58 protein-coding genes (1 of these 58 only partly in view) are annotated in these 57671 nt (G+C 39.4%); 13 read left to right on the forward strand and 45 right to left on the reverse strand.

The window, feature by feature from the left end; all coding sequences use genetic code 11:
• The 4 genes from R6U77_RS04170 to R6U77_RS04185 all read right to left on the reverse strand — a co-directional run.
• Nucleotides 1-2877: the 5' portion of a GAF domain-containing sensor histidine kinase gene (locus R6U77_RS04170; RefSeq protein ID WP_319837553.1), read on the reverse strand. Its footprint begins 348 nt before the window's first position; 2877 of the gene's 3225 nt are visible here — the first part of the coding sequence; its start codon is at nucleotides 2875-2877; its stop codon lies off the left edge, out of view.
• A 99-nt stretch (nucleotides 2878-2976) separates the two neighbouring features.
• The gene (locus R6U77_RS04175) at nucleotides 2977-3939 is read right to left on the reverse strand and encodes a putative zinc-binding metallopeptidase (RefSeq protein ID WP_319837554.1); all 963 of its coding nucleotides are present in this window, start codon (nucleotides 3937-3939) and stop codon (nucleotides 2977-2979) included.
• 226 nt (nucleotides 3940-4165) lie between these two features.
• On the reverse strand, nucleotides 4166-4933 hold the full coding sequence (locus R6U77_RS04180) for a TPM domain-containing protein (protein WP_319837555.1): 768 nt from the start codon (nucleotides 4931-4933) through the stop codon (nucleotides 4166-4168).
• A gap of 1 nt (nucleotide 4934) precedes the next feature.
• Nucleotides 4935-5504 (reverse strand): LemA family protein, encoded by a 570-nt coding sequence (locus tag R6U77_RS04185; protein WP_319837556.1) that lies wholly within the window; start codon nucleotides 5502-5504, stop codon nucleotides 4935-4937.
• Nucleotides 5505-5715: 211 nt separating this feature from the next.
• Between R6U77_RS04185 and R6U77_RS04190 the strand changes: the two genes are divergently transcribed.
• Complete coding sequence (locus tag R6U77_RS04190) at nucleotides 5716-7041, forward strand: IS3 family transposase (protein ID WP_319836349.1); 1326 nt, start codon at nucleotides 5716-5718, stop codon at nucleotides 7039-7041.
• A gap of 67 nt (nucleotides 7042-7108) precedes the next feature.
• On the opposite strand, the gene lysS is transcribed toward R6U77_RS04190, so the two are convergent.
• The 23 genes from lysS to R6U77_RS04305 all read right to left on the reverse strand — a co-directional run bounded on the left by lysS (nucleotide 7109) and on the right by R6U77_RS04305 (nucleotide 31819).
• The gene (lysS, locus tag R6U77_RS04195; RefSeq protein ID WP_319837557.1) at nucleotides 7109-8641 is read right to left on the reverse strand and encodes a lysine--tRNA ligase; all 1533 of its coding nucleotides are present in this window, start codon (nucleotides 8639-8641) and stop codon (nucleotides 7109-7111) included.
• Between the two features lie 269 nt (nucleotides 8642-8910).
• Nucleotides 8911-9924 (reverse strand): tRNA dihydrouridine synthase DusB, encoded by a 1014-nt coding sequence (dusB, locus tag R6U77_RS04200; RefSeq protein WP_319837558.1) that lies wholly within the window; start codon nucleotides 9922-9924, stop codon nucleotides 8911-8913.
• A 69-nt stretch (nucleotides 9925-9993) separates the two neighbouring features.
• The gene (gene folK, locus R6U77_RS04205; protein WP_319837559.1) at nucleotides 9994-10494 is read right to left on the reverse strand and encodes a 2-amino-4-hydroxy-6-hydroxymethyldihydropteridine diphosphokinase; all 501 of its coding nucleotides are present in this window, start codon (nucleotides 10492-10494) and stop codon (nucleotides 9994-9996) included.
• Complete coding sequence (gene folB / locus R6U77_RS04210) at nucleotides 10487-10858, reverse strand: dihydroneopterin aldolase (protein ID WP_293929574.1); 372 nt, start codon at nucleotides 10856-10858, stop codon at nucleotides 10487-10489. The genes folK and folB overlap by 8 nt, the downstream gene beginning before the upstream one ends.
• Complete coding sequence (folP, locus tag R6U77_RS04215) at nucleotides 10858-11709, reverse strand: dihydropteroate synthase (protein ID WP_319837560.1); 852 nt, start codon at nucleotides 11707-11709, stop codon at nucleotides 10858-10860. Before folP ends, folB begins: the two co-directional genes overlap by 1 nt.
• Nucleotides 11703-12560 (reverse strand): aminodeoxychorismate lyase, encoded by an 858-nt coding sequence (pabC, locus tag R6U77_RS04220; RefSeq protein WP_319837561.1) that lies wholly within the window; start codon nucleotides 12558-12560, stop codon nucleotides 11703-11705. Before pabC ends, folP begins: the two co-directional genes overlap by 7 nt.
• Nucleotides 12561-12564: 4 nt before the next feature.
• The gene (pabA, locus tag R6U77_RS04225; protein WP_319837562.1) at nucleotides 12565-13140 is read right to left on the reverse strand and encodes an aminodeoxychorismate/anthranilate synthase component II; all 576 of its coding nucleotides are present in this window, start codon (nucleotides 13138-13140) and stop codon (nucleotides 12565-12567) included.
• Nucleotides 13137-14543 carry an anthranilate synthase component I family protein gene (locus R6U77_RS04230; RefSeq protein ID WP_319837563.1) on the reverse strand — a complete coding sequence of 469 codons (1407 nt, stop codon included), beginning with the start codon at nucleotides 14541-14543 and terminating at the stop codon, nucleotides 13137-13139. Before R6U77_RS04230 ends, pabA begins: the two co-directional genes overlap by 4 nt.
• A gap of 90 nt (nucleotides 14544-14633) precedes the next feature.
• Nucleotides 14634-15104 (reverse strand): hypothetical protein, encoded by a 471-nt coding sequence (locus R6U77_RS04235; RefSeq protein WP_319837564.1) that lies wholly within the window; start codon nucleotides 15102-15104, stop codon nucleotides 14634-14636.
• Complete coding sequence (locus R6U77_RS04240) at nucleotides 15101-15298, reverse strand: hypothetical protein (RefSeq protein ID WP_319837565.1); 198 nt, start codon at nucleotides 15296-15298, stop codon at nucleotides 15101-15103. The genes R6U77_RS04235 and R6U77_RS04240 overlap by 4 nt, the downstream gene beginning before the upstream one ends.
• Nucleotides 15299-15457: 159 nt before the next feature.
• Nucleotides 15458-16387, reverse strand: coding sequence for a cysteine synthase A (cysK, locus tag R6U77_RS04245; RefSeq protein WP_319837566.1), 930 nt, complete (start codon nucleotides 16385-16387; stop codon nucleotides 15458-15460).
• Nucleotides 16388-16477: 90 nt separating this feature from the next.
• Complete coding sequence (locus tag R6U77_RS04250; protein WP_319837567.1) at nucleotides 16478-17449, reverse strand: ABC transporter ATP-binding protein; 972 nt, start codon at nucleotides 17447-17449, stop codon at nucleotides 16478-16480.
• Entirely contained in the window at nucleotides 17446-18429 is a 984-nt protein-coding gene (locus R6U77_RS04255; protein WP_319837568.1) for an ABC transporter ATP-binding protein, read from the reverse strand. The genes R6U77_RS04250 and R6U77_RS04255 overlap by 4 nt, the downstream gene beginning before the upstream one ends.
• A gap of 7 nt (nucleotides 18430-18436) precedes the next feature.
• Nucleotides 18437-19327, reverse strand: a complete 891-nt coding sequence (gene opp4C / locus R6U77_RS04260; protein WP_319837569.1) for an oligopeptide ABC transporter permease — start codon at nucleotides 19325-19327, stop codon at nucleotides 18437-18439.
• Nucleotides 19328-19382: 55 nt separating this feature from the next.
• Entirely contained in the window at nucleotides 19383-20342 is a 960-nt protein-coding gene (locus tag R6U77_RS04265) for an ABC transporter permease (RefSeq protein WP_319837570.1), read from the reverse strand.
• A 157-nt stretch (nucleotides 20343-20499) separates the two neighbouring features.
• A complete protein-coding gene (locus R6U77_RS04270; protein ID WP_319837571.1) occupies nucleotides 20500-22227 on the reverse strand; it encodes an ABC transporter substrate-binding protein in 1728 nt (575 codons plus the stop codon).
• Nucleotides 22228-22469: 242 nt separating this feature from the next.
• On the reverse strand, nucleotides 22470-23426 hold the full coding sequence (locus tag R6U77_RS04275; protein WP_293929586.1) for a peptidyl-prolyl cis-trans isomerase: 957 nt from the start codon (nucleotides 23424-23426) through the stop codon (nucleotides 22470-22472).
• Complete coding sequence (gene hslO, locus R6U77_RS04280) at nucleotides 23410-24294, reverse strand: Hsp33 family molecular chaperone HslO (RefSeq protein WP_293929587.1); 885 nt, start codon at nucleotides 24292-24294, stop codon at nucleotides 23410-23412. The genes R6U77_RS04275 and hslO overlap by 17 nt, the downstream gene beginning before the upstream one ends.
• A gap of 15 nt (nucleotides 24295-24309) precedes the next feature.
• Complete coding sequence (locus R6U77_RS04285; RefSeq protein ID WP_319837572.1) at nucleotides 24310-25080, reverse strand: type III pantothenate kinase; 771 nt, start codon at nucleotides 25078-25080, stop codon at nucleotides 24310-24312.
• A 189-nt stretch (nucleotides 25081-25269) separates the two neighbouring features.
• Complete coding sequence (gene ftsH / locus R6U77_RS04290) at nucleotides 25270-27333, reverse strand: ATP-dependent zinc metalloprotease FtsH (RefSeq protein WP_293929487.1); 2064 nt, start codon at nucleotides 27331-27333, stop codon at nucleotides 25270-25272.
• 137 nt (nucleotides 27334-27470) lie between these two features.
• On the reverse strand, nucleotides 27471-28013 hold the full coding sequence (gene hpt, locus R6U77_RS04295) for a hypoxanthine phosphoribosyltransferase (protein WP_293929489.1): 543 nt from the start codon (nucleotides 28011-28013) through the stop codon (nucleotides 27471-27473).
• A 30-nt stretch (nucleotides 28014-28043) separates the two neighbouring features.
• The gene (gene tilS, locus R6U77_RS04300) at nucleotides 28044-29426 is read right to left on the reverse strand and encodes a tRNA lysidine(34) synthetase TilS (protein ID WP_319837573.1); all 1383 of its coding nucleotides are present in this window, start codon (nucleotides 29424-29426) and stop codon (nucleotides 28044-28046) included.
• Nucleotides 29427-29449: 23 nt separating this feature from the next.
• A complete protein-coding gene (locus tag R6U77_RS04305) occupies nucleotides 29450-31819 on the reverse strand; it encodes a SpoIIE family protein phosphatase (RefSeq protein WP_293929491.1) in 2370 nt (789 codons plus the stop codon).
• Nucleotides 31820-32072: 253 nt separating this feature from the next.
• Between R6U77_RS04305 and R6U77_RS04310 the strand changes: the two genes are divergently transcribed.
• On the forward strand, nucleotides 32073-32255 hold the full coding sequence (locus R6U77_RS04310) for a sodium:potassium antiporter (RefSeq protein WP_293929492.1): 183 nt from the start codon (nucleotides 32073-32075) through the stop codon (nucleotides 32253-32255).
• Nucleotides 32256-32468: 213 nt separating this feature from the next.
• Here the strand turns inward: R6U77_RS04310 and R6U77_RS04315 are convergent, their stop codons facing one another.
• The 4 genes from R6U77_RS04315 to yabP form a co-directional block, all read right to left on the reverse strand.
• Entirely contained in the window at nucleotides 32469-32894 is a 426-nt protein-coding gene (locus R6U77_RS04315) for a S1 domain-containing RNA-binding protein (RefSeq protein WP_107839005.1), read from the reverse strand.
• 225 nt (nucleotides 32895-33119) lie between these two features.
• Nucleotides 33120-33536, reverse strand: a complete 417-nt coding sequence (locus R6U77_RS04320) for an FtsB family cell division protein (RefSeq protein ID WP_319837574.1) — start codon at nucleotides 33534-33536, stop codon at nucleotides 33120-33122.
• Nucleotides 33537-33586: 50 nt separating this feature from the next.
• Nucleotides 33587-34045: a spore cortex biosynthesis protein YabQ gene (gene yabQ / locus R6U77_RS04325; RefSeq protein WP_293929494.1), complete on the reverse strand. Its 459-nt coding sequence runs from the start codon at nucleotides 34043-34045 to the stop codon at nucleotides 33587-33589.
• On the reverse strand, nucleotides 34042-34338 hold the full coding sequence (yabP, locus tag R6U77_RS04330) for a sporulation protein YabP (protein WP_293929495.1): 297 nt from the start codon (nucleotides 34336-34338) through the stop codon (nucleotides 34042-34044). The genes yabQ and yabP overlap by 4 nt, the downstream gene beginning before the upstream one ends.
• Before the next feature lie 253 nt (nucleotides 34339-34591).
• Here yabP and R6U77_RS04335 point away from each other — a divergent pair, with 253 nt between their 5' ends.
• Together R6U77_RS04335 and R6U77_RS04340 are read left to right on the forward strand one after the other, a co-directional pair.
• Nucleotides 34592-36478, forward strand: a complete 1887-nt coding sequence (locus R6U77_RS04335) for a sensor domain-containing phosphodiesterase (RefSeq protein ID WP_319837575.1) — start codon at nucleotides 34592-34594, stop codon at nucleotides 36476-36478.
• Nucleotides 36459-37094, forward strand: a complete 636-nt coding sequence (locus tag R6U77_RS04340) for a pentapeptide repeat-containing protein (protein WP_319837576.1) — start codon at nucleotides 36459-36461, stop codon at nucleotides 37092-37094. The genes R6U77_RS04335 and R6U77_RS04340 overlap by 20 nt, the downstream gene beginning before the upstream one ends.
• A gap of 68 nt (nucleotides 37095-37162) precedes the next feature.
• On the opposite strand, the gene R6U77_RS04345 is transcribed toward R6U77_RS04340, so the two are convergent.
• Nucleotides 37163-37681: a polymorphic toxin type 50 domain-containing protein gene (locus tag R6U77_RS04345; protein ID WP_319837577.1), complete on the reverse strand. Its 519-nt coding sequence runs from the start codon at nucleotides 37679-37681 to the stop codon at nucleotides 37163-37165.
• Between the two features lie 107 nt (nucleotides 37682-37788).
• Between R6U77_RS04345 and R6U77_RS04350 the strand changes: the two genes are divergently transcribed.
• Nucleotides 37789-38118 (forward strand): MafI2 family immunity protein, encoded by a 330-nt coding sequence (locus R6U77_RS04350; RefSeq protein ID WP_319837578.1) that lies wholly within the window; start codon nucleotides 37789-37791, stop codon nucleotides 38116-38118.
• Between the two features lie 470 nt (nucleotides 38119-38588).
• On the opposite strand, the gene R6U77_RS04355 is transcribed toward R6U77_RS04350, so the two are convergent.
• A complete protein-coding gene (locus R6U77_RS04355) occupies nucleotides 38589-39185 on the reverse strand; it encodes a TetR/AcrR family transcriptional regulator (protein WP_319837579.1) in 597 nt (198 codons plus the stop codon).
• Nucleotides 39186-39300: 115 nt separating this feature from the next.
• On the opposite strand from R6U77_RS04355, the gene R6U77_RS04360 reads away from it, so the two are divergent.
• Genes R6U77_RS04360 through R6U77_RS04370 form a run of 3 tightly spaced genes read left to right on the forward strand, consistent with a single transcriptional unit; the run spans nucleotide 39301 to nucleotide 41512 of the window.
• Complete coding sequence (locus R6U77_RS04360; RefSeq protein WP_319837580.1) at nucleotides 39301-40029, forward strand: ABC transporter ATP-binding protein; 729 nt, start codon at nucleotides 39301-39303, stop codon at nucleotides 40027-40029.
• Entirely contained in the window at nucleotides 40026-41036 is a 1011-nt protein-coding gene (locus R6U77_RS04365) for an ABC transporter permease (RefSeq protein WP_319837581.1), read from the forward strand. The genes R6U77_RS04360 and R6U77_RS04365 overlap by 4 nt, the downstream gene beginning before the upstream one ends.
• An 8-nt stretch (nucleotides 41037-41044) precedes the next feature.
• A complete protein-coding gene (locus R6U77_RS04370; RefSeq protein WP_319837582.1) occupies nucleotides 41045-41512 on the forward strand; it encodes an HXXEE domain-containing protein in 468 nt (155 codons plus the stop codon).
• A 65-nt stretch (nucleotides 41513-41577) separates the two neighbouring features.
• Here R6U77_RS04370 and R6U77_RS04375 read toward each other — a convergent pair whose 3' ends face one another.
• The 11 genes from R6U77_RS04375 to pth form a co-directional block, all read right to left on the reverse strand.
• Nucleotides 41578-42300 (reverse strand): DUF4184 family protein, encoded by a 723-nt coding sequence (locus tag R6U77_RS04375; protein WP_319837583.1) that lies wholly within the window; start codon nucleotides 42298-42300, stop codon nucleotides 41578-41580.
• 12 nt (nucleotides 42301-42312) lie between these two features.
• Nucleotides 42313-42708 carry a hypothetical protein gene (locus tag R6U77_RS04380; RefSeq protein ID WP_293929504.1) on the reverse strand — a complete coding sequence of 132 codons (396 nt, stop codon included), beginning with the start codon at nucleotides 42706-42708 and terminating at the stop codon, nucleotides 42313-42315.
• A 15-nt stretch (nucleotides 42709-42723) separates the two neighbouring features.
• Entirely contained in the window at nucleotides 42724-43344 is a 621-nt protein-coding gene (locus tag R6U77_RS04385; RefSeq protein ID WP_319837584.1) for an NUDIX hydrolase, read from the reverse strand.
• A 232-nt stretch (nucleotides 43345-43576) separates the two neighbouring features.
• Entirely contained in the window at nucleotides 43577-43753 is a 177-nt protein-coding gene (locus R6U77_RS04390) for a cysteine-rich CWC family protein (protein WP_293929506.1), read from the reverse strand.
• A 4-nt stretch (nucleotides 43754-43757) separates the two neighbouring features.
• Nucleotides 43758-44048: an RNA-binding S4 domain-containing protein gene (locus R6U77_RS04395; protein WP_066165569.1), complete on the reverse strand. Its 291-nt coding sequence runs from the start codon at nucleotides 44046-44048 to the stop codon at nucleotides 43758-43760.
• A 2-nt stretch (nucleotides 44049-44050) separates the two neighbouring features.
• Nucleotides 44051-45514, reverse strand: a complete 1464-nt coding sequence (yabN, locus tag R6U77_RS04400; RefSeq protein WP_319837585.1) for a bifunctional methyltransferase/pyrophosphohydrolase YabN — start codon at nucleotides 45512-45514, stop codon at nucleotides 44051-44053.
• Nucleotides 45515-45522: 8 nt separating this feature from the next.
• Entirely contained in the window at nucleotides 45523-47106 is a 1584-nt protein-coding gene (locus tag R6U77_RS04405) for a putative polysaccharide biosynthesis protein (RefSeq protein WP_319837586.1), read from the reverse strand.
• 187 nt (nucleotides 47107-47293) lie between these two features.
• On the reverse strand, nucleotides 47294-47830 hold the full coding sequence (gene spoVT, locus R6U77_RS04410; RefSeq protein WP_293929511.1) for a stage V sporulation protein T: 537 nt from the start codon (nucleotides 47828-47830) through the stop codon (nucleotides 47294-47296).
• Nucleotides 47831-47989: 159 nt separating this feature from the next.
• The gene (gene mfd, locus R6U77_RS04415) at nucleotides 47990-51511 is read right to left on the reverse strand and encodes a transcription-repair coupling factor (protein ID WP_319837587.1); all 3522 of its coding nucleotides are present in this window, start codon (nucleotides 51509-51511) and stop codon (nucleotides 47990-47992) included.
• Nucleotides 51512-51634: 123 nt separating this feature from the next.
• Nucleotides 51635-51862, reverse strand: a complete 228-nt coding sequence (locus tag R6U77_RS04420) for an anti-sigma-F factor Fin (RefSeq protein WP_319837588.1) — start codon at nucleotides 51860-51862, stop codon at nucleotides 51635-51637.
• A gap of 58 nt (nucleotides 51863-51920) precedes the next feature.
• Nucleotides 51921-52484, reverse strand: coding sequence for an aminoacyl-tRNA hydrolase (gene pth, locus R6U77_RS04425; RefSeq protein ID WP_293929513.1), 564 nt, complete (start codon nucleotides 52482-52484; stop codon nucleotides 51921-51923).
• A gap of 502 nt (nucleotides 52485-52986) precedes the next feature.
• Between pth and R6U77_RS04430 the strand changes: the two genes are divergently transcribed.
• The 5 genes from R6U77_RS04430 (at nucleotide 52987) to R6U77_RS04450 (ending at nucleotide 55500) form a co-directional block, all read left to right on the forward strand.
• On the forward strand, nucleotides 52987-53181 hold the full coding sequence (locus R6U77_RS04430; protein WP_319837589.1) for a hypothetical protein: 195 nt from the start codon (nucleotides 52987-52989) through the stop codon (nucleotides 53179-53181).
• Nucleotides 53174-53356 carry a hypothetical protein gene (locus R6U77_RS04435; protein ID WP_319837590.1) on the forward strand — a complete coding sequence of 61 codons (183 nt, stop codon included), beginning with the start codon at nucleotides 53174-53176 and terminating at the stop codon, nucleotides 53354-53356. The genes R6U77_RS04430 and R6U77_RS04435 overlap by 8 nt, the downstream gene beginning before the upstream one ends.
• Before the next feature lie 59 nt (nucleotides 53357-53415).
• Nucleotides 53416-53757 (forward strand): hypothetical protein, encoded by a 342-nt coding sequence (locus tag R6U77_RS04440; RefSeq protein WP_319837591.1) that lies wholly within the window; start codon nucleotides 53416-53418, stop codon nucleotides 53755-53757.
• 37 nt (nucleotides 53758-53794) lie between these two features.
• Nucleotides 53795-53974: a hypothetical protein gene (locus tag R6U77_RS04445; RefSeq protein ID WP_319837592.1), complete on the forward strand. Its 180-nt coding sequence runs from the start codon at nucleotides 53795-53797 to the stop codon at nucleotides 53972-53974.
• Between the two features lie 200 nt (nucleotides 53975-54174).
• Nucleotides 54175-55500, forward strand: coding sequence for an IS3 family transposase (locus tag R6U77_RS04450; protein WP_319836349.1), 1326 nt, complete (start codon nucleotides 54175-54177; stop codon nucleotides 55498-55500).
• A gap of 70 nt (nucleotides 55501-55570) precedes the next feature.
• Here the strand turns inward: R6U77_RS04450 and R6U77_RS04455 are convergent, their stop codons facing one another.
• The gene (locus R6U77_RS04455; protein ID WP_319837593.1) at nucleotides 55571-57244 is read right to left on the reverse strand and encodes an alkaline phosphatase; all 1674 of its coding nucleotides are present in this window, start codon (nucleotides 57242-57244) and stop codon (nucleotides 55571-55573) included.
• Between the last annotated feature and the right edge of the window lie 427 nt (nucleotides 57245-57671).

Genomic DNA, 57671 nt, shown 5'->3' on the forward strand with positions numbered 1-57671 from the left:
TACACCCATATTGTGTGCTGTCTCTTCAATTAATGTATATAATGCTTTTTCGACATCATAATATTTATCCTCTTTCAACATATGCACAGAATTACGAATCTCGCTTAAACTATGGCGCACAAGGTCTTGCGCATCAATCAAGCGCTTCACTGCCGCCTCTATATCCTTCGCTAGCAACCTGCGCCCCGCTTCAATTTGTAAAATGGTGGATGTTAATGTATGCCCAACAATATCATGGATTTCCTGGGCAATTCGGTTACGCTCTGCATAAACAGACATTTCAGCTAAAGCCTCCGATGTCATCTTCATCGACTTTTGTAAGCTTTCTGTCCGTTCTTCCACTTGCTGCTCTAAATTTCTCGTTAAATATTGAATATCTGAATAAAGTCGTGCATTGGTAATCGAAATCGCACACTGTGAACAAAGCAATTTTAACATGTCCAGCCTCTCCTCTGTAAACACGCTCTCCAGCATATTGTTTTCCATATATAAAATAGAAATCAGCTTATTCTGGTGCGTGATCGGAAGGCACAAAACAGACTTTAAATGTCGATGTCGGATATAAGCATTTTGAGTAAAGCCGCTATTCATCACATTATGAAAAACGACTTCCTGCCTCATACGAATGGTGTAATCAATAACTGTAATTGGCAATAGTTCACTAGCTTCTTGTAGCGACACAGACTGTACGATTAATTTTTCTGCCGTACCATGTGCTTCCACAAACCAGCTGCCCCCATGCTCCAGCAATAAAGCACCGTATTCTGCTCCCGCATTTTGCAGCATAATATGCAATAACTTATGAAGTAGTTGCTCAATTTCAATTTCCTCAGATAAAGCTTGAGCAGAGGAAACAATTGATAAGTAATCCTCATGCTCTAAATCCGTTGTTTTTTTTAACAATAAGTGACCATACTGCAACTCAAGCGCATCTGCCTTCGCATCTGCCCCCCATTGCTTATAAGCCATATATGCTTCATTCATATACACCTTCGCCTGCATTTGCTTACCCGATTGAATGCTGTACTTCGCAAAGCATTCAGAAATAATGCCGACATCGTGGACATAGCCATAACGAGCTGCTGTATTCACTGCTTCCTCATATATCTCTCCCACTTTGTCAGGTGTTTGACCTAACATCTTTTTATATTCCGCCTGTGCCAACAAATATTTATGCAAATAATTCTCAGGGCTATGCCTCGCCAAATATTGTAACTTCTTGACATAACGCTTCGTTTCTTGCCTCAAGCTCACTTGCCTGGTTAGCTCTGCATCAGCAAACAGTTCCTTCACAATCAGCACATAGTAATAATAATTGTGCATATTCGAAAATCCGCGCTTATCATGTGCATTGTCAATCCTAATGCTTTCTACAATTTTTTCATATGCACTTTCATAATCACCGAATAAATAAGCAATAATATACTCATACCATAAAGACACCTCATATAAATAGGAGCCTTCATAATGTCCGCTAACCTCTGGATGTTCAGAAATAAATGGGTCATTTGCTGCGCTATAGCCTGTTAATCTTGTTAGCAATGAGGACATCGCCTTTGCATATTGCCACGGCAATGTATCACTTGATTTACCGAATACAGTGCTTCGTGACAACAAATGTGCGTATAAATCTTTTAATGGATAACTAAAATTAAACATCAGCCCTAAATTCACTAAAAAACTATAGTTGGTTTGCCATTTATTGTTAGACAAAACCCCATGTTGATTGGCGTAATCTGTTATAGATAAAAGGAAATTAGGCTCATATTTTCTCCAGCTATCTTGACTTAGCATAATAATTGTATTAATTTGCATCGTCATTTCTAAATTGTCCTTCACTAGCTCACTAGCAAACTTGCTATAAGCATATGCCGATTCATTGTCAAAAGCGAGTGTACTTTGAATTAAGGCATAACTAGCAAATCCATAGGCGGATTCATCTGTTATACCTTCGTCCCATGTTATTTCAAGCAACATGACAACCGTTGCAAACCATCCTTCTCTATTTGATACAAAACAAGCATTTGCCACATAGACTAAGATACGTGCAGCCAGCTTCATTCGCTTATTCTGCATTAATGGGAATTTTCTTGATGGCTTCTTACCTAATCTCCTACTTATACGAAACCAATAATAATACTCCTTGACTCTGCTATTCTCCAGCTTAATAGGCAATCGCAATAAAGCGAGTGCCTCTTTCCCTAATTCCAACACCTGATCATAACGATCTTGATAAAGCTCTAGCTGTATGAGCAAAAGATATACTTGTGCTTTGTCAATAGCTGCTTGCGCTTGTAAAAGCAGGACTTGGCACAGACTCCTTGCTATATCATAATCCTCATTTGTTAAAGCTAACTCCACACGAAATTGATAAATGGCATAAACGAGCTCATAGTACTGTTGCCAATGCTCTTCTAACAGTAAGTCCATTGCATGTTGCAAATAATAGATAGCATCAGCCGTCTCCTCTTTTGCAGCCTGAAAATTCAATTCAATTAACTCTAGCTGTCTTCCCTCTTCAATAAAATGCTGTTGCACCTGATTAAAATGCCATACAACTCTAACTATCGGCTCACCTTCATATAGCAAAATCCGACCAACCTTCAAATGAAGCTGTTCTCGCTCTTGTTCGCTTACACGCTGCTCAAACACTTGCCGAATATCTTCATGTTGGAAAGCATATTGCTCATTCGATAGACGATAAATTAATTGATGGTTAATTGCCACCTGTAAAGATTCTTGTAACTGCTGCAATGTATAACCAGTCATCTCAGCAAGTAGCTGTAATTTGAATTGACGCCCTAAAAAAGCTGCCTGTGTAAGCAATTGCGCTGTCGGATTATTCACATACTTAATGAAATACTCATCTTTTAACATCAGGCTCACCCACTTTATTCAAAAATTTTTGCTACGCGAAATTACATATGAAGGAGATACTTCGAACTCAATCGTCCCCCCCTCTTATCATCTACTGATTTACTCAACCGCACGCACTAACCATGTCGCCGCCCGTGTTAAAATTTGTGCACGCAACTCAACAAAATATTCGTACTCATAGAAGAAAGCAATTTTTTCAGCTGCTAACGTATCGAGTTCTGTTGGCTGTGGTGTTAACACAAAATGGGCAAAAGATTCCGCAAAGTCTTCCACAACGGAGCTTGAGGCATAGCCAGACACATAATCATCCTCATACTCACTTGCTGGGTTCCAAAATTGTTGATAAAAGTCAGTTAAGTATGCATCCTCATAAAAACAGCCTTCCTCCTCAATTAATACATCCTCACAAGCGTTTAGCTCCACCCAAATATTTTGCTCGCCATCCTTCAAAGATAAATAATGGGCGTATTCATGGATATATGTAATCATCGTTTCGGAGGCTAACTCGATATTTTCCTTATTCATACCGAGCGTCCAATACTGTCCACTATCATCGTGTTGATTGACATAAGCTAATGTATCACCACTCTCAAAGACGATAAATTGATTAATACCCTCACGCTCTGGCTCTGGGATAAGCCATGCAAAATCAAACCAAAGCTCCGCATGATAATCCATTTCTTCATCTGTCACATCATCCTCTGTGAAAATCATTTCTTTCTCGTTGTCTATTTCATAAATAAAAAGGTCATGCGTACCTTCTAAATCCGTTGCAATGGCTTCCTCCACCGTTAACGACCCATACTCCTCCTCTAACAAATAAACAAGCTCATCTCCACGAGCTACACAGGAATTATAGTCATTACATTCCATCGGCAACGCACATGTATCTTCCTCCGCAATATAAATCTCACCAGCTAGACAACTACTATTTGTCACTTCTTCAACCATTGCATTTGTTTCAATAATCATTTCGGTCTCTGTTTCTTCCGATAACTCACTACAGCCAGCAATGATGAAAAATAAGCTACATACCCAAAATGTAAGTTTTAACACCCTCACCCTATTCCGCTCCTTTTATTCATTATTATACTATTAATTATGACAAGGCTTAGCTTGAATCAACAACTCTTTTCTATGACAAGCAATCGCAGAAGCAATGTTCTCGTAGATTGAAATACTTTTTCCGCATCCATCCCACTATTTATCGAGGGTAGACTTCTGTTGAATCAAATTAAAAAATCAACGTTATCGAAAAAAGTTTTTCAATAACGCTGACTTCGTGTCTCTAAAAGTTTCGGTCAGAGCCGCCACCCGATGAACTACCACCACCACCCGAAAAGCTGTCACTTGAATCATCGCTAACAAAGAAATGCCATATACTCCTTTTTGGCTTATATCCAAACAATCGTAAAATGCCCTCCAAAATCAATAAGAAAAAACTAAGTATGCTCCCTATGATGACAAGAAGCACAAATGAAGAACCGATAGGATCTTCTGAAAAATCATTTGCCAAATCTCTTTTCATAAATTCCATAAACGATAACGACAATCCATCATAATCAATGCCTTCTTCTATTCGAATAGCATCCACTACTTCTGAAAAAGCAGTCGTATAGTCACCATTGGTCAAATAAGGCATCATATAATCATCAAGCAATCGCCCCGTCTTCCCATCAGGATAGTCTCCCTCTAAGCCTTGTCCAATTGCAATTCTTACTACATTATTTCCTTCACCCTGATCGGTTGTCGCAAAAATTAACATGCCATTATTGATATCCCTTTGACCAATTCCCCATTGGCGAATAACTTGTACCCCATAGTCAACATTTGTCATATCACCGATTGTAGGAACCGTTAAAATAAACAACTGCATTTTGTTTTGCTCATTCAGCATTTCCGCCACTTTATTTAACTCTTGTTCAACCTCATCATCGATGACATTTTGATAATCAAAAACAAACCCTGAGGTCGTTGGACGCTCTGGAATTAAGGCGAATGCATTGAATGGTAGCGTTACAAATAGTATAAATACAAACAGCAACCACCTTTTCATTCTACTCACCTCCAAAATCTACAGTTGGCACTTGGCTCGTATCCCCATCTACTTCAAAATATGATTTTCGTTCAAAGCCAAACATCCCTGCAATCATACTGCTTGGGAATGTGCGAATCTCACTATTAAAGCTTTGCACAGCATTGTTATAATCTTGGCGCGCAACAGCTAAGCGATTTTCGGTGCCTGCTAGCTCATCCATTAACTGCGTAAACTGCTGGTTGGCTTTTAAATCTGGATAACTTTCTACAATAACAAGCAATCGCCCTAAAGCACTTGTCAATTCATCACTTGCCGCAGCTTGTTCCTCCACCGTTGCGGCATCCCCGTACTTTGCTCGTGCATCTGCAAGATGTGTGAAAATCTGTTCTTCATGCGCCATATACCCTTTTGTTGCTTCAATTAAATTTGGAATTAAATCAAAGCGGCGTTGCAGTTGATTATCAATTTGTGCCCAAGAAGATTCCATTGCCTCTTCTTTTTGGACAAAACCATTATATTTGATTACAAACCATCCTATTGCGAGCAGCACAATACCTACTACAATCAAAATTACCTTGTTTCCCTTCATATATGCCCACCATCATTTCTTTTATTTTCAATGTAACAAAGAGGGAAATAGGTCAATAGTGACTGGTGTCATTTTTTTGTCATATGACAAAAAATAAGGTTGACTGAAAATAATATGGTACCTGTGGAGTGGACACTTGAAAAAGAGTGTGCACTTCACAGGTATTTTTTATATACTTGATTCTCAAGCAACTAAAGGACGGACAACAACGATGAGTAAACAATTATTTTCACCAAAACAGATGGAACAACTACAACAGAATCCACATGTAGTCAAAGTAACCGAACGAACAATTACGTACGCAGATACATTTAAAAGCCAATTTATCGATGAGTATTTGGCTGGTAAAACACCAAGACAGATCTTTAGCGAATATGGCTTTGATATCGAAGTGCTCGGGATGAAGCGTGTTGAACAAGCTTCTTCACGTTGGCGAAAAGCGTATGATCAAAATGGATTAATTGGTCTGACAGATACGCGAAAAACGAGCTCAGGCAGACCGTTACAGCGTGAATTAACCATGACAGAAATGGTAGAAAGACAAGCGGCTCGTATTGAATTATTAGAAGGACAAATCGAGCTACTAAAAAAGCTCGAAGTGACCGAAAGGAGGCTGCTCAGCGACAGTCAAAAACAAAGCGCACGTAAAGTATTTCAACTCATTGCAGATACGCTTAAGCAGTTTCCATTTAAACGCATGGTGACGTATTTTTGTACGCTTTTAAACGTCTCTCGTTCAGGCTATTATCGCTTTTTAGAGACAGAAGAAGCACGAGCTGTAAAGGAAAAACGAGATGAAGAAGCACGCGACCAGATCTTAAAAGCCTTTAAGCGTCGTGGTTATAAGAAAGGTTCACGCTCGATTAAAATGACGCTTGAACAAGATTTTGATCTCGTCATGAACCGAAAGAAAATCCAGCGTATTATGCGTAAATATGGCGTCGTTTGCCCACATCGTAAACCGAATCCCTATAAACAAATGGCGAAAGCAACGAAAGAACATCGCGTGGTGCCGAATTTATTAAACCGTGAATTCAAACAAGGTGTGGCAGGTAAAGTATTACTAACAGACATCAGCTATATTCCATACAACGGAACGATGGCTTATTTATCGACCATAAAAGACGGCTCAACGAATGAAATTTTAGCGTATCATGTATCAGACCGTATTACGCTAGGTATCGCCACAACAACGGTGAAAAAACTCTTCCGTAATAAACGTGTAAAGCTCCAGCCAGATGCTTTCATCCACTCCGATCAAGGTGTTCATTATACAAGCCCTAAATTCCAAAAGCTTTTAAAGCACTACAAACTTGGTCAATCGATGTCACGTCGAGGTAACTGTTGGGATAATGCCCCACAAGAATCCTTCTTCGGACACTTAAAAGACGAGGTTGATTTCAGCATGGCCAAAACGTTAGACGAGGTACGTGCTAAAATCGATCACTACATGGTCTACTACAATAATTATCGCTATCAATGGAACCTAAAAAAGATGGCTCCTGTACAATACAGAAACCATCTCTTGGCAGCCTAAACCCTTTTTTACATTTGTCCTTGACTAAGGGACCATATTAAAAGTTATTTCTCAGTCAACCTTATTTTTATTTTGTAATATGACGCATCGTAGGGAATAATAAAATATCGCGAATCGATGGTGAATTTGTTAATAGCATTACTAGACGGTCAATACCGATGCCTAGACCACCTGTTGGCGGCATGCCGTATTCTAGTGCTTCAATGAAGTCATTGTCCATTTCGTGTGCTTCATCGTTACCTGCTGCTTTTTCAGCCATTTGTGCTTCAAAACGCTCGCGTTGGTCGATTGGGTCGTTTAACTCCGTGAAGGCATTGGCATGCTCACGACGCACGATGAATAATTCAAAACGGTCTGTGAAACGCTCATCCTCTGGATTTTTCTTCGCCAATGGTGAGATTTCCACTGGATGACCTGTGATGAATGTTGGTTGTACTAATGTTTCTTCTACTTTTTGCTCAAAGAATTCGTTAATAATATGACCAACTTCATGTGTATCTTTAATTTCCACGCCATGCTCCGCTGCATATGTGCGTGCTTGTTCAACTGTCATTGGCTGCCAGAAGTCTACACCTGTGGCCTCTTTGACTGCATCTACCATGTGCATACGTTTCCAGCCTACAGCTAAATCAATTGTATCTTCGCCATATTGAATTGTTGTTGTGCCTAAAACTTCTTGCGCTACATGGGCGATTAAGTTTTCTGTTAAATCCATAATATCTTTATAATCTGCATATGCTTCATATAATTCAATCATTGTGAACTCTGGGTTGTGACGTGTTGAAATTCCTTCATTACGGAATACGCGCCCGATTTCGTATACTTTCTCTAAGCCACCTACGATTAAACGTTTTAAATGTAGCTCGATTGCGATACGCATGTATAGCTCCATATCAAGTGCATTATGGTGTGTAATAAACGGACGAGCCGCTGCACCACCAGCAATTGTATGTAGCATTGGTGTTTCTACTTCTAAATAGCCGTTGTTATCTAAATAGTTGCGGATAGCACGGATAATTTTAGAGCGTGCTATAAATGTTTCCTTGCTCTCTGCATTCGTCATTAAGTCTAAATAGCGCTGACGGTAGCGTTGCTCAACATCCTGTAAGCCGTGGAATTTCTCTGGCATTGGGCGTAGTGCCTTCGTTAAAAATGTGAATTCTGTCGCTTTAACAGAAAGCTCACCTACCTGTGTGCGGAACACGTTACCTGTCACACCTACGATATCGCCAAGGTCTGCTTTGTTGAATAATTCGTATGCTTCATCGCCAACCGCATCTTTACGTACGTATATTTGAATTTGGCCGCCTAAGTCTTGAATATGTGCGAAGCCCGCTTTTCCTTTGCCACGCTTTGTCATAATGCGTCCTGCAATCGTTACGCTTTTTGGCTCTGCCTCTAATTGCTCTTTATCAAAAGCATCAAATTCTGTTACTACTTCACTTGATAAATGCGTGCGCTCAAAACGGCTACCGAATGGGTCAAGACCGCCTTCACGAATATCCGTCATTTTTTGGCGTCTCACCAAAAGTTGGTCGTTTAATTCTTCTATATTTGACACGTTATTCACTCCTATAGTTGATTGGTCTGCTTTGTCCATATTTTATTATTGTACACAATTTCGTGGGTGGAATCATCTTTTTTAGACTTTTCCAAGCAGAAATATCGACTGTGCCATTTTATTGTCAAAATTGAGAATTTGGCATATTTAAGCTATTTGAGCGTTTCCGATGGTTATTTGATCACTTTTCATGCTTAATTGAGCACTTCGACATATTATTTGCGCATTTTCGAACATTATCAGCATGTTTACCCAATTTTAAATGCTTAAAAGCTGCTAAGGATATACTCTCAGCAGCTTACTGTCATTTACACGATTTCTTCTAATAGCTCATCATATTCAGCCACGAAACCATTCAACAGCATATATAGCTCCGTCTTCGTTTCGGCTTGGTTGATGGCGTTGCGGATTTTGCCGTTGCCACGAATGCCTTTTAAATACCATGAGGCATGGTTGCGCATTTCACGCACAGCGATTTTTTCACCTTTTAGTTGCATTAAACGCTCGAAATGTAATAAGCATACATCGATTTTCTCACGTATAGATGGCTCGTCTTTGAGCTCACCTGTTTCTAAATATTGCACTGTTCTGTAAATCATCCATGGGTTACCTAGTGCCGCACGTCCAATCATTACAGCATCAACACCTGTCGTTTCAAGCATGCGTTTGGCATCTTGAGGTGTTTCGACATCACCATTACCTAATACAGGAATATTAACATTTTGCTTTACATCGCGAATAATATCCCAGTTTGCCTTGCCCTCATACATTTGTACACGTGTGCGACCATGTACAGCAACCGCTGCTGCACCTGCACGCTCTATTGCTTGCGCATTTTCAACCGCAAAAATATGCTCGTCATCCCAGCCAATACGCATCTTTACGGATACAGGCTTTTTCACAGCATCAACGACAGCTGCCACCATTTCGTACACTTTATTTGGATCTAAAAGCAGGCGCGCACCTGCCTCACATTTAATAATTTTATTGACAGGGCAGCCCATATTAATATCGATAATATCAGCCGTTGTATTTTCCTCTACATATTTTGCAGCTGCGACTAAATTTTCCTTATCGCCGCCGAAAATTTGTAGAGATAACGGATTTTCGCGTTCATCAATATAAAGCATGTCTAATGTTTTAGTGTTACGTTGGACGATTCCTTTATCGCTAATCATTTCTGCATAAACTAAGCCTGCACCAAATTCTTTCACCGTTAAACGGAAAGCCGAGTTGCAAATTCCAGCCATCGGGGCTAATACGACGCGATTGTCCATGACGATGTCTGCAATTTGAAACGGCTTTTGCTGTGCGTTATTCACTGTTGATATGCCTCCTTTTGTTTGTAATGAAAGCTAACAACCGGTAGTAACTGGTTGTTAGCTTTTACTTTATCTATAGAAATCCTCTGCTCTCTGCCACAAAGTAATACCTTCTTGCTGTAAATTCAACTTAGCTAGTGTATCATGAGCTTGCGTCATTTGACCACTTTCAAAACCTTCGCTAATTTCGACTAAAGGTACTAACACAAAGGCACGCTCATACATGCGTGGATGCGGCACAACCAGTCGCTCTGTTTCAATTTGCTCTTTATTGAATAGTAAAATATCAAGATCGATAATACGTGGGCCCCATCGAATATCCCGCACTCGCCCAAGCTCATTTTCAATCGCTTGACAAATGTTAAGCGTTTCCTCCGCCGTTTTGTCGGTTTTGATATGTACAGCAATATTAAAAAATGAAGGCTGATCAATATAGCCAACTGGCGCTGTTTCATAAACAGCTGATACATTCACTACTTCCACCTGCTGTCGTAATAATTGTACAGCCTGCTTTAAATTTTCTTCACGCTCGCCGATATTTGTACCAATCGATAAAAATATATCATTCATAAAATTTACCTCGCACAATTTCTACTGCTACCTCTTTATAATGCCCTGGAATTGGTGGGTCTGGCTTGATAATTTCTACGCGGCAACCAAAAATTTGCCCTTCGTAGCGCTTTAAAACCGTTGTCGCAACCGCTTCAGCAACCGCTTCGATTAATTTAAATGGCTTGCCTTCAATAATTTCCCGGCAAATATCATAAACACCAACATAGCTCACCGTATCGTCTAAATCATCTGTCTGTCCTGCTTTTTGAATATCGACTGCTAAGGATACAGAGGCGCGGAAACGTTGTCCTAGCACATTTTCTTCCTTTAAAACGCCATGGTAGCCAAAAAATTGCATATCACGTAAATGTATATAATCCATTATAAATCTCCCTTCACTTCGAATTTGCCAACTAGTGCGTCCATCACCTTCACTGTACGTGCCACTTCTTTGACATCATGTACACGCATCATATGACAGCCTTTTTGTACGCCAAATGCACAAGTAGCAGCAGTGCCTTCCACACGCTCCTCTACAGGTAAATCAAGGATAGCTCCAATCATACGCTTACGTGATGTCGCTAGTAACACAGGGTAACCAAATGCAACAAGTTCATCTAAGCGTTGCATTGTTTCAATGCTTTGCTGTAGATTTTTTACGAAGCCAATACCCGGATCTAATACGATATGCTGCTGTGGTACACCTGCTTCTGTGGCAATTTGAATGCTTTCTTGCAAATCTTGCTGAAACTCTGCCCAATAATCAGCATAGTTTTCATTATCACGATTGTGCATTAAAATGATTGGCACATTGTATTCAGCTGCAACTTGCGCAATTTCAGGCTCCCTTTTTGCACCCCAAATATCATTAATCATCTGTGCACCTGCTTCAATTGCTGCACGTGCTACATTTGCTTTATACGTATCGACAGAAAGTATTGCAGGTACTTCCTTCGCTAATGCACGAATAATCGGTACAACTCGTTCAATCTCTTCCTGCTCGGAAATGGGCGTATGCCCCGGTCTTGTGGATTCTCCACCAATATCGATAATTTTTGCTCCGTCTGCTACCAAGCGTTTTGCTTGCACAACAGCTGCATCAATCGAATTATATTTACCGCCATCTGAAAACGAGTCGGGCGTAACATTTAAAATACCCATAATGATTGTTTCTTTATGAAAATCTAGTTCGATGCCATTTAAAATAAGCGGCACCTGATAATGTTCTAGCATGTTTTGCCTCCTACAATTTCGCGAATTTCAGCTATATATGCTTGATGCAGGCGCTGGTAGATAGCCCCGTCTGCACCTGCAAAGGATTTTTGTCCAAGTGATGAAATTGGCACAAGCTCCTGAACAGAGTTCGTAATAAAGCATTCTTGTGCTTCCGCAAGATCATATTGATCATATAGACCTTCTCGAACCTCACAGCCTAATTCTTGTGCAATGACCATAACAATTTTGCGTGTAATGCCCGGCAATATACCTGTATTTAAAGATGGTGTATAAAGCACATCTCGCTTCACCCAAAAGATATTTGATGTAATTCCTTCTGCAAGATACCCATCTTCAGTTAAGAAAAACCCTTCATAGCTCGCTAAATTAGGTAATTCCATACGCGCTAACACATTGTTACCATAATGATGGCTTTTTGAACGGATATCTGTTTCTGGCTTGTTGCGCACCGTTTTTAATAGCACTGCTTGCTTTTCTGTACCACGCGCAGGCAATGAAAGCGGCTTGCGGAAAACAATGACATTTGGCTTCTGGTATTCGTTTGGTGCAAGACCCAAATCATGCACACCTGCCGATACGTTAATGCGAAAATAGCCATCATCGCCACCATTTAAATCATTTAGCTGTTGCATCACTTCCGCTAGGTCACTCAATGTATATGGCATATCAATGTGATAAATATTAAGCGATTCCATTAAACGTTGAAAGTGGTCCTGCAAGAATGCTGGCTCACCTTTATATGTACGCATCGTTTCGAAAAAGCCTAAGCCGTATAAAAAGCCATGGTCAAACGGCGATACCATCAGTTCACTAGCTTCTATATATTGCCCATTCATCCAACAAATCATCATGTCACTCCTTGCAATATAGTTCTAAAAACTCTTTTAGTAGCTGCTTACCATCCTCCGTCATAATTGACTCTGGATGATATTGCACACCTTCAATGGCGAATTCCTTATGGCGCAAGCCCATAATTTCGCCTTCCTCTGTCCATGATGTCACCTCTAGGCAATCTGGCAATGAATGCTTCTCTACAATTAGTGAGTGATAGCGTGTTGCTGCAAATGGGTTAGCATTTTTGCGATGTAAGCCGATTTCGCTATGAAAAACAGGTGATGTTTTTCCATGCATTAAGCGCTCTGCTCGAATAACATTACCGCCAAAGGCTTGCGCAATCGCTTGATGCCCTAAGCAAACACCTAAAATCGGAACCTTTCCAGCAAAGTGCTGAATAATGTTCAAGCTTTCTCCCGCTTCATTTGGTGTGCATGGTCCTGGAGAGATGACAATCATTTTTGGTGCTAGCTCTTCAATTTCTGCAAGCGTAATGTCATCGTTGCGCACAACCTTTAGCTCCTCACCAAGCTCACCTAAATATTGCACTAAGTTATAAATAAATGAATCGTAGTTATCAATCATTAAAATCATGTTAACACCCCTTCAGCCATCCCTTTTGCTTGCCACATTGCCTTCGCCTTATTCAGTGATTCGATATATTCGTTCGCTGGAATTGAATCAATAACGATACCTGCGCCCGCTTGAATATACGCTGTTTCATTTTTAATATAAGCTGTACGAATAACAATATTTAGCTCCATATCGCCATTAAAGCCTAACCAGCCGATGGAGCCTGTATATAAGCCACGTCTCACAGGCTCAAGCTCTTCGATAATTTCCATCGTACGAATTTTTGGTGCACCTGTAATCGTACCTCCTGGGAACATCGCACGAATGACATCTGCATTCGTCTTGCCATTCGCTATTTCGCCACGTACATTCGACACAATATGCATGACATGTGAATAGCGCTCTATGACCATAAATTCATCTACCTCTACAGTACCGTAGCGGCTCACTTTCCCTAAATCATTGCGCTCTAAATCAACGAGCATGACATGCTCCGCTCGCTCTTTTTCGTTATCAATTAATTCATTCGCTAGACGAATATCCTCTTCCTCTGATTGCCCACGTGGACGTGTTCCCGCAATCGGACGTGTCGATAGGGCTGTCCCTTTACGCTTCACTAACAATTCAGGTGAACCGCTTACAACAGCAAACTCTGGTGCTGCAATAAATGCCATATACGGGGAAGGATTAAATGAACGAACTGCCTCATACATCACGATTGGTGCTGCATGCAATGGCTTCGCCTGACGCACAGATAAATTCACTTGGAACACATCGCCTTGTGCGATATATTCTTGAATTTTGCGCACAGCTTGCTCAAATTCCTCACCTAAAAATGATACAGATAGCTCGCTTTCATCATTCGTTACTTCTACCGCTCTTTCTGCATGGAATAAACGCTTGCCTAATCCTTGTTCCGCTGCCTCCTGCCATGCCAACGACCATTCATCTAAGTCGATTGTGCTTTCAGGGCGCTTCATCAATGTTACACGGTTTGTTTCCGCATCAAATACTGCCCAATATTCAAACACATAAAAATAAATATCTGGTACTTGTAAATCATCTGCTGCAATCGTTGGTAAGTTTTCGATTTTACGTGCGTAGTCATACGACACAAAGCCGATTGCTCCACCTTGAAAATCAGGTAGCTCGTCCTCTTTTTCTAGCTTATAGGCTTGTAAATAGCTTTCTAATAAGGCAAGTGGCTCACCTTGCTGAAAACGCTCACCCTCGCGCTCCTCTATTTGCAGCCCATCGTTTTTCGCATAAACAGTTGCAAACGGATTCCATGCAGCAACCGAATAGCGTCCGCCTCGTCCACTCTCTAAAAACACATGCTTTTTCTCTAAAATTGTTTGCTCTTTATAGCTATAAAAAAACGCGTCTTTTGTCATAAATAATGTTACGCATTGTAAATTTTCCATCGTGTACACCCCTTTACATATACTCTTATTAAACTCGAAAAACATAGCAACTGTCCAGAAAGGAATTGCTTTCTGGACAGTTCAACATAATTATTTATTTTTCGAAAAAAACTTGATACAGCTATTTTGACATTGATGTAAAAAACCAACATCCTCTATCCTCACAATTTGCGGAATTAATCGCTTCATTTGATTAGAGCTTACACGCTCTCCATGCCAAATCGACCAAAGCTCCACTTTGTCTTCTTCCTTTACATATTGCTTCACATACTGAATAAGCTCTGTTAAATATCTTTCATTTACAATCCCACGTAGCTCATAAATAAAAGGTCTTTGAATTTGCTGTCCTGTGTCTTCAGGCAACTCATTACATTGAACCACTTGAAACTGGTCAAGGCGCGCTACATCTTCTACATAAACCACTTTATTTAGCGTTTCACGCAAAGTAAAGTAAAATTCTATCCCTTGCGGATGGAATTTTTCTTTTTCTATTTCTTTAAAGCCACTCTCGCCCCATTCAGGCAAGCTTGATTTTGAAGCAAAAAACCTATATAAAGTCATTTCCATCCCCTTTCTTTACATAATCTTTTGCAAAGATGCCCAGAACCTATTTGAATATTAGTCATTAAAGAATCGTATATTTCTTCATTTTGCTCTCCACAAAATCCAATATGGCTTTTATTTGTTGCGTTCATTTTTTCAAGATAAATAGAGATTTCCTTGGCATCTTTTGGTGAAATAATTTTTATTTCCATAATAAACTCCCCGTTTAATAATCAAATAGCCCCTTTTATTGCGAACTCGCCTATTAAATACACAAATGGCTGCCGGAATTTTTCCGGCAGCCTCATTCAAATCAATTATGCCTTGGCGTAATTGTGTTCGGATTTTTTCGAGCTAGCTCGCAGTAGAAGTTAATCTTCAAACTGATAAAGTGGTGTTGATAAGTAGCGCTCACCATTTGATGGCACAACCGCCAGTACATTCGAGCCTGCACCTAAGCGTTTTGCTGTTTCAATTGCTGCGTGAATCGCTGCACCTGAAGAAATACCGCATAAAATACCTTCTTCACGTGCTACTTTACGAGCGACTTCAAATGCTGTTTCGTTTTCTACAGTAAATACAGAGCTATAAACTTCCGTATTCAATACTTTTGGTACGAAGCCTGCACCAATTCCTTGAATTTTATGTGGACCAGGGTTACCACCAGAAAGCACTGGAGAATCTGTTGGCTCTACCGCGATAATTTCGATTTCTGGATATGCCCCTTTTAATACTTCACCAGCACCTGTAATTGTTCCACCTGTACCGATACCTGCTACAAATGCATCTAATTTTAACCCTTCAAATGCTTCGACAATTTCAGGACCTGTTGTTAAACGGTGGATTTCAGCATTTGCTTCGTTTTCGAATTGCTGTGGTAAGAAATAACCATGTGCTTTTGCTAGTTCGTCTGCTTTTGCAATGGCTCCTTTCATACCTTCTGGACCTGGTGTTAGCACTAAATCTGCACCATAGGCACGAAGTAAGTTACGACGTTCTAAGCTCATCGTTTCAGGCATTACTAAAACAGCTTTATAGCCTTTTGCCGCTGCAATCATTGCTAAACCGATACCTGTATTACCACTAGTTGGCTCGATAATTGTGCCACCTGGCTGTAACGTACCATCTTTTTCAGCAGCTTCAATCATTGCTAAAGCTAAACGATCTTTTACAGAGCTTCCTGGATTAAAGTATTCTAATTTCACATACACTGTACCTTCGTTTTCACCTGTTGCTCTATTTAACTTCACAATCGGTGTACGACCTACTAAATCTGCAACTGAATTCGCTAACTTGCTCATCTCATTCATCCCTTCTTTAATCCCTACTAATTTTATAGACTTTACTTAATTTACATATTACCAATTAACTATAGCGATTGTCAACGTTTTTCATACAAGATGGCACGCAACAAATCGACCGCTTTCCACCTCTCTAAATTCAGGTACTTCAACTTTACAGCGCTCTGTTGCAAACGGACAACGTGTATGAAACTTGCAACCGCTTGGTGGATTTGCAGGATTCGGAATATCCCCTTTTAAAATAATACGTTCACGTTTTAATGTTGGATTTGGAATAGGTACAGCAGATAGCAATGCCTTTGTATATGGATGTAATGGATTGCTATAAAGCTGCTCACGACTGCCTAGCTCCATCATCGTCCCTAAATACAATACGCCAATGCGAGAGCATAAATGCTCCACTACACTTAAATCATGCGAAATAAAAAGAAACGTAATATTTCTTTCACGCTGTAATTTACTAAATAAATTGATGATTTGTGCTTGAATCGAAACATCTAATGCCGACACTGGCTCATCTGCAACAATAAAATCTGGTTGCAAAATAATTGCGCGGGCAATACCAATACGCTGACGTTGACCGCCGCTAAACTCATGTGGATAACGATCCATATGGTAGTCAGACAGCCCGCATATTTCTAACACCTCTCTTACCTTCTCACGCACCTCATGCTTCTCACATAAATGGTGATCTAACAGCGCTTCTCCAATTGCATCACCTACACGGATACGTGGGTTGAGCGAGCTATATGGATCCTGGAAAATAAATTGGATTTTAGGACGTAAATTGCGCATCTCTGTATTGGAAAGCTTATGCAAATCTTTTCCGTCAAATAGCACTTCTCCCTCTGTAATCGATTGTAGGCGCAAAATGCTTTTGCCAATCGTACTTTTGCCACTGCCTGACTCTCCTACAAGCCCAAATGTCTCACCGCGCTGGATTTGAAAGCTAACACCGTCGACAGCCTTTACTACACTTGGATTACGTTGAAATAAGCTACTTTTCTCACCAAAGTATTTTTTTAAATTTTTTACCTCTATTAATGGCGCTTCATTCGTCATCCTATTGTCACCTCTTCGTACAGCCAGCAAGCTACTCGTTGCCCATTATCCAAATCTTTAATTGTTGGCATTTGTTCCTTGCAAACTGCCATACATTGCTCACAGCGTTCACTAAAATAACAGGATGGTGTTAATGTTGCTAAATTTGGAACTTGCCCCGCAATCGTATAGAGCTCTTCCTGTCTTTGATTAATCACAGGCTTCGCCTTTAATAAGCCTTTCGTATAAGGGTGTTTCGGGTTTTTGAAAAGCTCTACTACTGGTCCTTCCTCAATAACCTTTCCTGCATACATGACAATCACATAGTCAGCTACTTCCGCTACTACACCTAAATCATGTGTAATCAACAGCATCGACATCTCTCGCTGCTCCTTTAATGAGCGAAGTAAATCTAAAATTTGCGCTTGAATCGTTACATCTAATGCCGTTGTTGGCTCATCGGCAATTAATAAATTAGGCGAGCATGCTAACGCAATCGCAATCATAATGCGCTGTAGCATGCCACCACTTAATTGGTGTGGATAACTATTAAAAATCTCCTCTGCACGCCCAATACCAACTAGCTCAATTAACTCCAATGATCGCTTTTTCGCTTCCTTTTTAGAAATAAGCTCATGCTCCATTAACGGCTCCATCATTTGACCGCCAATTGTCAGCACTGGGTTTAAAGAGGTCATCGGCTCTTGAAAAATCATTGAAATATCATTTCCCCGAAGCTGGCGCAGCTCATGCTTTTTCATTTTCAATAAATCTTTTCCTTCAAATAAAATCTCGCCATTTCTCACACCACCTGAGCCAGCATCAATTAATCCCATAATGGACATAGCGACTGCACTTTTTCCACAGCCTGACTCTCCAACTAAACACACCGTTTGCCCCTTCGGAATTGAAAAGCTAACATCATCAACCGCTTTAATGACGCCTCCGCTTGTATAATATTGTGTCAATAGACTTTTAACATCTAACACTGTATTTCCCATTACAGCCCTACCTCCTTTTCATATTTGGATCAATCGCGTCACGTAGCCCATCCCCTAATAAGTTGATGCTAATAACTGTGAAAAATATCGCTAGCCCTGGCGGTACCCATAGCCAAGGTCTTTTTTGGAAATCAATCAGTGAATTTGCTGAGGTAATCATATTGCCCCACGATGCATCTGGAGGCACAACGCCTAAACCGAAAAAGCTGAGCGTTGACTCACTTAAAATGGCGCCTCCAACACTTAATGTACCTGACACAATTAATAGTGGAATGATGTTTGGCAGTAAATGTTTAAATAATTTGCGAACATCACGCAAACCAAGTGCCTCTGTCGCCTGCATAAATTGGCGCTCACTTAAGCTTAAAATTTGGCTGCGCACAAGTCGAGCTAAGCCCGGCCAGCCGACAATACTTAACATCAACATCACGATATAAATACGGTATTCTGTTGGCACTTTCCATTCTGACAAAATCGCTGCCATAATAAATAGCAATGGCAATCCAGGCAACGTCATTAAAATATCTGCAATTCGCATAATAATTTGATCAACAATCCCTCGATAAAACCCTGAAATAATACCTAATACACCACCGATGACCACTGACATTACCATCGCACCTAGTCCAACTAACAGCGAAATACGCCCAGCTATCATTAAACGCGTCAATACATCGCGTCCTAGTTTATCTGTCCCAAGCCAATGTGCAGTGCTCGGTGCTTGATTTATATTTGTTGGATCAACTCCCAAATTTACATACGGCGAAAACAGCGGACCGATAAAAGAAAATAAAAAAATAAATATTAAAAATGCCAAGCCAATAAGCGACATTTTATTTTGCAAAAAGCGTCTTGTAATTTGCCGCCATAAAGAAGACGGCTTTGGTTTACTTTCCATAAATTCAACTCCCTTACAGGTGCCAGGCACGCACACAATTCTCACACAATTTATGTTACTTTCTCACACGCACCCTTGGATCAGCAATGCCATATAAAATATCTGCTAATAAATTACTTAGGACTGTCAACAAAGCAATAAACATTGTAAAGCCCATTAATAGCGGATAGTCACGCACTGAAAATGCTTGCATATAAATAGCGCCGATGCCAGGCCAATTAAAAATTTGCTCCGTAATAATTGCTCCGCCAAATAATGCCGGCAATTCAAAGCTAAACAGCGTAATAGCTGGCAGCAATGCGTTGCGTAAGCCATGCTTGAAAATGACTACGCGCTCCTTTAGTCCTTTAGCTCGAGCAGTTCTCATAAAATCCTGCTTAATAACCTCTAACATATTCGTTCTGAAATAACGTGTTAAGCCACCAATGCCAAGCATCGTTAAGACGAGTACAGGTAAAATCATATGCTCTGCTACATCTTTCACATAAGCCCAGCCAGTAAAGTTGCTACCTGTAGTAATCATGCCACCTGCTGGCAGCCAACCTAAATCAACCGCAAATATTTTAATAATGACTAGCCCTAAGAAAAACGAAGGTGTTGCCATTGCAGCAAAAACAATAATTGTAATAAATGTATCCCATATTGAATATTGGCGAATCGCTGAGACAATCCCAACTAAAATGGCAATAAGCCACGTTAAAATTAATGATGCTAGTGCTACAATAAATGAACTCCATATGTAATTTCCAATCACTTCGCCAACTGGCAATTGGAACTGTAATGAATAACCTAAATCACCTTGTAATAAATTTTTTAGCCAAATAAAGTAACGGATAACAACAGGCTCATTATAGCCATGCAATTCATATAGCTCTGCCTTCCGTTCAGCCGTTAAATTTTGATCTGCGTCAATAAAATTCCCAGGCACTAAGGAATATAAAAAGAAAATTAAAATCGACGCACCGAATAATGTGGGAATCATATAAAGAAGCCTTTTTATAACATAGCCCTTCATCAGCTCATTCCTTTCCAAATCTAATTAATTATGCATCGAGATTTTGTACTGTTTCCTCTTCAAATAAGTTAACATAGAAAAATCCGCCCCCACTTATTTGGAGAGAATCACTGCATCATTTCTCTCCAACAAGTAAAGCGGACTTTCCTCCTCACCATTACTCTGCTAATCGTAAATTGCGTAAGCTGCTCGCAATTCCTCGATAACCATTTGGCTCAAAGCCTTCAATACGTGCATTTGCTCCACTTAATACCTTTGTATAAGCCATATAAATCACTGGCGGGTTTTCATCTAATGCTTTGTATAATTCATGGAATGCCGTCGCACGCTCTCCACTATCGTTTGTTGCAATTGTCGCATCGATTAATGCATCAATTTCCTCGTTACCATAGCCTTTAAATGTTGAGTTTGTGCTCTTTGTATGGAAGCCTTCGATACCATCATATGGATCTGGCAACATCGTTGTTGAGAATGATGCTAAATCATGGTCACCTTTATCTACTCGCGCTAACAATGCATTGAAGTCCATTTGCTCCACTTGTAAGTCAATACCAATCGCTTTATAGTTCTCCTTCGCAATCGGAATTAATGTATCCCCTAAGCCACCTGCTGTCGTAAAGTAATAAACCGTTAATTTTTTGCCATCTTTTTCGCGAATACCATCTGTACCTTCAGTCCAACCAGCCTCTTCTAATAAAGCCTTAGCTTTCTCTGGATCGTAAGCTGTTGAACCTACTTCATCTGTATATGCCCAAGATGTCGGTGATACAGGCACGTTTGCTACTTGTGCAAAGCCTTGGTAATATGTTGCAATAATCGTTTGACGATCTAAGCCTAATGCAAATGCTTGGCGTACTTTCGGATCTTTAAATACTTCCTTCTCATGGTTAAATACCATATAGCTGTAAGCCGATGACGTGTAAATATTAATATCTGCGAAGCCTAATGCTTGTAAAAACTCAAAGTTATCTTGGTTTGCTGCTAACGCGCTGTAATCTAACTCACCCGTTTGGAAAAATTGCTGCGCATCGCCAACTGTTGTTTTATAAATAAAGTTCTTTGCCTTTGGTGCACCACCGTAATAGTGCTCGTTTGCTTCATAGCGAATTTCTTGCCCTGGCAAGTATGCAACAAAGCGATATGGACCTGCACCAATTGGCTTTTGATGTAATGCCGCTAAGTAATCTAAATTCCCTTTCACATAGCCGTTACCATAGTAATCCTTCTTCAAAACAGAGCCACCTAGTAGGCGCAATGTACTTGCACTTACTTTATCTGTCGTAATTTCAATCGTGCGGTCATTAATTACTTTAATACCGGATACGCTTGTAGCATCACCGTTTTTATAGTCTAAGCCACCAACAATGCTTGCTTCTGTAATATCTGTATTCCCTGCATATGCTGGGTCATGCAATAATGTTAATGTGAATTCTACATCTGCCGCAGTTAAAGGCGTTCCATCATCAAATTTCAAGCCTTCACGCAATGTATATGTGTAAACTAAACCATCTGCTGAAATATCCCATTTCTCTGCTAAGCCAGCGATTGGCTCACCCTTTTCATTAATGTCTACTAAAGGTTCAAACATTACTGACTGCACATTTCCATCATAGCCACTTGTATTGAAGTATGGCGTAAAGACACCACCTGGCTCCTGTAGTCCTACAACAACTGTGTCACCACGCTTCACAGCAATTTCTGGTGAAGCAGAAGGATTTTCAGCTGGAATTACTGCATCCTCTACTACGATTGTTTGCCCTACTTCTTGCTTTGAAGCAACGCCTTGCTCATTTGTTTTCTTAGCCGAGTCATCTCCGCCACAAGCAACTAGCAATGCACTTAAACCGATAACTCCTACGGCACTAACAAATTTTTTCAAACTCATAACTGTTTAACCTTCTTTCAATTTTTATTTAACTTATAATATTACTTGGTTTAATACGTAAAAAAATTTGCATTAATTTTTTATGTATATTGTTTTAATTGAAATTCGCGAATCAATTTTCAATAAAGTTATTATATTCATCAATTCTTATAAAATCAATAGGAATTATAAAATATTTAAAAATTTATTATAAAAAAGATGCAGGAGTGGCAAAATCCAGCCCTTCTGCATCCCTTTTTATCCTATTTTGCATCTCCGTAAAACCAATTTACCTCATAATCTGCCCAGAAAATTTCTGGTACAACGCTTGCAGATAATTGTTCTACCGCTAATACACGTTTAATATGCTCCGCTACGTCCTCAAATGTAAAGGATTGACCTTCTTTAATTTCACTTACATGTAAAATCGCATAGCGACCATCACTTAAAACAACAGCTTCACTTGTCGCACCTTTTTCTAGCTTTGCGACAGCTTTTAAAATGGCAGAATCAATATTGGCCTGTTGCTCCATAATAAAGCCGATATCGCCACCTAAGCTAGCTGATGGTGTATCAATAGAACGCTCCCTTGCTAGCACTGAAAATTCAGAGCCATTTTTTAGCTCCTGCAAAATGCTTTCAATGTTTTCCTTCGAATCCGCTACAATCATGCTTGTTCTATAGGAGGTCGGAATATTGTATAGCGATTGGTTATCCTGATAAAAGGTTTCAACTGCCTCATCCGAAATAACAATATCCTTGGCTAATACTTTTTCTAAAATCAATTGTGTGCGAACTTTTTGACGAAGCTCCTTGTCTGAAAGGCTTTGGAATGTTCGGTCTGTCGTGTCCTGTGCCGAACGCATCAAGGCTAGCTCTAAATCAATTTCTTTATCAGACACATCAATTTTATGCTCCTTAGCTGCTTTTTCCATTACAGCCTCATTGACTAAGCCTTGTAACGTCTCTTTTCCGTACATACTTTCCATTTTTGCTAGCCATTGCTGACGGGTAATTTCGTCTCCATCAATCGTGGCAACAATCTCATCATTATTCGATTTGTCCTTCGACGGCAAAAGCCACATAATAAACCAAAATAAATTCCCTGCCAATAAAATTGCGAGTACAGTTAGTGCCGGTTTTGTTTTTAAGCGCCTCTGTGAAAGAGGTGTTTTAGTTGGCTGTGTTGGTGTTGTGCGAATATTACGCGTTGATCTCATTAATGAAGCCTTCCAATTCATCTTGACTAAAATCGTATGTTTCTAAGCAGAAATGACATTGCGCCTCCGCTTTACCATCTTCATCGATCATCTCTTGAATTTCATTCACACCTAAACCGATAATTGCTGCACCAAAACGCTCTTTTGAACATTGACATTGGAATTGCACAGGCACTGTGCTTAAAATTTGGAGATCGCCTTTTTCTCCTAATACCGCTTCTAAAATTTGCTCTGGCGTGTAGCCTTTTTCAATCATTTTTGAAACAGGCTCAATTGAAGCTAATTGTGCTTCAATCGCATCAATTGTTTCTTCTTCACAGCCTGGCATTAGCTGTAAAATGAAGCCGCCTGCTGCTAAAATTGTATTATCTGGATTCACTAAGACACCAAGCCCTACAGATGAAGGCACCTGTTCACTAGTCGCAAAATAATATGTGAAGTCTTCGGCAATTTCACCTGATACGATTGGCGTTTGTCCTGAGAACATATCACGCAAGCCTAAATCCTTCACAACTGTAAGGGCACCTTCTGTTCCTACTGCTCGACGCACATCTAGCTTCCCTTGCTCATTTAAATCAAAATGCACTTGTCCATTCGTTACATAACCACGTACATGACCGTTTGCATCTGCATCAATAATCATCGGCCCAATTGGTCCATTGCCTTCAATTTTTACCGTTAGCTTATCATCGCCCTTCAACATAGCCCCCATCATCACTGCGGCTGTCATTGAGCGACCTAGCGCAGCAGAAGTTGTTGGCCATGTATTATGACGACGCTGTGCTTCTCCTACTGTTTCTGTCGTACGTACAGCAAATGCACGTACTTGTCCATTAAAGCCTATTGCTCTTACTAAATAATCATTCATGTTAAATCCTCTTTCCTATTGATTTCGTTGATATAAAATATAAAGCCCCTTTAATGTTAAAAACGGGTCTACAATGTCGATTAATTGTGTTTCATTTGCAATTAACTCTGCAAAGCCGCCCGTCCCAATCACTAATGGCTCTTCTTTACTTTGCTGCTTCATTCGGCTAACAATGCCTTCAACTTGACCGATAAAGCCATAGACGATACCTGCCTGCATCGCTGCAATTGTATTTTTGCCAACAATTTGTGAAGGGCGTGCAATTTCAATGCGCGGTAGCTTAGAGGCACGTGTGTATAAAGCCTCTGTGGAAATTGCAATGCCTGGTGCGATTGCGCCACCCATATAGTCACCCTTTTCGTTTAAATAGCAATAGGTGTTAGCTGTCCCAAAATCAACGAGAATGATTGGACGACCTGTGCCATATTCCGTCAAAGCAGCTACTGCGTTAACGATGCGATCTGCCCCAACCTCACGCGGGTTTTCGTATTTGATATTCAAACCTGTTTTCACACCTGGTCCTACAATTAACGGCTTAATATGAAAATATTTTTCACACATTCTTTGCAAGGCAAACATAATCGGTGGTACAACTGAGGATATAATAATTCCTTCGATTTGTTCAAATGAAATGCCCTCATGCGTAAAAAATGCTTTCAGTTGCATCGCATATTCGTCCTCTGTCTTACTACGTTCTGTGACGATACGCCAATTTTGCAAAAGCTGATGATTGTCATATATCCCAAAAATAATATTTGTATTGCCCGCATCCATTACTAAAATCATCTACACGACACCTGCCAGCTTATTTTCATGTTTACATAAAATCATACCATATCAGCGTAAAAACTTACGCTATTTTGTCCACCATTTTTTCCAGCTTGTCAATAGCTCTACTATAAGAAAGTGATATCGGCAAATCCTTCTCAAAATAGAAAAACTGATGGGAATTATAATTCCCATCAGTTCCTTTCATTACTTTTGCTCTTCATCTGATTGCACAGTTTTTCCTAGAGGCTTATGTGGTTCTTCTTCTGTTTTACCGAAAGGCTTATGCTCCTGTGGTAAATCAGCTGTTGTTGGTGATGTTTGCTCACCTACAACCTCTTCATTCACCGTTGTAGAGCCAGCTGTTTCTACAGTAGGTTGTGCCTCTGTCACTTGCGCAACAGGCTCTTCCTTGACAGCTTCCACTTCAGCTTCTGGCAATTTACCGAAGTCGCGTAAATGCTCAATTTCTTGCGCATTTAATGTTTCTTTCTCCATTAATGTGCCTGCAATTAAATTTAACAGCTCACGCTTTTCAGTTAAAATGCGCTTTGTACGCTCATATTGAGAGTCCACAATGTTTTGTATTTCTTTGTCGATTTCATAAGCAATTTTATCAGAATAGTTTTGGTCTGAGTTAAAGTCACGTCCTAAGAAGACGTTGCCACCTTGACTTGAGCCATATTGGACGGCGCCAAGATTATCGCTCATGCCGTATTCTGTTACCATTGCACGTGCAATGCTCGTTACTTTTTGGAAGTCGTTATGTGCACCTGTTGATACTTCTCCAAGCACGATTTCTTCTGCCACACGTCCACCTAATAAACCTGCAATGCGGTCAAGTAGCTCTTGGCGCGTTGTGAAGAAGCGCTCTTCCTTCGGTAACATAATCGCATAACCACCCGCTTGCCCACGAGGAACAATCGTTACTTTATGCACTGTATCGGCTTCATCTAGCTCTAAACCGACAACTACGTGCCCAGCTTCATGGAAAGCAACAAGCTTTTTCTCTTTTGCTGAGTAAACGCGGCTTGCCTTCGCTGGACCTGCAATAACGCGGTCAGATGCTTCATCGATATCTGCCATATTAATTGTTTTTTTGCTTTTACGAGCCGCTACAAGAGCTGCTTCGTTTAATAGGTTTTCAAGGTCTGCACCTGAGAAACCTGGCGTGCGTTGTGCCACCGCTGCTAAATCAACTGTATCTGCTAGCGGTTTGTTGCGCGCATGCACTTTTAAAATCGCTTCACGACCTTTTACATCAGGGTGTCCTACTGTAATTTGACGGTCAAAACGACCTGGACGTAGTAAAGCTTTATCCAAAATATCTGGTCGGTTCGTTGCAGCGATGATAATAATACCTTCATTTGCTCCGAAGCCATCCATTTCAACTAACAATTGATTTAATGTTTGCTCGCGCTCATCGTGACCACCACCAAGACCAGCACCACGTTGACGACCAACCGCATCAATTTCATCGATGAAAATGATACATGGCGCATTTTTCTTCGCGTTTTCGAATAAATCACGAACACGTGATGCACCGACACCAACAAACATTTCTACGAAATCAGAACCTGAAATTGAGAAGAACGGAACGCCTGCCTCACCAGCTACTGCACGAGCAAGTAACGTTTTACCTGTACCTGGAGGACCTACAAGTAGAATCCCCTTCGGAATACGTGCACCAATTTCAGTAAATTTGCGGTGATCCTTTAAAAAGTCTACAACTTCGACAAGCTCTGCCTTTTCTTCATCAGCACCTGCTACATCATTAAAGCGAACCTTTTTCTTTTCTTGGTCATATAGCTTTGCCTTCGATTTTCCGAAGTTCATCACTTTATTACCGCCACCTTGCGATTGGCTCAACAAGAAGAAGAATAAAATGATAATGATGATGAACGGGATAATACCTGTAAAGAAGTTCACCCATCCGCTTGTTTCTGGTGCATGCTCAACTTTTACATTGTAATTATTTTCAAGATCGAAAATAAGCTGCTGCGCCTGCTGATCGTTTTGTAAAACATTCAGCGTAAACTTTTTGCTTGCCTCTTCATCATTTGATTTTTTATACTCTCCGACAATGGAAAGCACGCCTTTTGCTGGCTGTATCATGACAGTATCTACATTGCCAGACTCCAGCTCCTCAAAAAACTTTTTGTAATCTAGCTCTTCAACAGCAGAATTACTGCCGTTTACTGTGCCAAAAATCCCAACGATTACGAGAAAAATTAATAAATAAAATATGGTATATCGAAATATTCGATTCATCCCCAGCCTCCTCACAACATAACAGAAAAACTATAGATAAAATCTTAACATACGTTCATTTTTTGATACAATGAAAAGCCCTAGAGAAAATATGTGAAAGTCGATTTATGTCAAAATCGTTACATATGTTCTTATTTCTAGAATGAATACACTTCTCTTTTCAAAATGCCAATGTACGGTAAGTTACGATATTTTTCTGCATAATCTAATCCATAGCCTACTACGAAACCATCTGGAACTTCAAAGCCTACGATATCCGCCTTTAAATCCACTTTACGTCCAGAAGGCTTATCTAACAACGTCACAATTTTAATCGATTTCGCTTTGCGGTACTTAAATAGCTCCACAAGATAGCTTAACGTTAAGCCACTATCAATGATATCCTCAATAATGATGACATCGCGACCTTCTACACTTGTGTTTAAATCTTTCAAAATTTTTACTTCTCCTGAAGATACTGTCGCATTTCCGTAGCTTGATACGTCCATAAAGTCCATTTCGACATACGAATCGAAGCGCTTCATTAAATCTGTCATAAAAGGCATAGCGCCTTTTAATACACCGATAGCAAGCGGAAATTTATGATCGTATTCAGCTGTTAGTTGTGCACCTAGTTCACGAATACGCTCTTGAATCTGCTCCTCCGTAATCATAATTTTTTCAATATCATTTTGAATCATATGTGATTCCCCCTCAAATTGTTGCAAATTTCAATGAGCACTACGTACAATGAGCACACAATCGTCCTCTGCACGTTGACGCTTAGAAAATTTGTTATTTACACGCACACCGAGTACAGCTAATACTTCATCTTCCGCATCGACTAATAACGGCCAATTATCACGTTCTGCTAAAGGAATTTTACAGTCAATAAATAACCTTGATAACCGTTTCGCCTGCGACATATTTGCCAATTGAATACGGTCGCCCTCTTGCCTTGTACGAATATGTAATGGGAAACTTACCGCTTTCGATTGAAAATAGTAGCATTCACCATCATGATGCCCGACATCAGCTCCTACAAATAGTTGTATATTCCCATAATCAAGCCATTTATTTAATGTTATTACATCTGCAACACGCTCTTCATATATTGCGTTCGGACAAACGGTCACAATGTTATAGGCACGATGCATCATGTAATGATTCGGTAAATGGATTGTTGCACTACCATTTGTAGTTTCAAATAAAGCGTAGATAGATGATAATAATGATTGACTAAGAAGTGTACTTGAATCGTTATAAATATAGTTTAATAGTATTAAAATGAGCCTTCTTTGTAAAGCAGGTGATTCTCTTTGAAGCGTATGAATATCAATTGTATAACTTTCTGCCGTTTTTTTCACATTTCGCTCATACGCCTCCTGTGCTAAGTCCATCAAATATGCATCATCCTGCTGCAACTGGCTCGCAAGCTGCACCGCATGTGTTGCAATACGAGGATTTTCCTCTAAAAGCAGTGGAATAATGCGATGACGAAAGCGATTACGCGTATAAGTATCCTTCGCATTGCTCGCATCCTCACGATATGTGCCTCCACATTGCTGTAAATAGCTTGCAATATCTGCCTTTGTTACAGTTAAAAATGGGCGAATCAGCTCACCTCCAGCAAATGGTCGACTTATTGCCATGCCTTGCAAGCCATTTACTGTGGCCCCCTTGGCAAGTGCCATTAGCATCGTTTCAAGCTGATCATCTGCGTGATGTGCTGTCACAAGCTTTGTACACTCCTCTCTATGCATAATCTGCTCTAAAAAGAAATAGCGCTCTCTACGACAAAGCGTTTGTAAATTGCCTGCTTCTTTTTCATGCATATCAGCTATTGGAATCGCTATGCTATGTATTGGGATATGCCGCTCTGCACAAAATGCCTCTACAAACGCTCGATCCGCTGCGGAGGCTTCTCCTCGCAGCATATGGTCCACATGCGCTACTATAATCTCTATTTGTAGCTGTGCTCGCATTGCTTGAAAAAAATACAGCAAGCCCATCGAGTCAACGCCGCCAGAGCAAGCGATGAGAAGACGGTCTCCTGCCTCAACTAATTGCTGCTTTTTGATATAACGCATAACATTTGCTTCGAATGAATCCACCTTCCCACCTCCAAATCAATTTACTAATTAGCCTTTATCGTTGCCCACTGTGGAATGATATGCTGCAAGGTTAAACCAATTAATGTGCAATCATCCTCAATATCATAGCGCCCTTTATAATGTGCCATTACATCATACAATAACACATCAATCGGCATTTTTTCGGCAATTCTTTGCTTAATTAACTCTAAAAAATAGGACTCCTGCTCGTCCCAATTCAATTCACTTGAAAATAAGCCATCGGATACCATAAAAATCACATCGTCTGCACGTAGCTTCATTTTTTGTGTTTCCACCGAAAACTGTGGCATAAAGCCTACAGGTGCACTTGTTCCATCAAGTTTCATCACAGTTTGTCCGCGCACAATATACGTCGACATACTGCCAGCCTTCCATGACCAAAGCGTGCCATTCTGCAAATCGATTAACGCAAAATCAATCGTCGCATACATGTCTATTTCACGCTTCAATGACATAACATAGTGTAACGTATGCATTGCTGTTTCTGGATTCATATTATACAACAAACATTCACGCATCATGCGGATTAGCTTTCGACTTTCTCGCTGTGCCTCTTTATTTTGTCCCATTCCATCAGAAAGCATAACCGCTGTTAAACCTGCATGTATTGGAAAAATAGCATGCGCATCACCAGAGCCGTTTACAAGCTCCTTCGCCTGACTATAGCTATCATAAGCCAGCTCATAGCGAACAGCGGAACGAAAACGTACTTGCATATGGCGGAAAGGCTCCTGTTTCATCTCATAATGCTCGACAAATAAAGGCTCCTGCCAAACATCATAAAAAATTGGCACAATTAAGCGCTCGCAAAGCTGTAACATATCATATTGATTGCTCTTTTTCGGTGTCAATGAGCATACAACGATGCGCTCACCTGGTTTGCTTTGTAAAACATCTATTTGAAAGCAAGGTACATATGCCTGCTTAAATGCGGTCATAAGCTCATCCTCAATAGATTGAAAGGACAATGCCTCCTCTTTAATTTCCTGCATTAATCGCTGTAAATGACGACTCAAATCACGCAGCTGTAAAGCAATCATTTTTTTTCCGTGATAAAATTGCCCATTCATTTGCTCCTGATAAAGCTGTGCTTCCAATTCCTCTAGCAATTTTGTCGACTTCACACACTTTTGCTTCACTTGCTCCTCTGTACGTAACACTTCCGCAGGTTTAGTTGCCGCTTTTGCCGTACACCAATTCTCTACAGTTTGTGCCATTTCCGCATCAGCCCAGCAGCGCTCGTAGCGAAAACAGCTCATACATGTCGCTAAAGGCTCAATCTTTTTCTTTTGCACATAATCAGCTGTAAAACGATCGAAGACAAGCTCCTTCATAAAATCTACGAAATGCTGGAATTGCATTAGGTTTTCAGTCGCATGCTCTGTCATCCATGCCTGTCTTTTTAATAAAACCTCATCTCGCTCTGGGTAAAATAAATCGTGTAGTGTTGTAAATAATGATTGTGGGAGTAGTAGAAAAATAGTTGCTGCCATAACAATTGAGAAGAAATATACGATATCAAGTGGGAGTGTCGCATCATAAAAAAAGAATAAAGCACTAGGTACTATGCTACCTAATGCAACGCCTAGTCGTCCAAGTCGTTTACAGCTTCCTGCAATGACGCCTGTCACAGCATATAGTGCAAGCATCCCAGTAAAGGACAGGCTTGCAATACCTAGCAAAGTTCCTAAAATTGTAGCAGTCATCGTCGCTATCGGAACACCTGCTACTCTCGCTGCGATACAAATAATAAGATGCAGCATAAAGATTGTTAAGGAGAGCGAATAAATAACAACCGACTGCATTCCTCCAAGCATCGCCGCCGCAATAACAAAGCCTGCACCAATGCGCTCATACGACCATTCCGTCTGCCAAAACTGATACGGGCGTACAAAGAACAGCTGTATAAATAATGTCATCAATACAGCTAGTACAACTTCATAGCCTACATAAAGCAACACGAGAAATGGAGGCATGCCACCATAAGAAATGCTTTGCCATGGCATTTGAACAATTAAGGTAGCTAACCCTACCGCCAAGGCTGTTGGCATTTTATAAAATTTGAAGCGACATAGCAGCTCAAAAGCCCCAAGCTGTAAGCATAAAATAACAGCTTGTCCTAACCCAAACGATAATGAGCCTAATAAGCCTCCAATAATAACCGTTGTACGCAAATTATCATAGCGCAATCGCACAATTGCCCAAAATGGCAATAAAAACGGTAATGTCGCTTCAAAAAATACAGCCTGCGCTAAAAAATAGGCGATGATAAAAAAGGCTACTTGTAAACTATACGTAACCTTTTTATTTTTCGCATGCTCCTTCAGCCCTTGCCACATAGAAGGTGTTTCTAGCATTTCCACTCGTGTCATATCGTCATCTCCTCTAGCTTTTTTGCCATTATATAAAACTACAAGCGTAAAATTTGTCTGTTCATATAAGCAACTAGAAAAAATGTTTCGACGAATTTTTGGCAAATAGGAGAGAAAGTGAGGGATTTGGTGAATCATTCATCACATCCTCTGTCACAAAAAGGAAGGATATGTCCAATGAAGTTCTTATGTGAAAAAAATTTATGGATTGATTATACTTATATATAGTGACATAGATAGGAGTACATCAAGCATGACTAAAAACTTTACATATTTAGCGTTACTTTGCTCTTTCAGTATGCTATTAATTATCGGCGGCGTTTTGTTAGCAAAATTACCTGTTATCGTACAAATACTTATGATTAGCATCGGCTTAATTTTAGGGATTGTATGCTTCATCTCCCTTATTCGATTGCTAGTAACGCAAAACAAGTAGTAAAACGAAAAGGCTGTTCAACAAATTCGTTGAACAGCCCTTATATGTTACACCTTTTCTACGCCTGAAATAGCCAGTCAATTACGCCTCGGCGTAATTGCGTCCAGATTTTTTCAAGCAAGCCTGAGAAACGCCTCTTCAAAATCTGTGACATCCACCGTAGGCTTTATTTTTATTTAGTAAGTGCCTAAACGCTTGCTAAATGAAAACAAATTAACCTCGTCTAGCTCCACGGCCACCGCGTTTTGATTCTGTTGCACGTTTTAATGTTGTAAGACGCTCATCGCTATCCTTCAAGAAACGCGCCATTTTTTGCTCGAAAGTCTCTTTTGGTTGACGATCGTTGCGCTCGTTTGATCGATTATCGCGACGTGGACGTTGAGGACGCTCTGGTCGCTCTGGTTGAGGCTTCGCTTTGCGGATTGAAAGACCAATCTTACCGTCAGCTTCAACATTCATCACCTTGACTTCAACTGTATCTCCTACTTTTAGAAGCTCATTGATGTCTTTCACATAGTTGTCTGCCACTTCACTAATGTGTACTAAACCCGTTTTGCCATCTGGCAGCTCAACGAATGCTCCAAAATTTGTGATGCCTGTTACCTTACCTTGTAATTTGCTGCCTACTTCAATTGACATAAAAAAAATGCTCCTCCTTAAAAATTAAGCGACTTCAAAAGTCATGTACTAAGTATACTGAAACTTTTAAAAATTTAGACATATCTACACCGTATCATAATTGATAATCGTTTCTATTCTATTATAACGAACAGGATAGTTGTGTCAATAACGCGGTATTAAATCCAATCCATTTCATACCAAGAAAGGCGATCCATTATTTTGAATACGGATTCGCCCTTACGATTATTCATCGTCCTTTTCTTGTTGCTCATCTTTTGGAATTGTGAAAATGATTTCACCTTCCTCAGACATAAAATATTCTTTACGTGCTAGCTTTGCGATATACTCATCATCTTCCAGCTTTGCAATTTGCAACTTGAGCATGTCCTGCACTTCTTGAATTTGCTCAAGATCTGCAAGAACCTCTACTTTTTGCCCCTCCTTCACATGAAGGCGGTCATATTGCTTCATCAACATACTAGATAAACTAAAAATCACTACACCTGCTACAACTAAAAAAGCGAGCATTCTACGTCGTCTACGAATAAGCTGCTGCTTTGAATATTTGCTTTTTATATTATTTTCATTAGAACGAATATAATCATTATCTAATTGTCTCACTCTGTTAGGTGATGGTTCTTGATGATTTCTTTGCCCCATCCTCTTCACCTCACAATTTTGAATAGTACAGCCATTATACTTTGTCCAGACTATTTTTTAAAGCGGTATTTAGTCATTACTTTATACAGTTTCATGACAGGGGTAAAGAGAAACAAAACTATTGATCTAAATATACGCCAGCACACTAGGAAGAAACGACTAATAATATAAATAACCCAATAAATCGGGCGAATAAAAAGCAATACAAACAAACGACCAATAAATCGGAAAAAGCGCCTGAACAATTTATCGTATAGAAAAATACCAGCTAGCTGAAATAGTGGATCAACAGCGCGCCACTGCCCACCCTTTGTCACATATAAAAAATAAAATGTACAAAATCCAAGCGCAATCCATACGATAAGCTCTAGCATGACACCACATTGCCGAACCCACTGTCGCCTTGGTAAGCTACTCCATACCGCTCGAGTACTGTCAATCACGCAGCCTACAAATATACCACTTGCAAGCATGATGACAGCACTCATTAGCTGCGCTGAAATCGTCATCCGAATAATTTATGGATAAAGCCTTTTGCTGCACTTTCTTCTTCATCGTACTGCATAAGCTTCACGTTGCCTTCTAATGTAAGGAGACCCTTGTCCACGTCTAAATGCACGATGCGTAGCTCCTCACCTCGAATGAGCAAATGCCCTTGAGATGTATGGATGAAAAATTCCTCCTGATCAAAACGCTCAATTGCTTTTATTGATGTCATGTCCATTCGCTTGCGATTGCGAATCGTCACTATATGCTCGCCCGACGGAATTGTATAGCGATTACTTTCTTGATGTAATGTCATGTCCATCTCCTCCTTTTCGCTTCTGTCACACTTTATGCAAAAGAAAGTGAAAGCATGACTTGAATTATTTATGTAATTAATAAAAATGTGAAGGCAAGTATATTCAGAAAAAAATGATTAAAGTATAGACTTCAAAAAAATGTTTAGCTAAAAATACCTATTACCGATAAATAAACTTCCAAAAATCAAGGAGATTAATGCTATAATTAATTTACTAAATAACATTTATTGTGCGATAAGAGAGGTAAAATACATGAGTTACTCACTTGATTTTTCAATTGAAGAAGCAAACGAGCTATTACAGCAGCTTCATCAAACTCAGCAGCAATTTTTCTTTTCAGATAAAGAGTTATTAAAGCTATCAAGGCAATCCATTAAGCCTATTTTAGAAAAAACGTGTAAAAATATTGCCAAACTAATGAAATGTGAACGAGTGGAAGTTTGGCTGTTTAATGAGGAGCAAACACAGCTAACAATTGAAATGAGCTATGACAGCAAAGGTACCTCTCCCTTTTCTAATGTCACTCTTTTAAAGCATTATATTCCGACCTATTTTGAGGCAATTGTACATAAACGAACACTGGCTGTAGATAATATTGCAGTAGACCCCGTAATGGAGGGCTTACGTGAAAGCCTCTCGCTTGAATATTATCAATTTCAATCAATGCTCGATGCCTCCATTGTTTTAAATTGGGGCGTAGGTGGTGTCATTTGTTGTTTTTCTGAGCAGCAGCGCCATTGGACACCTGTTCATAGGCATGTACTGGCTTCAGTAGCAGATATGTTTGCTTTTATTTTTGATCGCTTGCACCGTCAAGAGGCAGAAAACTATATATACAAGCTAGCATTTACAGACACGCTGACAAATTTAAATAATGAACATGCATTTTATAAAAAAGTAGACCAATATTTAGCTCAAGATGAGCTCGGCATTTTCATTTATATGACGTTAGATCAATTTACAAATATCCGTAGTGTACTTGGCCATGAAGGTGGAGAAGAAGTGCTAGTAAACTTCGCACAGCGTCTATATTGCGCATTTCCTGAACCAGCAATCATCGCTCGCATTGGCTTCGATCATTTCGTCATATATGTACCGCTTGCGCATAAGGACAAGCCGTTCCTAAATAAAAAAATTACAAATGCCTTAAAAGAACCGATGATTATTAAAGGGCAGGAAGTCTATATAACATTTAGCTATGGCGCTGCTTATTATCCTGCTGATGTAGACAATGTCAAGGACGGCTTGCAGGTCGCGCAAATTGCACTTGAGCATGCACGAAAACAAAAATCTCGTAAAGCAATCGGATTTTATCAACCGTCAATGCACAAATCTATGAAAGAAAATCTTTTATCTGAAATGAACTTACAAAAAGGGCTCGACTTAAAGCAATTTCAATTATTTTATCAGCCGCAAGTGTGCTGTAAAACGGGGGAAATAGAAGGCTTTGAAGCATTGATTAGATGGCAGCACCCAGAGCGTGGGCTTATTCCTCCTATCAATTTTATTAACTTAGCTGAATCAACAGGGCTTATTAAATTAATTGGAGAATGGGTTATTCAAGAAGCGATTGCACAACTCAAAAAATGGCATGCTGAAGGCAAGGAGCATTTAAGCTTGTCCATTAATTTATCACCCGTGCATTTCCTTTCTGCTAACTTGCCTGCATATTTATTACAATGCACACAATCAGCTGGTATAGCACCACAAAGCTTGATATTAGAAATTACAGAAAATGTGGCGATTGAAGACCGCGATGCTGCAAGAAATCGAATGGCTGAGCTAAGAGCAATGGGCTTCCCCATTTCAATTGACGATTTTGGTACAGGCTACTCATCCTTTGCTTATTTGCAAAATCTCCCTGTCCAGCAAATTAAAATTGATCGCCAATTTATACGCCATATAAGCAAAAATGAAAACAGTGCTGCCATTGTCCAAACAATTGTCCAGCTTGGTAAAACATTGAATTTACAAACTGTGGCAGAGGGTGTTGAAACAAAAAAGGAATGGGATTTATTAAAGCAGTTTGGCTGTGATAGCATACAAGGTTTTTATTTCAGCAAGCCACTACCTGTAAATGAAATAGATCAACTTCTTCAAAATGCTGGAGGTTCTTATAATGAAAATCAATCTACCTAAACTTCCTTCTTCTTTAACTAAGAGGGATTTCTCAACTATTTTAAATGAGGAGTATCCTGAGCTTGAACGATGTGAAATTATTGATAGCTCCTTTATGAACGAGGAAGTCGAACGGGTTCGACTTGATCAAGTCGTATTAAAAAATTGCCAATTTAATTATACAAATTTCAGCCATATCCAATTAACCGATGTCCGCTTTGAAAATTGCGATTTATCCAACGTAAATTTTAGTAAATCCTCCATTCATCGCGTAGAGTTTATTAACTGTAAGCTATTAGGAAGCCAATTTCCTACATCTTCTTTAGGCAATGTTAAATTCGACAATTGCATTTTACATTTAGTTACATTTGACAGTGCAAAGCTAGAAAAGGTGATATTTAACGAGGCAGTTTTAACAAATTCGGACTTTTATGAGTGCAAATTTAAAGGAATTGAATACACTCGCTGCAATTTGAATGATGCCAATTTCGAGCAAACTTCATTGAAAGGCATCGACATTAGCTCATCGAATTTTGAAACATTGACGATTTCGATTGATAGTTTAAATGGTTGTAAAGTATCATCGTCACAAGCGGTTCAGCTTGCTTCGTTAATGGGGGTTATCATTGTAGATTAATAAAGAGGCTAACATTAGTAGTACAAATCCTGACTATGGTTTGTGCTACTAATGTTAGTATGTTTTATTTATGGAGCTGCTGGAACTATATGAGCTCCTGTATTTGAATAATGAATTATAGCGTTACGTGTTGGATATGCTGCTGGGGTTCCACTGCCATCATTTTTTATATAAATACCGATATATTCAGGAGCAGATATACGTTCTTTATACGCATCAACTCTTACTCCCATTCCAGCATTACGATAGAATAAAACCGTAGCATCATCAACAGTTCCCTGGAAAATGCTTCTTCCCGGAATATACTCAGGTGTATTAGGGATATGTTTCCTTTGTTTATTCACATTTATGTAACCTGGATAATTTATTCCATGAACATTCACTATTGACCCAGAAAAGTTAGTATTTTTAAGAGAAGGATTAACTTTAGAAAATGGTTGAACAATCACATTTTGTTCTAATGAAACATTTTCAATAACAGTTGTTTCTACATCAACTGTCTCCATATCACTTTGAGCAAATACTGAAGTTGAAAAAATTAGCAAAAACATTACTACAAAAGAAAATTTTACACTTATTTTTTTCATTTTATCCCTCCTAATCATAAATTTAATGTCATAATATCAAAAAAAGGTTATTTGAAAATAGCAGAAAAATAGTATATTATGAATTTTCGAAAAGGAGTGACTTAAAAATGGATATGTATGAAAAATACATTAAACATATTAAACCTAATACCAAACTTATCTTAAGTGCTCAGAAAGCCCTTTTTTGTGCTATTCCTAAAAATACAAAAGCAGTCTACGCAAAAATAGAAAATAATAACCACTTAATTTGGAAAGCTTTTTTTGATGAAGAACCATCAGAATTTGAGAAAGACATCTTAAGTACAGCTGCGACAGAAGTCTTAGCAGATTTTCCAGAAATCATATCAATTGATGAACAGTATATTTATCATCCATCCCCAATAAATTTCAAAAATGAACTTTATTACAATTGGCCATATACAAGACTAGAACAATAAAAAGTATACGTAGAAAAAATAAAACGATATAAATTAAAAGGTAGCAATGAAAATGGAGGTACCAACATACAATTGTGTGAAGCACGTCCAAGTAATTTTATACACATCAAGGTGATACGATAACAAAAATGGGCAGTGTCTGCTTCCTTTGAGGGATGGAACTATCGTAGACAATGTGAAGGTAGCTTGTTGAAAATTGAACATTACGTCGAGAGGTACGGATTCCGTCATAGTTATGCACACTAACATGGGTAATAAGAGATGACAGCAGAACAAAGACTATGTTTGAGTTGCCTTTTCTTATCTTGATACGTATATAAATAACAATATTCATCAAAATAAATTAAAGCCTCAATATATTTGTTGAATTATGGGTAATTACTAAAATTTAACAATTTCCATGTAGGACGTATAAAACTAGCCAATACGCGTTTTTGTAAACCCATTGCAGATTAATAAATATGGAGCTACTAATTGTAGCTCCACATCTCTCCTAAAAACTTCATTAGACGAAAATGAATCATTGAAAGCTTCTCCACACTTAACTGCTCATTCCCATTTGCTAGCCATTCTTGAATTACCCCTAAAACAGCTGAGGAAATAAAGGCACGTAAGTACTTAGAAAACTCCATATCCAGCTTATCCGCCTGTATCATGATTAAATTTTGCAAAATTTGCTCACTAAAAATATTTTTTACTCCAATACTAAAGACCGGACTCCCTTGCTCCCCTAACAGCACACGAAAAAATGTCGCCTGCTCTTTTATATAGTGAATAACCTCAACAAATGGTGGATACAATTGCCCTGCCTGTATCGTATGTGTAGCATCCAGCAAGCGAATTTTTTGCACACACTCTGCTAAGTGATGCAATAGCTCCTGCTGTATATCCTCCATTACTGCAAATTTATCTGTGTAATGTAAGTAAAATGTACCACGGTTAATTTTAGCTGTTAATGCTAACTCCTTTACTGTGACGCGCTCAAAGCCTACCATTTCAATTTGTGAAATAAGTGCATGTTTAATTGCTTGCTTCGTTTCAGAATTCATTTTTTCATGTACTGACATAAGACTCCTCCATTCACTGAACATATGCTTATAATCTGTTGATTGTATTTGTCAAAATGCTAACGTAAAATTCAAAGCATATCAACACGATGTTCAATGAAAGGGAGAAAAGATTATGGAGAACTATGCTATTTCATTAAATAATGTCGCCAAAAGCTTCCATCATAAACAGGTGATTGCACCGCTTTCCTTAACAATCCCAAAAGGTCAGCTCATCGGTTTACTTGGACCTTCAGGCTGCGGAAAAACAACGCTTATTAAAATGGTGATGGGGATGTTAAAGCCTGATAATGGGGAAATTCAAGCTTTAGGTTTGCAAGTACCACATCGCCAATTGCTGATAGATATCGGCTATATGGCACAGGCAGATGCACTCTATCTAGATTTAACTGGTGAAGAAAATCTACAGTTCTTTGCGAAGCTTTACAAGCTATCTAAGCAGGAGCGAGCAGAACGCGTTGCTTATGCCGCACAGCTTGTCCGTTTAACGGATGATTTACACAATAAAGTAGGCAATTATTCTGGCGGGATGAAGCGCAGATTATCTTTAGCGATTTCCCTGCTACAAAATCCGCCTTTATTGATTTTAGATGAGCCGACTGTTGGCATTGACCCTGTATTAAAAAAGGAAATTTGGTCAGAGCTTGTTCGCCTAAAAAATGATGAGCAAAAAACAATTTTAGTGACAACACATGCGATGGATGAAGCAGAGAAATGCGACCAATTAATTATGCTGCGGGATGGACATATTATTGCCAAAGGGACTCCTCAAGCATTGAAAGCTCATTACGAGGCTCAGGATTTCGATGAAGTATTTTTAAAGGCTGGAGGCGAGGTACTATGAGAATTGCTGCAATTGTGACACGAATTATACAACAAATGCGACGAGATCGCCGCACATTGGCACTCTTATTTCTTGCGCCATTGCTTGTCTTAACATTAATGTCCTTTATTTTTAACAGCAATGAAGCAAGCATCACTTTAGTTGTTTCTAATGACACAGCACCCTTAATTGACAATCTTGAGGAAACAGATTTTCATATTATTGAGCAAGATAATTTTTCAGTGCAGCAATTAAAGGAGCTGCAATATGATGGCTGGCTCAATATGGAGCAAGGAAATATCCAGCTCACTTTATTAAATGACAATCCATCTACTGCAAAAATGCTGACAGCCAAACTAGCTCAAATCATGCAGCCAACAGCGGCTCACACATTGTCAGCAGATTATGCTTATGGTGATAAAGATACAACAATTTTCGATACATTTAGCCCGATGCTTATTGGCTTTTTCGTCTTCTTTTTCGTTTTTTTAATTACTGGCATTGCGCTATTAAAAGAACGTACATCAGGAACATTGGAACGCCTATTAGCAACACCGATTAAGCGCTATGAAATTGTAGCAGGCTATATGATTGGCTACGGCTTGTTTGCCTTTTTACAAACAATTATTATCGTTTTATTTGGCATTTATGTATTGGATATTGTGCATGTTGGCTCGATTTGGCTTGTTTTATTAATCAATATTGTTGTAGCACTAGTCGCACTATCATTAGGAGCCCTCTTATCCAGCTTTGCAACATCCGAATTTCAAATGATGCAATTTATTCCGTTAGTTATTGTGCCGCAAATATTTTTCTCAGGCATTTTTCCGCTTGATAGCATGGCAAACTGGCTGCAAAATATCGGTCATATTATGCCCCTTTACTACGCGGCAGATGCGCTGAATGGCGTTATGTACAAGGGCTACGCATTGAGTGATATTGCTCTAAACTTAACTGTGCTTGCTAGCTTCGCCATTGTCTTTATTGCACTGACAATTGTTAGCCTGAAGAAATATCGGGTATTGTAGAAGCTATGTTGCTTATACTGCTTTTCTGTCTCGCTATTACATTGCACAATATTGAAGAAGCCATTTGGCTACCGAAATGGTCACAGCAGGCTTCAAAATACCAAAAGCCCGTCACACCAAACGAGTTTCGATTTGCTGTCATTGTCATTACATTTTTCGCTTATTTCTCTGCATTTAGCTTTAGCCATTTTCCACAGTCTAATTTGGCAAAATGGCTGTTCATCGGCTTTTTAGGCTCCATGATTCTCAATGCTATTTTCCCACATTTGATGGCAACTATTTTAATGAAAAGCTATGCACCTGGTCTTCTTACAGGCTTATTGCTCAATATACCAATCAATTCTCTCATTATTTATCAACTGTTTTCTAAAGGCTTGATTGTGTGGAGTGAGTTCTTCCTGTCCACATTAATTGTAGGTATTGCTTTATTAGCAATAATTCCTTTACTGTTTAAAATCGGCGAAAGATTATTTTAACAAGAAAACTAAAGTTATTTATGAGAAGGGACAGGAAACCTACCAAATATAAAGAAGCCAAGCAACTAGCTTGGTTTCTTTATATTCAAAAATATGCAAATCGTTAACACACTAACAAAAAATGAATCAATTACTCGCACTACCCATACACCATAGCTAGTAAATGGCATATAGGCAATCATGCCCCAAATTGCGGCATATACGAATGTTAAAACAGCTATCGCACCCCAAAAAGCAAATTTTCGTTTTAATGAAATCGTTGACTTATTTTTACTAACAGATGCTCTGTAACATACATAAATTAAAATAAGTGTCAGCCCTATAACGGTGCTGCCATGCTGTAAAAGCTTATAGAGTGGAATGGGTAAGCCATATGTTTCATTAAGCATCAGAAGCTGTTCAACCATAAAGCCGGTACGATGTGTAAATGCATCCCATACAACATGTGTTAGCATCCCTAGCAATGCTGAATAACAAAAAACAATAGATTTCCATGCTTTACTCCCTACTGTTTCACAATGAGTCGTATCCTGCAAAAAATTAGGCAAATGCGTTAAAATATTTTGCTGAACAAACTGACGATAAATCCAATACACACATATAACTAACGGAAGATTAAAGTAAAGAAAGCCTGCAAATGTATGCCCAATCTCCCCACCTGGTCGTCCTCTTAAAAAATATTCAAAATCTGGCGCCATGCTTCCTAGAACGAGTGCGGCAAAATGAACATAGCGACTCCTTCGAGAAAAAGGCAATATTGCTGCCGGGTGTGCAAATGTTAAAGGCATAGTTATAACTCCTTACTTAAGTAATACTTCAAAATACCTCAAAAACTGCTCATCGTTTACTATACGATAGCCGCGCGTGCTTTTGAATGGTACAACAATAATATTTGGCGCAACAAGATAAAGGGTATTTGAAGCATTCCAATTAATACGATACACAGTGTCCAATATGTCATAGGAGCTATTTTTTATTTTCTTCAGTTTTAAGTTTTCGATATATGTAGCTATTTCAGCCTGTTGTTCCTTTGTTACTGTAATGCTCTCAAAGCTTATACCTTCTACCTTTTCAACAGTAAACTTTGTCGAAATGCTCTCTACCTTTAATAAGCCTTTTACTGTATCTGTCTTAAAATACACAACCGATATTGCGATAACAAATACTAATAGGGTGATGGAAAGTAATTTTTTCAATACAAAACCTCCCTGTTATTCAATTATCTTTTTTAACTCCATTAAAACATTAGATATATAGGCATTAGTATGAGGTAAAAAATCACCTTTAGCTACTCGTCTATCTACTTCAACTTGTCTCAGCTTCTTATCTACTACGATACCTGTAGCGCAAATATTCTCTATTTTCCCAAACCATAACTGTTCAAATAACGCTAACTCTACCTTCATTATGCCTACGACTTCTTCCATTTGAAATGTGTAATTTAGCGGATTGGGTATGTTATAAAAAAATATATGTGCCAATTCCCTATCAATGATGATGTCTTGAATAATTTCATCCTGTATACACCCAATATAAATTAAATCCTCTAGTGCTAAATCTATGCCTAGCTCTTCATGCACTTCCCTAATACCATCTGCAACATTTTCCTCTGCATTGATATACCCTGCTGCTGTTATGTCTAACAGATTCGAATAATCCTTCTTTTCAGCACATCTCATTTGAAAATGAAGAAAATGTTTATCCTCCTCTTTGCTAATAAACCAACAATGGAATGTTTCGTGCCATAGTCCTTTGCTATGCACCTCTTCTCTTGTGGCTATCCCTGTATGCTTTCCATGATGATCAAAAACCTTTAATAATTCTGTGTCCATTTTCTCACCTCTACAAATTCGTCTTGTTGCGTATAAGACGATGCAACCATGTAGAGAGATACAATTTTGTTAGAGAAAGATGGAAAACCTGCTCAGATGCATATTTGAGCAGGTTTCATACACTTTATTTTTTTGCCTGAAAATCATAGGTATTATCTATCAATATTCCTCTACTCTAGTAGGCAATACGAGAAAAATATTGCACTTATTCGCTAGACATATGCCTACTTTTTCACATATTATGCTTCCTATACTCCTCCAAGCACTTCTCACAAATACAGCTTGTCGGATTTTCTGATAGCATTTCCTTTGGGAAATTTGCTGTCATGCACCAGCAGTCACCTTTTTGACTCGCAACACCACAATGATTGTTGCCGCCGCATAGCGGGCATTGTTTTTCATCTGCCATATGCTTAGTCCTCGTCGTCGATAAACTCTGGCTCGATTTTTTCTAGGCGCTCTTCCTTTAAAATCGTGAACATATTTGCTGCATCTTCCTTGCGAGCATTTTCGTTTAGCTGCTCAACGCGGGCTGTCACAATTTTTTGCCCGAAGCGGATTGCTAGCTCGTCACCAACCTTTACTGTGCTGCTTGCCTTCGCTACTTTGTCATTAATTGTAATACGCCCTTGTACTGCAACTTCCTTTGCTAGCGTACGGCGTTTAATTAATCTTGATACTTTTAAAAATTTATCTAATCGCATAATTATTCTCCCTTTTCCTGCTTTTTTGCCTCATTCCAAAAGGCGTCTAATTGTTCTAACGTGAATGCTGTGAAATCTTGTCCACTCGCCTTTACTTGCTGCTCCACATAGCCAAAGCGACGGGCAAATTTTTCATTTGCATGAATCATTGCTTCCTCTGGGGAAATTTTATAGAAGCGTGCAATATTCACTAATGTAAATAAGACATCACCGAATTCATCAAGGCGTGAATTTGCTGAGCCTTCTGTAATCTCTTTGCGGAATTCCTGCCATTCCTCCGCAAATTTGTCCCATGCATCATCAGCATTTGGCCAGTCAAAGCCAACAGATGCCGCCTTCTTTTGGTAATTATAAGATGTTTGCAATGATGAGTCTACACGGTATTCGCCTGCTAAAAGCGGCTCCTCTGACTCACCCTTTTCCTGACGCTTAATTGCCTCCCAATTTGCTACAACTGCATCGGCATCCTCTGCTGATACATCGCCGAAAACATGTGGATGACGACGAATCATTTTTTCGCTAACTGATGCCAGCACTTCCTCTAAATTAAAATAGCCGTTATCTTCACCAATTTGCGCATGTAAAAATACTTGTAACAGGACATCGCCTAGCTCCTCGACCATTGCGAAATCATCTTCCGAATCAACAGCCGCTAAAAACTCATGTGTTTCCTCAATTAAATATTTTTTCAATGATTCATGTGTTTGCTTGCGATCCCAAGGACAGCCATTTGGTCCGCGCAATACCGCAATAATACGGCGCAATGTCGTCCAATCACGCAGTGCATCCTCGTCTGTTGTTACAGGTGGCACGTAGACGGTTGTCAAATTGTTCAGCTCTGCCGCTTGGTCTAACTCGTATAGTGGTACCGTCACTAACTTTTCCTGAGATGAGCCTGCTGCTGTCACGATCGTCACAGGATAATCATCGCGATACTTCTCCATTAATGTGAGCTTGACCTCTGAGGCACTGAACTCATCATATACTTGTGCAATTAAAATATGCTGACGCATGTTCAGTTCATCCATCGTCAAGTTTGTGCCATCTAATAATTGAAAGCCTTCGATTGGATCAATTTGCAGTGCAGTAAAAATTGGGTCGAGGAAGCTTTGTCCCCCCTCAATTTTCAACGCAATTTGTCCATTGCGGGCTGCCTCAATTAAATGCTGTACCGTTTGCTCTGCAACAAGCGGATGTCCTGGTACTGCATATAATATCGGCTCATGCTGTACTGCTTCCATTAAATATGTAGCGATTTCCTCATAAACAGGCTGGAATGTATCATGCTTTTCATAAATAGCATCGAAGCTATGAAATTCGATACCTCCCGCTGTCAAATCCTTGATAACAGGATGATCGAGCGTGCGTACATATAGCTTTTGAGCTTTTGTTAATTTTTTATAAATGCCTAGTGGGAGCTGCTCAAAATCAGCTGCGCCTAAGCCGATTACTGTTAATTCATTCATCATTTTTCCTACTTTCTTTGATTCAGCCACAATTGGTATAGTGCCATCCGACGACCAAATGGAATTAAAAACCATTCCTTTTCCTTTAGTACACGGCTTTTCGCAAGTATCGTCATAAACGTAGCTGCACCTACTGAAATTAAAATCACACTCATCATCGCAGCCTGCATACGCCCATCTACTGCACTAAGCAATATGGAGCAAATAAAAGCACTCGCCTCTACTACTACAATCATCGCCATGCTTGCCAGTGCAAGCGTCTTGTAAAAGGCATTCGGTGCTAATCGAACATTGACAATTCGCTTTACATATAGCATAAGGAAAATCGCACTAAGGAACAAGCCAAAATCACTGGCGAATGCTGCACCACTAATGCCAATGAGCGGGAGCAACCATATATTGCCTAGCCATTTTACAATAAAGCCTGCAATCACTATCAATGCAGGTACTTTCAATTTTCCATAGCCTTGCAAAATCGCTGTGAATGTTAAAATAATTGAAAACGGAATAATTTGCACAACCACAACCATTAAAACCGTTGATAGGTCTGTTGTTGTAAATAGCAGCTCATTGACATATGGCATCGTAATAACTAATCCGAGTGCGGCTGCCGTTCCAAATAATAGTGCTGTACGATATGTCAGCTGTACAAATGGAATTGCTCCCCGCCCCGCTGTTTTTACTTTTTGCGCAATGAGTGGCACAATGGCTAACGATAGCGATGAAGCAATCACGACACCTAGCTGGACAAGTGGCTGCCCTCGATCATAAATTCCCTTTTGTGCCATTGCCTGCTCCGTCAGCATTCCTTGCTCTAGCAGCGCTGTATAAACCGTAAAGGAATCCACTAGCTGAAAGCCTAATAGCATTAAGCTGCTTAAGCTGACACTTAAGCTAAACAATGTTACATCTTTAATAATCGGCCATGCATTTATTTTTGTAGCATGTCGCACAGGCTCAAATTGTTTACGCATATAGATGAGCAGAAGTGCTATGCCTGCAATTTCCCCGACTACCGCACCCAACACCGCCATATTGCCTGCTGCATAAATCGACTTCGATGTTTGCATCACTAACAATGTGCCACCTAAAATGACGAAGACACGAATCAATTGCTCAAACACCTGTGCATAAGCAACAGGCTCCATTACACCCTTGGCTTGGAAAGCTCCCTTTAATAAAGCAAGTGTCGGCATACAAAGTGTCACAAATGCGCCCGTCTGCAATAACGGTTCTAGTTTGTCATCACCCATCCATTGTGCCAATGTCTGTGCACCAAAAAATAATAAACTAAAAAACAAAACAGAAAGAACTGTTAAATAGCTAAAAATAACTTTAGAAATTGCCCGTCGTACACTTACATCCGTCGTATCTGCCAGCATTTTCGAAATCGCTACGGCAAAGCCACCAGATGTCCATACAACAAAAAATGAAATAAAGGGATACACTTGATGATAAACGTAAAACCCTTCATCCCCAACTAAATTTTGAAAAGGCACGCGATAAACCGCACTCAGCACTTTTACTAAAAGTGCTGCTAGCGTCAATAAAAGCGCACCTCTCATATATTTTTTCATTCCATATTGCGTCATCGTTACAACCCTTCCTCATCTATACGAGTGCCTACAGTATAGCATGAATACAGCAGCTCTCGTAGAAGGACTGTTTTGCTCAGGAGAAGTTGCGCCTCGAAATTGTGTGAGAATTGTGTGTGTGCCTGGCACCGCATAACAAAAAACCACCAAATGAGCTCATTCGCTGCATCCAGTGGCTTTGGAATTAATGCTGCATTTGCTTCGCTAAAAATGTTGCGCTTAGCTCCGCTGCTTTTTGTTCGACTTCACCGATAAAGTGTGCCTTGGAAAATAAATAAACGGCTCCAATAATATCGCCATTGTTAACGATTGGTACGATACAGTAAGACTTTACCTGCTCAAACTGTCCTGGTACAATTTCCAAAGTTGTTTCCAATTTTTCGAGCGTCGTATTACGAGATTTCAAGCAGTCCTCTGCAAAGGCAGATAGTCTACGATTGACATACTCCTTTTTCGAGGCACCTGCAATCGCAATGACTTCATCACGGTCACTAATTAGTGCAGGTGTGCCAAACGTTTCATAAAGCGATTCTACATATTCCTGTGCAAATTCACCTAAATCATTAATTGGTGAGTATTTTTTTAAAATTACTTCGCCTTCTCGGTCTGTATAAATTTCAAGCGGATCTCCCTCGCGAATACGCATCGTGCGTCTAATTTCTTTCGGAATAACAACTCGTCCTAAATCATCAATACGTCGTACAATTCCTGTTGCTTTCATTATTAATTGCCTCACTTTCAACAAATTCAAACTATGCTTTTTCCTAGTATGGTGTAAAATGTTGAAATGTATGCAAGCTCAACCAAAAAATTTTGGCAGTTGGAAAAGAGAGAACTTTTCCAACTGCCATATTTTTTAACCTCTATAATGTTTTCAATATCACTGCTCCACAGGCTCTTTTATTGCCTCGGCAATAATTTGCATCATGCCTTCTAATACATCAAATGGCAAATGCTTGTTACAGCGCTTGCTGTCGATTGTTATTGTCAGCTTCACGCCATCCATGCTGAAGCCTGTTGCGCGCTCGTATTTCATTGATTCAGAAACAATTTTTCCACCATCTACTTGCGCTGTACCTTGCTCTGATAAATGAATGGAAATCACGCCCTGCTTTTCTTTAATTGACTCAACGCCTGCTGCTAAAGCCCATACCTTCATGCGCGCAATGCGTAGTAAGCGCACCGTTTCTGTTGGTACATCACCGAAGCGATCCTGCATTTCATCAATAATTTCTACATAATCCTCGACATGCTCCATCGCTTTAATACGCTTATACATTTGAATTTTTTGATAGCCATCTGGAATATAAGCATCAGGAATATATGCCTCTGTATGCAAAATAATTTCGACGTCTGGCTTCTCTTCCTTTTTCACACCTGTTTGACGCTCGACAATTGCCTCCTCTAACATTTGTGAATATAAGTCAAAGCCGACTGCATCAATGAAGCCGTGCTGCTGTGCACCTAATAAGTTTCCTGCTCCACGAATTGATAAATCGCGCATCGCAATTTTAAAGCCTGAGCCCAATTCAGTAAATTCTTTAATCGCCTGTAAGCGCTGCTCTGCCACATCTGTCAGCACTTTGTCGCGCTGATACATGAAATAAGCATATGCGACACGATTTGAGCGTCCAACACGTCCACGCAATTGATAAAGCTGTGACAGCCCCATACGATCGGCATCATGCACAATTAATGTATTAACATTTGGAATATCGACACCTGTTTCAATAATTGTTGTTGTAACAAGCACATCGTATTCCCCCTCTAAAAACTCCAAAATCGTCGCCTCTAGCTCTGATTCTGTCATTCTACCATGTGCAAAGCCGATACGTGCTTCTGGCACTAGCATTTGAATTTCCTCAACACGGCGAGCCATATCCTCTACACGATTATATAAATAAAACGTTTGCCCACCGCGCGCCATTTCTCGCTCAATTGCCTCACGCACAAGCGCTCCGTTATGCTCCATAACATATGTTTGCACAGGGAAGCGGTTTTGTGGTGGTGTTTCAATAACAGATAAATCTCGCACACCAACCATCGACATATGCAATGTACGTGGAATCGGCGTAGCTGTTAATGTCAGCACATCGACATTTGTTTTGAGCTGCTTAATTTTTTCTTTGTGCGTTACACCAAAGCGCTGCTCTTCATCCACAATCAGCAATCCTAAATCGTTATAAACAACATCCTTTGATAACATGCGATGTGTGCCAATTACCATATCAACTGTTCCATTGCGCAAGCCCTTTATTGTTTCCGTTTGCTGCTTTTTCGTGCGGAAACGGCTTAATAAGCCAACATTAATAGCTTGCTCTTCGAAGCGCTGCTGCATCGTTTCAAAATGCTGCTGTGCCAAAATCGTTGTTGGCACTAAAAAGGCAACCTGCTTGCCATCCTGAATCGCTTTAAATGCCGCACGAATCGCTACCTCCGTTTTACCGTAGCCAACGTCACCACAAACAAGACGGTCCATCGGTCGCTCACGCTCCATATCGCGCTTCACTTCAATAATTGTGCGCAGCTGGTCCTCTGTTTCCTCATAAGGGAATAAATCCTCAAATGCACGTATGTCATCTGAATCAGGAGAGAAAGCAAAGCCCTTCTCTGCCTCACGTTTTGCATAAAGCTTAATTAAATCATCTGCAATATCCTGTACCGCAGAAGCCACCTTCGCCTTTGCCTTTTTCCATTCTGGTCCACCTAGCTTATGTAGCTTCGGCTCCTTGTCCTCTGACCCAACAAATTTTTGCACTAAGTCGATTTGGTCAACAGATACATAGAGCTTATCGTCTGCTCTGTAGCGAATATGCAAATAATCTTTATGCTGACCACCAACAACGAGTGTCTCAATACCGATATATTTCCCTACACCGTGATGCACATGCACAACATAATCGCCAGGCTGAATTTCCGAGTAGCTTTTAATGCGCTCTGCATTGGACATTTTTTGTGAGCGTGCTCGTTTTCTTGTCTGCTGCTTAAATAGCTCGTCATCTGTTACAACCGCTATTTTTTGAAGTGGTAGCTCAAAGCCATTCGTTAATGCGACATCAATTAAATAAATGCCTGCTCCTTGCCCTAATCCTAGCTGTGCATGAATTTGATAGTCTTCCAATGTACGCTGAATCGCTGCAAGACGCTCTTTGCCTTCTGCTGCAAATAAAATAGTATATTTCTCCTGCTGCCAACGCCCAAGCTCTGATTGCAGCAAAGCAATTTGCCCATGAAACTGCTGCATCGGCTTACAAGAAAAGTTCACTGTTTTATTAAACTTGAAGCCTGAAAACGTTCTTGTGAATAACGCAAAATAATAGTTTGGTAATGTGAGCATCGCATCAATTTCTTTTAATGTGAACGATGGCTTTACATCATGCAGCATTTTGCCCTCTTCAATTAACGATAAAAACCATTCCGTCTCCTCGCGCTCCCATGCATCTGCTACTTCTTGAATGCGCCCAAGCTCATCCCAAAAGACGATACCATCCTGTGCAAAATAATCACCTAAAAATGTTTGCTGCTCAAACAATAATGAGCCATACTTTGCGACAGTATCAGGCAAATTTCCATCCTTCAATAACGCAATATCTTGTTGAATATATTGGTAAAGCAGCTCTTGAATTTCCTGCTTTTTTACTTTTTTTAAGCTATTTGCTAGCGCTTCCTCTAAACGAACTGCGAGCTGTACGCGCTGCTCTGCATTTAACAGCAATTCTGCTGCTGGTAGAATGCGTACACTGCTCAGCTTATCAATTGAGCGCTGGTCATCTGCTGAAAATGTTCGAATTGAGTCTACCTCTGTATCAAATAACTCGATACGAACTGGTGCCTCTGCATCGAGCGGATAAATATCTAAAATTCCTCCACGCACTGCAAATTCGCCTGGTGTTGTCACCATTTGACTGCGACTATACCCCATTGTCACAAGCTGATTCAGCCATTCCTCAATGACAATTTCCTCGCCGACTGCTGTATGCAATATATGTGACTGCCATATATTCATTGGCGTCATCATTTTGCGCATACCTGCAACAGGAATAATATAAATGCCACGCTTATGATTAACTAAATAGTCAAGTGTCGTAATTCGCTGTGCTCGAAGCTCTGGGGATGCTACAGACATCCCTGCTGCAATAAACTCCTCGGCTGGGTAATAGTGCACCTCCTCCTCTCCAACAAGTGCTGTTAAATCATCCACTAGTTTTTGTGCTTGCAATAAGTTTGGCGCTAACACATACAACGGTCGCCCTGTTTCTAAATAAACGGCTTGTAACAATGCTGGCCTAGCGCCACCTGTTAAGCCTGTTACTAATTGGCTTGCTTGACGGTCCTTCGTTACTTGCTGTAAAAATGCATTTATATGCTTATCTTGCGAGAATAATTGATGAAAAACTTCCATAGCAAAGCCTCCTTTCGTAGAGCCCTTAATTTTCGCATATAGGTAAATATTTCAATAAAAGTACAAGTAGCTGTCCGAAAAATAGAAATCCATCTACTTTTCGGACAGCTTAAGTTTATTATTTTATTGCAGCCATTTTTTTAATGCGTGATAATCAGGAAACTGCCTTAAGGAGTCTTCACAGTGCTCACATATACAATGCACTGTTGTATCTCCGCACTCGTCCCTTTCCACATAATCATCCACTTCACCAATTTCAAATTGATGAAGCTTACGAATTGTTTCATCCGCATCAAATGGCAATGTCCCAATCTCTGTTTCACAATGTCTACAACGATAACGAACTGACAAGGCAAGTCCTCCTTCAAATACATATCTGTATTCAAAGTATAGACTTTCTGTTGTTTATTTATGCACCGTTAAAGACATTCATTACATCTAAAAACTTTTTCGTTAACGCCAATTCCACAGCATCGCAAGATTTTTTAATCGCATCGTCCATAATCGGTCGTTCGTCCTGCGAGTATTTTGATAGTACATAATCTGCTACCTTCATGCCTGCTGGTGGGCGATTCACGCCAACACGAATACGATTAAAATCCTGCGTTCCTAAGTGCTGAATTAATGATTTAATCCCATTATGTCCACCAGCACTTCCCTTTTGACGTAAACGCAGCTTACCTGTTTCTAAATCTAAATCATCATAAATGACGATAATATCCTCTACGGCAATATCAAAATAATCCATTATCGGACGCACACATTCCCCCGATAAATTCATATATGTTAACGGCTTTAACAACATTACTTTACCTTCTGGACGGTGCAGCGTCGCATACATGCCATTAAATTTCGTTTGATTTAATGGTGCTCCCCATTTTTCAGCTAATGCATCAATCACATCAAAGCCAATATTATGACGTGTATGCGCATATTGCTTGCCAGGGTTGCCTAAACCAATAATCAATTTCATCTATGTTCACCCTTTTAGTTTTATCTACTTATGCAATTCTAGCCTATTCTACCATAGAAATTGCTCAGTGTCCTTTGTTGGTGATTTTGTCCTGTATGTATCATTCTCTAATTGTTAGAGCTAGATAAAGCATCTAATAATTTAGATAAAAAATGAACTATAAAAAATAAAGTTAATCCTATAATCAATATTAAAAAGTCATTTGCTAATAGCCTTTTGTCATAAAAATGCTGTGAAAAGGAATTTATCAGTAATACGCCTCCCCAAAATACAAAAGTGCACCAATAAGCGTTATTCGCATATTTAATCTTATGATCACTTGTTTTGAAAAACATCTTTTCTTACTTCCTCCTTAAAAACTCGTCTCATTGCTAGAATAACACAATTTTTTACAGATGCTAGATTATTCCTACTATAGACACCGCATCATTTTTATGCGGAATCACGCAATTGTTTTTTTATTTCCTTAACTTTACAATGGGGAATAAGGGAGGTTTTATAGATGGAAGATAAAAAAGTGATGATTACATTAACAATCATCTGTATGTTCGGTATAACGGGAACTTTATATACAGCAATTTTAGATGGAAGATTTAATTGGTCACCCTTTGTTTTAGCATTATCGTCAGGCTTCTTTTTATGGTATGTCAACGACACTCGTAAAAAAGTAAACGAAAGAAAGAACAGTCATGAGTAATAATGGAAGAGCTAATTTATTTTTTATTTTATGTGCAATTATATTTTTAAATAATTTTGTGGCAATTTTATTAAAAACAGAAGTTAATAAAACATCTTTTACCTTGTCCATGGTGTTAGGAACTTGGTTGTTGATTAATGGCATTATCTATAAACGAAGGGCAAAAAATGAATAAAGGGGTATTGGCACTATCTTATACTATCCCTATACTGCTACCTACAGGAGAAAAGTGAAATGACGTTCATCGTCAAGGTGTTCTTTTTAATCGCAACAATATCGTGCTTTTATCTTGCCAGCGTTACACAAACACCAGCTAAACACTACTTTTTTGTTTTAGCTATTTGGTTCATTTATATGTTTATTAATAACCGCCTTGCGAAAAATAATGCACAAAATATAAAATTTTTAAGTATGCTAGTGGATATCTTTATTGCTTTTATTCCCCTTGTTAGCTACTTCTTATTTCAGCAATTTCACGAATATAGTAGATGGTTAGTTATCATACTGCTTATTCTTATAAGTGGGAATTTATTAATAAAAATGCAAAGTAAGTTGTTACTTGATAGGGATAAGTAGCAAAGTATCACTTTAATTAGTAAGGAGAAATAGAGCAATGAACGGTTATATGAAGCTTATGATTGTCTTATTTTCAGCCATGTTAATTTCTAATGGGCTAACACGCGTTCTCGAACATTCCAATGTGTTTGTCAGGATTTATGGAGCTATTCAAGTAGCACTAGGTATATATGGTGGCTTCCTCTTAATAAAAAATAGATTGATTGAAAACAAGTAGGGCTCATGTTGAAAAGTTTTTTGATTTTTGCCAGCGTCACACTCATTTATTTACAAATGAAAACAGCCTTCTCTAAATATAAAAAGGAGCGGCCCAAAATAATATGGTACCTGTGGAGTGGACACTTGAAAAAGAGTGTGCACTTCACAGGTATTTTTTATATACTTGATTCTCAAGCAACTAAAGGACGGACAACAACGATGAGTAAACAATTATTTTCACCAAAACAGATGGAACAACTACAACAGAATCCACATGTAGTCAAAGTAACCGAACGAACAATTACGTACGCAGATACATTTAAAAGCCAATTTATCGATGAGTATTTGGCTGGTAAAACACCAAGACAGATCTTTAGCGAATATGGCTTTGATATCGAAGTGCTCGGGATGAAGCGTGTTGAACAAGCTTCTTCACGTTGGCGAAAAGCGTATGATCAAAATGGATTAATTGGTCTGACAGATACGCGAAAAACGAGCTCAGGCAGACCGTTACAGCGTGAATTAACCATGACAGAAATGGTAGAAAGACAAGCGGCTCGTATTGAATTATTAGAAGGACAAATCGAGCTACTAAAAAAGCTCGAAGTGACCGAAAGGAGGCTGCTCAGCGACAGTCAAAAACAAAGCGCACGTAAAGTATTTCAACTCATTGCAGATACGCTTAAGCAGTTTCCATTTAAACGCATGGTGACGTATTTTTGTACGCTTTTAAACGTCTCTCGTTCAGGCTATTATCGCTTTTTAGAGACAGAAGAAGCACGAGCTGTAAAGGAAAAACGAGATGAAGAAGCACGCGACCAGATCTTAAAAGCCTTTAAGCGTCGTGGTTATAAGAAAGGTTCACGCTCGATTAAAATGACGCTTGAACAAGATTTTGATCTCGTCATGAACCGAAAGAAAATCCAGCGTATTATGCGTAAATATGGCGTCGTTTGCCCACATCGTAAACCGAATCCCTATAAACAAATGGCGAAAGCAACGAAAGAACATCGCGTGGTGCCGAATTTATTAAACCGTGAATTCAAACAAGGTGTGGCAGGTAAAGTATTACTAACAGACATCAGCTATATTCCATACAACGGAACGATGGCTTATTTATCGACCATAAAAGACGGCTCAACGAATGAAATTTTAGCGTATCATGTATCAGACCGTATTACGCTAGGTATCGCCACAACAACGGTGAAAAAACTCTTCCGTAATAAACGTGTAAAGCTCCAGCCAGATGCTTTCATCCACTCCGATCAAGGTGTTCATTATACAAGCCCTAAATTCCAAAAGCTTTTAAAGCACTACAAACTTGGTCAATCGATGTCACGTCGAGGTAACTGTTGGGATAATGCCCCACAAGAATCCTTCTTCGGACACTTAAAAGACGAGGTTGATTTCAGCATGGCCAAAACGTTAGACGAGGTACGTGCTAAAATCGATCACTACATGGTCTACTACAATAATTATCGCTATCAATGGAACCTAAAAAAGATGGCTCCTGTACAATACAGAAACCATCTCTTGGCAGCCTAAACCCTTTTTTACATTTGTCCTTGACTAAGGGACCATATTAAAATGACTTTTCGGACGCCCTCTTTGTTGTTTACTTAATCTCCTGTAAAAGCTTTTGCGAAATGTAGAAATCAGCACCATTGTACACATTGATTGTATCGAATGTATGTGTTTTCTTATTATTTGTCGCTGTGTTCTCGTAAATCATTGTATTTTTATTTACTGGAATTTTCACTGTTACATCAGCTTTTTGCGCAATAAATACTGGGTTTTCTTTATCCGTTAAATCAATTTTTGTTGTAAAGCCTTTTTCCGTAAGAGCTTTTGTTGCGGGTACATATAGCTCGTCTGTTAATGTCGCTAAATCAAAGCCCATAAATTCTGCCATGGCATGTGCTAAATCTGTGTTTTCTACTAATCCTGCTACTTTCGAAGGTCCGAATGAATATAGGAATACATCGTCACCTGTGTGTCCGCCTGTTGTATAGCCGATATTTGCACGATTCGCTAACATTTTAACCATTGCGTTGCCTAAGTTTTCAGCATTTTGTAGTATTGCCAGTTCTTCCTCTGTCAATTCATCTAATCCATAAAGTGCTGCTACTTCTGCTAAGTTTGAACGGTCTTCTTTTAATTGGCTTAAAGCACCTTCAATTGTCATTGTCGCCTTTTTCAATGGGTCAATATATGCAGAAACTGGGATACTTGAATATGTGCCTGATGTGTTGAGGTTCCCCATTGTAATACCGCTGTTGCCATGGTCTGTTACCGCAATAACCAAAGTATTGCCATCTTCCTTCGCAAACTCCACTGCCTCTTTTACCGCATCATCAAATGATAAAATATCGCTAATCATCCCGATTGTATCGTTTGCATGTGCAGCCCAGTCTACTTTACTGCCTTCAACAAATAGGAAGAAGCCGTCCTCATCCTTTTTCAATGTATCGATTGCCTTATTGGTCATTTCAGCTAATGTCGGCTCAGAGGGCTTTGTTGTTGCACGATCAAAGTCATAGGCAAGAGCGCTTGGTGCAAAGCTACCCCAAATTTTAGAGGCATTTGTATTTAATAATTCATCACGCGTTTGTACAAAAGCATAATTTTTATCCTTTAATACATCTAATAAATTTTCGCCGTCTTTGCGCACATTTTTTACTGAACCTAATTTAAATGCAGCAGAGGCTTGCTCCAATTCACCAGGAACTAATGAATCATAGCCGCCACCTAACACAACATCGATATTTTGATAAACTTGTTGCTCAGCAATATCATCATATTGGCTACGATTTTTCGCATGTGCAGAAAAGCCCGCTGGTGTTGCATGCTGAATTTCAGAAGTAGAAATTAAGCCAGTCGCCTTTCCTTGCTGTTTTGCACCTTCAAGCACATTTGCTACAGGTTTAAATGCATCTTCCTCAGCAACTTGCTCCAGACCAGGTGAATTAACTACAGATGGCAGTACACCAATATATTTATCATTTGATTTATGTCCAGTTGCTAACGCTGTTGCTGCTGGTGCAGAGTCTGTAATGGCTGATTCTGCTGAATACGTGCGGACAGCCCCTGTTAAAATTTCGTCCATTGCTAATTTTTCGCCTTTATACCAGCGAGCTAGCGTCACCGCATTATTGCTACTGCCATCCATCACAAGCATAATGACATTTTTAGGCTTTGCTACTTCAGCAGCTTGTACCTCCTGTTGTGGAATACTAACTGCTGATAAAGCGATTGTACTTGCCAAAAACAATGATGCGTATTTTTTCATGATTTCCTTTTCCTCCTCAAACTCTGTTCATCTATTTGTAAGTGTAAAGGAGTTTTGTGAAGCTAACGTTAATAAAAAATATGAATATTGTAAAATCTCACAACAGCCTTAAATAGAAAGCCTGAGAAAACAACGATGCTTCCTCAGGCTTTTATTTAGCTTTATTATAGGTTGGGGTATTTAACAAATGAATAATGGAAAGCCAAAATAAAGAAAAACCTATACGAAAAAGCAAACTGACAATACTAGCATGATAACTAAACATATCATTGAAAAATAAAAATGTGGATAAGAAGATGATGCTAAAAATGATGGTATTTCGATTTATCATTTTGCTCTCTTTCCTTTCAAACTTATCATAATCTATCTATGTATTAATCAATGACCCATGACCCCATAATCAGCATAACACCCATTACAACAGTCA

The organism is Lysinibacillus louembei, assembly GCF_033880585.1.
Classification (GTDB): domain Bacteria; phylum Bacillota; class Bacilli; order Bacillales_A; family Planococcaceae; genus Metasolibacillus; species Metasolibacillus louembei.

Bases quoted from the DNA above. Each gene is read 5' to 3' on its own strand.
- R6U77_RS04305 (WP_293929491.1), bottom strand. From the start codon at position 31,819: ATGACACGAGTGGAAATGCTAGAAACACCTTCTATGTGGCAAGGGCTG.
- yabP (WP_293929495.1), bottom strand. From the start codon at position 34,338: ATGACATTACATCAAGAAAGTAATCGCTATACAATTCCGTCGGGCGAG.
- R6U77_RS04180 (WP_319837555.1), bottom strand. From the start codon at position 4,933: ATGAAAAGGTGGTTGCTGTTTGTATTTATACTATTTGTAACGCTACCA.
- R6U77_RS04230 (WP_319837563.1), bottom strand. From the start codon at position 14,543: ATGGAAAATTTACAATGCGTAACATTATTTATGACAAAAGACGCGTTT.
- folK (WP_319837559.1), bottom strand. From the start codon at position 10,494: ATGAATGATATATTTTTATCGATTGGTACAAATATCGGCGAGCGTGAA.
- R6U77_RS04360 (WP_319837580.1), top strand. From the start codon at position 39,301: ATGGAGAACTATGCTATTTCATTAAATAATGTCGCCAAAAGCTTCCAT.
- lysS (WP_319837557.1), bottom strand. From the start codon at position 8,641: ATGGACAAAGCAGACCAATCAACTATAGGAGTGAATAACGTGTCAAAT.
- R6U77_RS04395 (WP_066165569.1), bottom strand. From the start codon at position 44,048: ATGCGATTAGATAAATTTTTAAAAGTATCAAGATTAATTAAACGCCGT.
- folP (WP_319837560.1), bottom strand. From the start codon at position 11,709: ATGCTAGAACATTATCAGGTGCCGCTTATTTTAAATGGCATCGAACTA.
- R6U77_RS04450 (WP_319836349.1), top strand. From the start codon at position 54,175: ATGAGTAAACAATTATTTTCACCAAAACAGATGGAACAACTACAACAG.
- R6U77_RS04350 (WP_319837578.1), top strand. From the start codon at position 37,789: ATGGATATGTATGAAAAATACATTAAACATATTAAACCTAATACCAAA.
- R6U77_RS04235 (WP_319837564.1), bottom strand. From the start codon at position 15,104: ATGACTTTATATAGGTTTTTTGCTTCAAAATCAAGCTTGCCTGAATGG.
- hpt (WP_293929489.1), bottom strand. From the start codon at position 28,013: ATGATTCAAAATGATATTGAAAAAATTATGATTACGGAGGAGCAGATT.
- mfd (WP_319837587.1), bottom strand. From the start codon at position 51,511: ATGGAAGTTTTTCATCAATTATTCTCGCAAGATAAGCATATAAATGCA.
- R6U77_RS04385 (WP_319837584.1), bottom strand. From the start codon at position 43,344: ATGGACACAGAATTATTAAAGGTTTTTGATCATCATGGAAAGCATACA.
- R6U77_RS04270 (WP_319837571.1), bottom strand. From the start codon at position 22,227: ATGAGTTTGAAAAAATTTGTTAGTGCCGTAGGAGTTATCGGTTTAAGT.
- cysK (WP_319837566.1), bottom strand. From the start codon at position 16,387: ATGAGCAAGTTAGCGAATTCAGTTGCAGATTTAGTAGGTCGTACACCG.
- opp4C (WP_319837569.1), bottom strand. From the start codon at position 19,327: ATGGAAAGTAAACCAAAGCCGTCTTCTTTATGGCGGCAAATTACAAGA.
- R6U77_RS04340 (WP_319837576.1), top strand. From the start codon at position 36,459: ATGAAAATCAATCTACCTAAACTTCCTTCTTCTTTAACTAAGAGGGAT.
- R6U77_RS04355 (WP_319837579.1), bottom strand. From the start codon at position 39,185: ATGTCAGTACATGAAAAAATGAATTCTGAAACGAAGCAAGCAATTAAA.
- R6U77_RS04405 (WP_319837586.1), bottom strand. From the start codon at position 47,106: ATGACGCAATATGGAATGAAAAAATATATGAGAGGTGCGCTTTTATTG.
- R6U77_RS04335 (WP_319837575.1), top strand. From the start codon at position 34,592: ATGAGTTACTCACTTGATTTTTCAATTGAAGAAGCAAACGAGCTATTA.
- R6U77_RS04240 (WP_319837565.1), bottom strand. From the start codon at position 15,298: ATGGAAATAAAAATTATTTCACCAAAAGATGCCAAGGAAATCTCTATT.
- R6U77_RS04440 (WP_319837591.1), top strand. From the start codon at position 53,416: ATGACGTTCATCGTCAAGGTGTTCTTTTTAATCGCAACAATATCGTGC.
- folB (WP_293929574.1), bottom strand. From the start codon at position 10,858: ATGGATTATATACATTTACGTGATATGCAATTTTTTGGCTACCATGGC.
- hslO (WP_293929587.1), bottom strand. From the start codon at position 24,294: ATGAATGATTATTTAGTAAGAGCAATAGGCTTTAATGGACAAGTACGT.
- R6U77_RS04375 (WP_319837583.1), bottom strand. From the start codon at position 42,300: ATGCCTTTAACATTTGCACACCCGGCAGCAATATTGCCTTTTTCTCGA.
- yabN (WP_319837585.1), bottom strand. From the start codon at position 45,514: ATGAATGAATTAACAGTAATCGGCTTAGGCGCAGCTGATTTTGAGCAG.
- ftsH (WP_293929487.1), bottom strand. From the start codon at position 27,333: ATGAATCGAATATTTCGATATACCATATTTTATTTATTAATTTTTCTC.
- spoVT (WP_293929511.1), bottom strand. From the start codon at position 47,830: ATGAAAGCAACAGGAATTGTACGACGTATTGATGATTTAGGACGAGTT.
- pabA (WP_319837562.1), bottom strand. From the start codon at position 13,140: ATGATTTTAATGATTGATAACTACGATTCATTTATTTATAACTTAGTG.
- R6U77_RS04455 (WP_319837593.1), bottom strand. From the start codon at position 57,244: ATGAAAAAATACGCATCATTGTTTTTGGCAAGTACAATCGCTTTATCA.
- R6U77_RS04265 (WP_319837570.1), bottom strand. From the start codon at position 20,342: ATGAAGGGCTATGTTATAAAAAGGCTTCTTTATATGATTCCCACATTA.
- R6U77_RS04275 (WP_293929586.1), bottom strand. From the start codon at position 23,426: ATGAGATCAACGCGTAATATTCGCACAACACCAACACAGCCAACTAAA.
- R6U77_RS04310 (WP_293929492.1), top strand. From the start codon at position 32,073: ATGACTAAAAACTTTACATATTTAGCGTTACTTTGCTCTTTCAGTATG.
- R6U77_RS04285 (WP_319837572.1), bottom strand. From the start codon at position 25,080: ATGATTTTAGTAATGGATGCGGGCAATACAAATATTATTTTTGGGATA.
- R6U77_RS04390 (WP_293929506.1), bottom strand. From the start codon at position 43,753: ATGGCAGATGAAAAACAATGCCCGCTATGCGGCGGCAACAATCATTGT.
- pabC (WP_319837561.1), bottom strand. From the start codon at position 12,560: ATGATTTGTTGGATGAATGGGCAATATATAGAAGCTAGTGAACTGATG.
- R6U77_RS04255 (WP_319837568.1), bottom strand. From the start codon at position 18,429: ATGGGAAATACAGTGTTAGATGTTAAAAGTCTATTGACACAATATTAT.
- yabQ (WP_293929494.1), bottom strand. From the start codon at position 34,045: ATGACGATTTCAGCGCAGCTAATGAGTGCTGTCATCATGCTTGCAAGT.
- R6U77_RS04190 (WP_319836349.1), top strand. From the start codon at position 5,716: ATGAGTAAACAATTATTTTCACCAAAACAGATGGAACAACTACAACAG.
- R6U77_RS04365 (WP_319837581.1), top strand. From the start codon at position 40,026: ATGAGAATTGCTGCAATTGTGACACGAATTATACAACAAATGCGACGA.
- R6U77_RS04315 (WP_107839005.1), bottom strand. From the start codon at position 32,894: ATGTCAATTGAAGTAGGCAGCAAATTACAAGGTAAGGTAACAGGCATC.
- R6U77_RS04250 (WP_319837567.1), bottom strand. From the start codon at position 17,449: ATGACGAATGAAGCGCCATTAATAGAGGTAAAAAATTTAAAAAAATAC.
- R6U77_RS04430 (WP_319837589.1), top strand. From the start codon at position 52,987: ATGGAAGATAAAAAAGTGATGATTACATTAACAATCATCTGTATGTTC.
- pth (WP_293929513.1), bottom strand. From the start codon at position 52,484: ATGAAATTGATTATTGGTTTAGGCAACCCTGGCAAGCAATATGCGCAT.
- R6U77_RS04345 (WP_319837577.1), bottom strand. From the start codon at position 37,681: ATGAAAAAAATAAGTGTAAAATTTTCTTTTGTAGTAATGTTTTTGCTA.
- R6U77_RS04435 (WP_319837590.1), top strand. From the start codon at position 53,174: ATGAGTAATAATGGAAGAGCTAATTTATTTTTTATTTTATGTGCAATT.
- R6U77_RS04320 (WP_319837574.1), bottom strand. From the start codon at position 33,536: ATGGGGCAAAGAAATCATCAAGAACCATCACCTAACAGAGTGAGACAA.
- R6U77_RS04185 (WP_319837556.1), bottom strand. From the start codon at position 5,504: ATGAAGGGAAACAAGGTAATTTTGATTGTAGTAGGTATTGTGCTGCTC.
- R6U77_RS04445 (WP_319837592.1), top strand. From the start codon at position 53,795: ATGAACGGTTATATGAAGCTTATGATTGTCTTATTTTCAGCCATGTTA.